The 47,555-nt window shown below is 43.5% G+C and carries 25 protein-coding genes and 7 pseudogenes; 5 read left to right on the forward strand and 27 right to left on the reverse strand.

Going from position 1 to position 47,555, the window contains the following annotated elements:
- Positions 1-29: 29 nt before the first annotated feature.
- Positions 30-275: pseudogene (locus tag L1D55_RS18955) on the reverse strand (transposase); the annotation flags it as partial.
- Between the two features lie 570 nt (positions 276-845).
- Complete coding sequence (locus L1D55_RS18960) at positions 846-1,640, reverse strand: helix-turn-helix transcriptional regulator (protein ID WP_345772790.1); 795 nt, start codon at positions 1,638-1,640, stop codon at positions 846-848.
- A gap of 119 nt (positions 1,641-1,759) precedes the next feature.
- Between L1D55_RS18960 and L1D55_RS18965 the strand changes: the two genes are divergently transcribed.
- Positions 1,760-2,566: a sulfite exporter TauE/SafE family protein gene (locus L1D55_RS18965; RefSeq protein ID WP_239918459.1), complete on the forward strand. Its 807-nt coding sequence runs from the start codon at positions 1,760-1,762 to the stop codon at positions 2,564-2,566.
- Between the two features lie 205 nt (positions 2,567-2,771).
- Here L1D55_RS18965 and L1D55_RS18970 read toward each other — a convergent pair whose 3' ends face one another.
- A complete protein-coding gene (locus L1D55_RS18970; RefSeq protein WP_239918460.1) occupies positions 2,772-3,785 on the reverse strand; it encodes a hypothetical protein in 1,014 nt (337 codons plus the stop codon).
- Between the two features lie 738 nt (positions 3,786-4,523).
- Between L1D55_RS18970 and ltrA the strand changes: the two genes are divergently transcribed.
- On the forward strand, positions 4,524-5,996 hold the full coding sequence (gene ltrA, locus L1D55_RS18975) for a group II intron reverse transcriptase/maturase (protein WP_239918461.1): 1,473 nt from the start codon (positions 4,524-4,526) through the stop codon (positions 5,994-5,996).
- Between the two features lie 286 nt (positions 5,997-6,282).
- Here ltrA and L1D55_RS18980 read toward each other — a convergent pair whose 3' ends face one another.
- A complete protein-coding gene (locus L1D55_RS18980; protein ID WP_345772791.1) occupies positions 6,283-9,090 on the reverse strand; it encodes a hypothetical protein in 2,808 nt (935 codons plus the stop codon).
- A 1,267-nt stretch (positions 9,091-10,357) separates the two neighbouring features.
- On the opposite strand from L1D55_RS18980, the gene L1D55_RS18985 reads away from it, so the two are divergent.
- Both L1D55_RS18985 and L1D55_RS18990 read left to right on the forward strand, forming a co-directional pair.
- On the forward strand, positions 10,358-16,375 hold the full coding sequence (locus L1D55_RS18985) for a toxin TcdB middle/N-terminal domain-containing protein (RefSeq protein WP_239918463.1): 6,018 nt from the start codon (positions 10,358-10,360) through the stop codon (positions 16,373-16,375).
- 75 nt (positions 16,376-16,450) lie between these two features.
- Complete coding sequence (locus L1D55_RS18990; protein WP_239918464.1) at positions 16,451-16,855, forward strand: hypothetical protein; 405 nt, start codon at positions 16,451-16,453, stop codon at positions 16,853-16,855.
- Between the two features lie 181 nt (positions 16,856-17,036).
- Here L1D55_RS18990 and L1D55_RS18995 read toward each other — a convergent pair.
- The 21 genes and pseudogenes from L1D55_RS18995 to L1D55_RS19095 form a co-directional block, all read right to left on the reverse strand.
- A pseudogene (locus L1D55_RS18995) lies at positions 17,037-17,540 on the reverse strand (tyrosine-type recombinase/integrase); the annotation flags it as partial.
- A gap of 53 nt (positions 17,541-17,593) precedes the next feature.
- Positions 17,594-18,320: pseudogene (locus L1D55_RS19000) on the reverse strand (IS5 family transposase).
- A 35-nt stretch (positions 18,321-18,355) separates the two neighbouring features.
- Positions 18,356-18,523, reverse strand: a pseudogene (locus L1D55_RS19005) (transposase); the annotation flags it as partial.
- 218 nt (positions 18,524-18,741) lie between these two features.
- Positions 18,742-22,641: a calcium-binding protein gene (locus L1D55_RS19010; protein ID WP_239918465.1), complete on the reverse strand. Its 3,900-nt coding sequence runs from the start codon at positions 22,639-22,641 to the stop codon at positions 18,742-18,744.
- A gap of 184 nt (positions 22,642-22,825) precedes the next feature.
- The gene (locus L1D55_RS19015) at positions 22,826-25,171 is read right to left on the reverse strand and encodes a type I secretion system permease/ATPase (RefSeq protein ID WP_239918466.1); all 2,346 of its coding nucleotides are present in this window, start codon (positions 25,169-25,171) and stop codon (positions 22,826-22,828) included.
- On the reverse strand, positions 25,171-26,577 hold the full coding sequence (locus L1D55_RS19020) for an HlyD family type I secretion periplasmic adaptor subunit (RefSeq protein ID WP_239918467.1): 1,407 nt from the start codon (positions 26,575-26,577) through the stop codon (positions 25,171-25,173). The genes L1D55_RS19015 and L1D55_RS19020 overlap by 1 nt, the downstream gene beginning before the upstream one ends.
- A 7-nt stretch (positions 26,578-26,584) precedes the next feature.
- Positions 26,585-28,648, reverse strand: coding sequence for a type I secretion system permease/ATPase (locus tag L1D55_RS19025; RefSeq protein WP_239918477.1), 2,064 nt, complete (start codon positions 28,646-28,648; stop codon positions 26,585-26,587).
- Positions 28,649-29,167: 519 nt separating this feature from the next.
- Positions 29,168-30,717 (reverse strand): IS3 family transposase gene (locus L1D55_RS19030; RefSeq protein WP_239918468.1). Its coding sequence is split into 2 segments (ribosomal slippage): positions 29,168-30,237 and positions 30,237-30,717, totalling 1,551 coding nucleotides; the frame shifts between segments, so codons are not numbered across the junction.
- 83 nt (positions 30,718-30,800) lie between these two features.
- On the reverse strand, positions 30,801-31,169 hold the full coding sequence (gene tnpB, locus L1D55_RS19035) for an IS66 family insertion sequence element accessory protein TnpB (protein ID WP_239918469.1): 369 nt from the start codon (positions 31,167-31,169) through the stop codon (positions 30,801-30,803).
- Complete coding sequence (locus L1D55_RS19040) at positions 31,169-31,477, reverse strand: IS66 family insertion sequence element accessory protein TnpB (protein ID WP_188048024.1); 309 nt, start codon at positions 31,475-31,477, stop codon at positions 31,169-31,171. The genes tnpB and L1D55_RS19040 overlap by 1 nt, the downstream gene beginning before the upstream one ends.
- A gap of 125 nt (positions 31,478-31,602) precedes the next feature.
- Entirely contained in the window at positions 31,603-32,664 is a 1,062-nt protein-coding gene (locus tag L1D55_RS19045; RefSeq protein ID WP_239918470.1) for a hypothetical protein, read from the reverse strand.
- A 59-nt stretch (positions 32,665-32,723) separates the two neighbouring features.
- Entirely contained in the window at positions 32,724-34,619 is a 1,896-nt protein-coding gene (locus L1D55_RS19050; protein ID WP_239918471.1) for a hypothetical protein, read from the reverse strand.
- Positions 34,620-34,631: 12 nt separating this feature from the next.
- Positions 34,632-35,933, reverse strand: a complete 1,302-nt coding sequence (locus tag L1D55_RS19055; protein ID WP_188048019.1) for a hypothetical protein — start codon at positions 35,931-35,933, stop codon at positions 34,632-34,634.
- A 1-nt stretch (position 35,934) separates the two neighbouring features.
- Positions 35,935-36,933, reverse strand: coding sequence for a hypothetical protein (locus L1D55_RS19060; protein ID WP_188048017.1), 999 nt, complete (start codon positions 36,931-36,933; stop codon positions 35,935-35,937).
- Between the two features lie 10 nt (positions 36,934-36,943).
- Positions 36,944-38,419, reverse strand: coding sequence for a nucleotide pyrophosphatase/phosphodiesterase family protein (locus L1D55_RS19065; protein ID WP_239918472.1), 1,476 nt, complete (start codon positions 38,417-38,419; stop codon positions 36,944-36,946).
- Positions 38,416-39,663: a metabolite traffic protein EboE gene (gene eboE / locus L1D55_RS19070; RefSeq protein WP_239918473.1), complete on the reverse strand. Its 1,248-nt coding sequence runs from the start codon at positions 39,661-39,663 to the stop codon at positions 38,416-38,418. The genes L1D55_RS19065 and eboE overlap by 4 nt, the downstream gene beginning before the upstream one ends.
- Position 39,664: 1 nt before the next feature.
- The gene (locus L1D55_RS19075) at positions 39,665-40,555 is read right to left on the reverse strand and encodes a TatD family hydrolase (RefSeq protein WP_239918474.1); all 891 of its coding nucleotides are present in this window, start codon (positions 40,553-40,555) and stop codon (positions 39,665-39,667) included.
- A 42-nt stretch (positions 40,556-40,597) separates the two neighbouring features.
- On the reverse strand, positions 40,598-41,326 hold the full coding sequence (locus L1D55_RS19080; RefSeq protein WP_188048011.1) for an EboA domain-containing protein: 729 nt from the start codon (positions 41,324-41,326) through the stop codon (positions 40,598-40,600).
- A gap of 27 nt (positions 41,327-41,353) precedes the next feature.
- Positions 41,354-42,262 (reverse strand): UbiA family prenyltransferase, encoded by a 909-nt coding sequence (locus tag L1D55_RS19085; protein WP_239918475.1) that lies wholly within the window; start codon positions 42,260-42,262, stop codon positions 41,354-41,356.
- 8 nt (positions 42,263-42,270) lie between these two features.
- Entirely contained in the window at positions 42,271-44,175 is a 1,905-nt protein-coding gene (locus L1D55_RS19090) for a 3-dehydroquinate synthase (RefSeq protein ID WP_188048009.1), read from the reverse strand.
- Positions 44,176-44,439: 264 nt separating this feature from the next.
- Positions 44,440-44,571, reverse strand: a pseudogene (locus L1D55_RS19095) (flavodoxin family protein); the annotation flags it as partial.
- Positions 44,572-45,234: 663 nt separating this feature from the next.
- On the opposite strand from L1D55_RS19095, the pseudogene L1D55_RS19100 reads away from it, so the two are divergent.
- Positions 45,235-45,802: pseudogene (locus tag L1D55_RS19100) on the forward strand (DUF2913 family protein).
- 274 nt (positions 45,803-46,076) lie between these two features.
- Here L1D55_RS19100 and L1D55_RS19105 read toward each other — a convergent pair.
- Both L1D55_RS19105 and L1D55_RS19110 read right to left on the reverse strand, forming a co-directional pair.
- Positions 46,077-46,679, reverse strand: coding sequence for a DUF922 domain-containing protein (locus tag L1D55_RS19105; protein ID WP_239918476.1), 603 nt, complete (start codon positions 46,677-46,679; stop codon positions 46,077-46,079).
- Between the two features lie 713 nt (positions 46,680-47,392).
- Positions 47,393-47,555: pseudogene (locus tag L1D55_RS19110) on the reverse strand (IS5/IS1182 family transposase); the annotation flags it as partial.

Here is a 47,555-nt window from a genome sequence, read left to right on the forward strand (position 1 = left end):
CAATTTCTAGCTCTTCTGCTTGATCAGCCAACAATTTCTAGCTCTTCTGCTTGATCAGCCAACTGCCTTTTGAGCTTGGCAACCTCTGCGGCTAGTTCTTGCTCTCGCTGACTAGTACTGGTGTCTTTCTTCGAGTTCTTTCGCCACCCGTAGATTTGAGATTCATGTAAAGAAAGCTGTCTTGCTGTCGCAGCTACTCCCACTTTATCTGCTAACTTCAGGGCTTCTGCTTTAAATTCAGGGGAATGTTTAATTCTAGTTTTCTTAGTTGTCATTGTTCGCCTCGTTAGTGATTGTACTCACTTAACTCAGTGTCCAAAACTGCTGGGGCGGATCAGTATACAGGCTTACCCTGTTCCGTATGTTACGTAAAATGTCAACTTAGATGCCCACTCTAGTGCGGAGAGTACTTTGATCACGAAAGGCCAATACCCAACTCCTTTCCGACTCTCGTTGCCGTTTTGGCTACAGCGTATTAACCACTTCCGCTGCTTCATCATATGACGCACCTTTAATGGATTCACATACGTTCATCATATTGACTCCCTAGCACTTACCCGAATTGTGGTTTTCAGGAGGAACATCCTCTCACGATTTTGTTCCCACTCAGCCTAACGGCCAAGTTTCGTTACATTGTCAGATCCGCTACTTTATTCAGGATCCTAGGGTCATCTGGTGATACAGATGGTTCACTCTTGTCGTGGTGAACAACGCTTCATACGACTTCAGGTCGCACGGGCAAAAATAAGCTAGAGCCTATAGGCTAGATTGCTCGTTTTGGGTTAGTAAATGTATGTAAACCTCATTACATAAAAACGAACCTAATTCAGGTAAGCTCTTTGCAACTATATGCCACGATTCGAAAAGTAACGCGTGGGTGAATCGCCATAGACCCGACGAAACATTGCGATAAAGTTACTGGGCGTCGAATAACCCAAAACATATGCGACGTCTCCCACTGATTCTCCGCGCGCCATCATTTCTAACGAATGTATTAGTAGTATTTGTTGCCGCCATTCACTAAAACTCATGTTTAACTCACTTCGAATCAATCGTCTTAACGTCCGAGATGACATTGCCCCGATATTTGCCCAATGCTCAACAGAGTGTTTGCTGTTTGGATCAATTAAAATTGCTTGAGTGACTTTTTGTAATCTAGGGTCTTTGGGCAATGGGATGTAGAGTGACTCATGAGGGCTACCGACGATTTCATCAGATATTACGGAAAGAATACGTAAACATTGTGTAGGTAGCTCGTCTGTTTTGTTCCATCTCGATGCCCTAATCGAAAGGACTTTCAAGACATCGCTCATTTGGATTACACAAGGCCTTATTGGAAACTGCTCACAGCTCTCTGGAGTGAACAGTAATGAACGACCTTTCAGAGGACCACAAAAATAAACACTGTGCATCGCACCTGGGGGGATCCAACCAGCTCGGTGAGGTGGTAGTATCCACGCTCCTTCATCGGTTTTTACCTGTATTAGCCCTTCATCTATACAAAGTAGCTGGCCTCGATGATGATTGTGCCAATTATGCGGCCGTTGAGCCAAATGATTGACGTTACTCCTTTCATGCTGCCACTCCTTTGCGATCAGCGCGGCTCCATTTTTCCATTCACTGTAATCAGAGTTTGTCATTTGATTTAATTCCATTTTGGCCACTACTCATTATTTTCTGTCTTATTAACGTTACCATAACAAGTTAGCGTTCGAGTAACATTTTAACAACGACCATTTTTATCGAAGGCAGAACCATCATGAACGAACCTATCTTTATTATCTATTACATTACAGCAGGCTTGGGCATTGGCTTTCTCGCTGGACTCGTTGGTGTGGGTGGGGGTGGAATGGCCGTCCCTATTTTTGCATTTCTGTTTTCACTACAGGGAATAGCTGATACAGAAGTGGTACATCTTGCGTTAGGGACATCGATGGCTTCGATGATTATTACAACATTGGGCAGCATGCGTGCTCACTACAAAAAAGAGAATGTAGAGCCAACAATGGTAGTAAAAATGTTGAGCGGAGTTCTAGTCGGAACATTTTGCGCCACATTCGCAGCATCGTATCTACAGGGAGTTTATCTGGCAGGTTTTTTCAGCGTATTCATGTTGTATGTAGCTTATAAGATGTTTCTTAACACTGAAAATGAGTACAATCCAAATCCACATGGGATTATCGGTAATATCACTGTAGGCTCTGTGATTGGCTCTGTATCAGCACTTGTCTCTATAAGCGGTGCGGGCTTGATCATCCCTTATCTTGTCCAGCAAAATTTTGAGGTCAAACGTGCTATTGGCACATCCGCTGCGATAGGTTTCCCTATCGCACTATCTGGAAGCCTCGGATACATGTTAAACGGATGGGAAAATACAGATTGGAGCAACTTAGTATTAGGATACATATACCTTCCTGCAATGATCAGCTTCTCCATTAGCAGCTACTTAACTACTAGCCTCGGAGTGCGTTGCGCAGGGTATTTCCCAAACAAAGTTCTTAAGAGGATCGTTGGTATTTTGTGTGTTCTTCTAAGTTTCAAAATGTTAGTACAGGTACTTAATTAGGGTAAATAACATTGTCATCAGTAAGTCTTGTAATATGATATGGAGACAACCTTGCTGTTGCCCACCTATTATATATTTGATGATTATCCGTGTTCTGCTTAAAAGTGTAACTAATTTTGGTGTAGCGACAAGCCAGCAAAACATACTCCTCGCTTTGCTGGCCCAAGCAGACAATGTGTAAGAAAGCTCCGCATGGTTGTTATTCTTATGGCTTTGTTAACCTAGCCAGAATTACATCCAAAATTTGCTGGTGATTGTCCCTTCTAGAAATCTCGTCACGCTCCTGGCAAAGTACTTCTTCCCCTTCTGATGCAAGAATTTTAATGCCACGCTCAGTACATTCTGCAAACGCACTAAACTGAGTCGCACTGGGAATCTCTTGATATTTCACATTGGGAAGAGCAACGAGTGATTCGGCTGGTGTCAGTGCAGGATGTGGCCGTTCAGAAAGCGTCACCACAGTGATGGCATTGTTCATCAAAGCCAGTGTTTCAGGAGCAAAGGTTTTCGTTAGCTCAGGGTTGATAACGACGACCGATTTCAGTTTGTTTTCAGACTGAAATCGGGGGAATTTTTGATCCGGGATGTTAGTAATATCAACGTTATTTTCACTTAACCAATGACAGTCCATATTGGTGGCGTTGTGACACGATGTTCGGTATTTTTCCGGGCTTATTTGGGCTCCGGAGAGTATCAGCATAGATGTGCCGCCCAGAAAAAAGCCGACACCCTGCACTTCTTCAGTATCTACGCCTCCGGACAGTATTCCGACCGAACTTAATTCGTTCAGCCCTAATATCAAATCACTGGTTCTGAATGTGATTTCATCAACAGCCTTTTCTGCATTGATTTCGTTCGGTACAGGAGGCTTAGGTATAATAACGATATAACCTTGTTGCGCTAGGCTTGAGGCTATCCAACCACTGTGGGAAAACGCTGACCGCGTTCCGCCCTGCGACAAAAGCACAACGGGAAATTTTCCACTTGCTAAAGGGGCATCTAACTGTGTTTCGATTGATTTGAAAATGTTCCCCCTACCAAACGTGAAGTTGGTTTTTTCGTTCGTCGTAGGATACCAGTAATAGATTTCTACAGGCTTGTCTCTGTCTTCACTAAATATTGCTTTGAATGTTAGCGCAGAATGGTATCTTGGTTCCTTCGCGCTAGCACTGACACATAAGGTACCGAGTAGACACAACATTATTATCTTGGTTTTCATTTTCCTTCCCTCTACCAGTCAAGATATTACTCTCTACGACATATGGAAAAATAATGTGCAGGAGATTATTTATTATTTTTTCCAAACATAACAATAAAGTTACTCGCGTCGAGTAACCAAAAGCAAGTGCTTGCTATGAACTGCGCTAACACACTCTTGGACGTGCGACGTGAAGTCGTATGAAGCGCTGTTCACCGCTTTAAGAGTGAACCATCTGTATCACCAGATGAACCTACGAGCCTGAATAAAGTAGCGGCTCTAACAATGTAACGAAGAGCAATCCAACAATTGCTCGGGATCAAAATCGTGAGAGGCTGATCCTCCTGATAACCACAAATTGGGTAAGTGCTAGGTAATCAGTATGATGAACGAATGTGAATCCGTTTAAGGTGCGTTATGTGATGAAACAGCGGAAGTGGTTAATACGCTGTAGCCAAAAGGCAACGAGAGCTGGAAAGAGGTTGTCCTATACTCTTTCGTGATCAATGACGCTCTCCGCACTATAGCGGGCATCTAACCTGATATTGCGTGACATACGGAACACGGTAAGCCTGTATCACTCCCTATGGGAAAGTCTCTGCGACCGATAGTGATGCAGGTATAGGAGGTCGGAAAAAGCGAAAGCTGTATTGTAATGATGCAGATACAGGCTAATGCCTGATCACGAAAGTGAGCCCACTTCCGACTGGTCTCCCATTGCGAGAGAATCTGGAGAACTTTATTTAAGGAGAAAAGCAAATGATGATCTCAAAAGAGATTAGTGCATCTTCTGATGGTGCTCAGTGGCAGTCTATCGACTGGAAATCCGCTGAAGCGCACGTATTAAAGCTTCAAATGCGTATCGCAAAAGCAACAAGAGAAAAGAAATACGGCAAGGTAAAATCCTTACAGTGGATCTTAACTCATTCTCGCTCAGCAAAACTGCTTGCTGTTAGGCGAGTCTCTCAAAACAAAGGCAGTAAAACGCCTGGAATAGATGGTGTTATCTGGAACACAGATACTCGCCGTATGAAAGCGGTTAACCAACTTAGTCGCAAGACTTACAAAGCAAAACCACTCAAACGTATCTACATCCCCAAAAAGAATGGCAAACTCAGACCCCTAGGTATTCCGTGCATGATAGACAGAGCGCAACAAGCGCTCCATCTGTTTGCTCTAGAGCCTGTCTCTGAAACACTTGCCGACCTCAACAGCTATGGATTCAGACCAAACCGCAGCACCGCTGACGCCATCAGCCAGTGCTTTATATGTTTGGCACAGAAGAAATCAGCAAAATGGGTTCTTGAGGGCGATATCAAAGCCTGCTTCGATAAAATCGGGCATCAATGGCTTATGGACAATATCACTGTAGATAAACGTATGTTAGAGCAATGGCTAAAGTCTGGTTTTGTGGATAAAGGCCTGTTCTACGACACCGATGAGGGTACGCCACAAGGAGGGATCATATCCCCAACCTTGATGCTAATGACCCTCGCAGGACTAGAGCAACGCATAAAATCCACAGCACTCAGAAAAGGAGCTAGAGCCAACTTCATTGGTTACGCTGACGATTTCGTGGTCACTTGCTCATCAAAGGAAGTGCTAGTGAGCGATATCAAACCGTTGGTTGCCGACTTTTTGGCTGAAAGAGGGTTAACCCTATCCGAAGAGAAAACGAAGATTACTCACATTGATGATGGCTTTGACTTTCTGGGCTTTAACCATAGGAAGTACAAAGGGAAATTGCTCATTAAACCGAGTAAACCCAACACGCTGTTATTCTTGAGAAATCTACGTGAACTTGTCAAAAAGCACGCAACTATCCCCGTTAATGATCTTATCAAACTGATAAATCCAAAACTTAGAGGATGGGCGAATTACTATCGCCACTGCGTGGCCAAACAAGTATTTGGGTATGTAGGCCACAAACTATTCCAAGCGCTATGGCACTGGGCAGTTAGACGTCACCCAACCAAGTCCAAAGACTGGGTTGTTCACAAATATTTTCTCAACCGAAAAGGCCAATGGCAATTTCATGGTTGGCAGAAAATTATGAACATGGATTGTCATTTCAACTTGTTCCAAATAGCAAAAGTGCCAATAGAACGACATGTGAAAATCCAAAGTGCTGCGACTCCTTATGACCCCGACTATCAAGAATACTTGGTTAAGCGGAAGTCAAAAAGACAAGCACGTAACTCTTGGGTTGAACCTGTTCCAACTGCTTTATAGTTGCTGGGTATCAAACGATGCCTTAGTGGAGGCTTGAGCCGTATGCAGTGAAAGTTGCACGTACGGTTCTTAGAGGGGCGGCACTTGGCAACAAGTGTCGTCTACTCGACAAAAATGCGTTTCGGCAAATCGAACATTAGCAAATCATGAATAACTACAGGTATGGCAAGCAGAAAAAGCCCACTATCAGGAGTGAAAAAAGTGGGCAAAATATGGGTGACATGATGATATTCAAAAGTATGTAAAAGTAAAAGAGCCTCATGACATCATGAGGCTCTATTGTTGGTTACCTTAGCAAGATCAGTGGGCCTGAGTCTCCCCCACCACAAGTCTCAGAATTTCGTGAGTAGTATCGGTGCTTAATGATCAGCTTGATATCATCCAAACCTTCAAGATCCACTATCTCACCGTATCGGTCACCCAACTTCACGGACAATCTCCAACCTGAAGCCGCGACACTTCTCTCTTTAAAGGCATAGGTTGGGTTCAAAAACGCCGACTGACTCTCTTCGTCTGTCATGATGTTGGCCTTCATTTGCTGACGATAGCTGTCTTTAGCAAAGAAGTTACCATTCGACACATCCCAGAAGCGCGTAGAGTACGACACCAGCTCATCTTTTATGCCCGTTTCATCATCGGTTAACGAGCCCGGTGTGCGACTGCGCATGTAGTTGTTGCCACCGTACGTCAAGTAAGCTGGGGTCACCTCCTCACCAGAGATATCCATACTCACCTGCAAGTTAATGCCGATACCATCCAGCTTATCTAAGTAAGTGCCTGCATCCACTAGACAGGTTAGGTCATCATTGTCTGCAACCACTGGTCCTTGGAAGAAGTTCGAGCGTGGTAGCTCTTTCACCGTACTGAACTCTATCGTTAGCCATTGGTCTTGCCCTATACGTTGAGTCAATTGCGCTAACTTAGCTTTAAACGCTTCATCCGCCGTCAGCATCTCACCGCTGCCATCCAAGGCTGGGTACCACATCGTTTTACCGCGAAGCTTGTCCACATAACCGAAAATATGCTTTTTCACCGACAGAGTATCCGTCGCCTCTTGGCTCGTTCTCAGATTACGAATGTCATCAAAACGCTGTAACGCTTTAAAGTATTCAACCAACTGCGGGATTGTTTGAATTTTAAAAACTGACGCTCGATTGAACCCTTTATCTGGCGCAACAAAGGCTTCTTGCCACTTGTACTCAAGCGCTTGAACGGCATAGAACATCCATTCTTGTAGCTCTGCAAACGCTAACTCAGCGTTCAAGGCTTCTTTTGTCAGTACGCTGTAATGCACTGGGTTAGCATAATAACGGTCTGCCTGTTGTTGCTGATTTTCACCCAACTGCGCAATCAGTCGCTCAGCTTCAGCACTGAACCCTGCCAACCTTTCCACTTCATAAGCCAGATAGCTCATCGACTTCGCGATGTCCACTTCCGCCGCTTTGAGCTCTAACATGAGCGCTTTAATGCGCGCCTTAGAATTCACGTCAAGTAAACCGCGCTCAAGACCTCGGATGGTCGCACGCTCTAACACTGCCAAAGTTTGTGTGTACTCAATAGCGTCATCACGTGGCACGTCTTTCAGGTCTTCCTTTAAGCTAGCCAACGCCGCTTGCACCGCGGATAAATCGACGTTGCCCGCTTCGCTAACAAAGTCATCCAGCGTGTCTAAATCGTCCTGTTTCAATAGCTTACTAATATCGACATAAGCTTTGCCTGACGAGGAACCATCGCGCTTCGCTTCAAGTAACTGACTCAACGACAACTCATTCTGACCAAACTGCACCATGATTTTATCAATCGCATCATGAACTTGCTTCTCTTGCTCAAGACGCTCCATCTCAATGGTAATATTGCCTTCGATAGTCTGACGTGCTTTCTGTGCTCGCTCGACGCCTAGCGTCGCTGCTTTGATGCTTTGTTGCTGTTGAGCGATTAAGCTGCCTTTTCTCTGCGCTTCTGTCTGGCTCGCGCACAGGTTGTCACCTTGTCCTACCGTACAACCCAGCAGTTTAAACAGCTGGTTATTCAGCGCTTGCTGCTCATTAGCAAAGGTCTGTCTGAACTGGTCGCGTTGATAGCGGTAGTTCGTCGTCGCGTTTTTCGCCTCTTGCAGCGCTTTCTCTGCCGACGGTACTACGTCATACGCGCTGCCTTTGAGTAACGTTTTAATCGCATCAAACGAGTCATAAACGGTGTTGCCTTTGTCTTTGAACCCTTGCAGGAACAGAACAAAATCATCCGGAAGCCCTAGGTAGTTACCCTCGCCTTTTAACCACTGAATCACTGAGCCCAGTTTCATCGTAAGGCTGTTGAGTTTTGCCTGCTCCGTAGCCAGCATGGCGTTCACTGGCGCATCGCTGCCCAATAGCTGCTCAAGCTGCGCGGCTTTCGACGTTACGCTGTTAAGCAGAGTTTGCGCTTCTGCCGCTAACGCTTGCATGGTATCGATATTCGCGTACACCGCTTTGAGCTTGCTCAAGTGCACTTGTTGTTCAAGCAGAGTGTTCATCATTTGATACACCAGCAGGGCGTCTTTGTACCCGACTACCAAGGCTTCGTCTTCAAAGATAGGAGAATGTTGACCTTGGCTATTAAGGTATCGCGCACTCTGTAAATCACGCTGCGGTAACTGTGTCGCATACGCTTGTGGGTGGTTTTCAATAAGCGACCAGTACTCATTCAAGCTACGCTGTAAAATATCAACGGCGTTTTGACGACTTAGCTCAAGGCTAGCCACCGAGGCGTCTGCATCATTTACCCAATCGATTCTGGCTTGGTCAATCGAACGGTTAGCTAAAATAAATTCGGCAGCCGCGCGGTCGTAGTAAGTATCCAACAGTATCTCTTTAAGGTAAGTTAAATCCGGCTGCAATGCTGCAAAGCCTTCCACTACCTCAAGTGCATTATCGGCTGTCGATTTATCTTCACTTGCCCATAGTGTCGCAAAGTCTTTGTTTTGCTCATCTAAACCAATCGTCGAGACAATTTCCCCTAATTCAGGGTCTAAAGTAAACATGTTATCAAGGTAGCGGAATGCGGCGGAGTTTTGTTGCGCAGCGTCATTAGAATAACGCGGGTATAAGGTTGCCATTGTCTCTTCGATAGGTGAGCGTCTTAATGCTGGTTGGTGAACATCCTCTTTACAGGTGTTATTAGACAAATGTCCACTAATACAATAAGGAGTTACTCTTTTAACAATCGTTTTTTTACACAAAGAATTACTTAACTGAAAACCTGACTGGCAGGATAAAGTAGCAGGGTGCAATACATTCTTTCTTCGATGCACCTCACCAGCCATATACCCTCCTCCAGGATAGGTTTGATGAATACGCTTTCGACCAGTTTTGTACTCCCACCCATCAGAATGTTTTGTCCAACTGTCCAGTGTAGTACTACCAAACACCTTGACTGATTTCCAATAAATTCCATTTTGCGAGGAGTTGCTAGATACGAGCCAATTAGTCACTCTTAACGAATAACCACTTTCAGAGATCAGCTTTGAACATCCATTTTCAGTTAGATTCATTCCTGATGGACAAGACTTTATCGCCGCTTTAATATCAACCTTAGTACACTTGCCTGCACCTAGTCTAAAGCCGCTATCACATTTGAATTTGACGGGCCTAGTGATTTTTTTTGTACAACTTAGTCCTTGTTTGTCAAACCCGGAAGGACAAGTGTGATAAACAAACTCATCTCCAAATGGATAAGGTGTATTATTATCGGCGGCTCTAGCCAAACCCGACTGCATTATTAAGAGCGTAAAAAGCCCTACCAAACTGCGTTTAATATAATTCATGATTATTCTTTTATTTATTGATTATTGAAACAATAGAGACAAAACCACTGGTTCTGACATATCTTAAAATTGCCTTAATTTATACCCTACCCCGTCTCTTCCCCTAAAAACTTCCCTTACGAAAATATCACTAAAAAACCGATTAAATAACAAAACACTCAATAAAAACTCCACCATAAATAACAAATATATCAATATTAACTCCTTAAACATCAAGATCAGTTTCATATTATTTATGGATATTACATCACAACAAATATACAATCATTATATTTTATAAATTCACTAAAAATAAAACCATTCTAAGGATCAACATCAAAAACAGCTGACTTGATCGCGTATTTTTCTAGCTTGGCTTAGCAACAAGTGAATCAATTTCAATGCACGCTAAAGAACGGAACCACTCAAGCATAGTAACTTACTGACGGTTCCCAAAATTCTGAAAAAATACCAGAAAACAATACTTATTCAGTATACAACTCACACTTTATATGCAATTGCTTGAATGTTTAATTGATGGAATTTATATTTCCTGACTTTTATAAACCCAGAGATATAAATGAAAATTTTAGCCTATTCAATCGGAATAGTGTTGGCTGGTTTAACGACTTGCGTTCTCGCCAATGAACCAAGTGCGGTATCGCCTACTGTTATTTCTTTGCCAACCGGCCCCGGAACGATACAAGGGCTTGGGGAAGGATTTAAAACCCAATTAAACACGGGTACGAGCCAAGACCAACTGAATTTTAGCTTACCAACGGGCCGTAACCAGATGACGCCTGAATTGTCGATTACTTACGACAGTGGTTATGGCAATGGTTTGGTCGGCATTGGGCGACGCTTGAGCATGCCTTATATACAACGTCAAACCGTTAATGGCCTGCCCAATTACGACGACAGCCACCCCGATGTTTATGTGAATCACCAAGGGCAAGAGCTGGTTCACATAGGTAACAATGAATATCGAGCCAAAATTGAAGGGCAATTTGTAAAATACCAAAAGCTGACTAACGGCTGGCGAATGACTTTAGCCAATGGCAGTGTCTGGTTATTAGGACAAAACAGTAACGCACAACACCATGACAAAAGTGGAAACAAGGTTTTTCAGTGGTTTATCGAGAGCATGACCGATACTCATGGTAACCAAATCAACTACCACTATGACTCACTTGATAGCAGCCAAGCGGTATACTTAACGCAAATTGACTACAATGACGGCGCGAGTGTGGTTGAGTTATCTTATGAATCAAGGCCGGATCCCATTGTTTCTTACTTACCAACCTTTGAATTGAACAAAGCCCTTCGCTTAAAAAAGATAGACACTTTCAATCAACAAAACCCGGTCATGTCTTACCAATTTGACTATGAAACAACTTCAGATTGGCAGACTTTGTCTCGCCTATCACAAGTTTCAAAAGTCGCGGCTAACGGACAAGATAGCGCTCCCCCGACCCGCTTTCAGTATACCAACTTTGACCCAACGCTCGCGGCGTCGCATTACGTCCCTTCCGCTAAGTTGTTTCCTTTAAAGAGTCCAGATGTTGATTTTATTGATATCAATGCTGATGGTTTACCCGATGTGATTAACACGGGCTTTTCACCTCATCGCTATGCACTTAATCAAGGAAAAAACCCACAGGGGGAAGTTCAATTCTCTAAAATGGTGAAAATGAGCAGCCACTCTAGAAATAAACTCTCCAGCCAATATGTTAAATGGGGGGACTTAAACGGTGACGGCAAAATCAATATGCTGAATGCGATCCGACGCAACAGTTATGTTTATGGATTAGATGAAAACTACAATTGGCAACAACAGGGCAATTTAGGCAACCAAACGCTCTCGATTAATAGCCCTAACGCTCGATTAATTGACATTAACCATGACAGATTAGCCGATGTCTTTGTGACCAACAGTCATTCAAGAAATGGCGTTTTTGAACATACAGTTGCGATAAATAACGGGAACGGTTGGGATACGCCTATCAGTATGCCAATGCCCGAGCTCAGTGTGGGGGTTCCACTAGCAAAATCTACCTCTCATATGGCCGATATGAATGGAGATGGACTCAACGACTTAGTTCATATGGATCAAAAGTCGATGTACTTTTTCGCTGGCAAGGGAACGGGCGGCTATTCAGAGGCCATTCAGGTTGATAACATTCGCGAAATTGCGAAAAGTATCCACAATACGGATAAAGTTCAGTTTGCCGATTTAAACCATGATGGCCTTGCTGATCTTGTTTACTTTAATGGTTTCAAAGTCACTATTTGGCCAAGCAAAGGACTATCAGGGCCTCAAGAAACATTAGCTTTCGGTCGCCCTATCGAGTTTACGCACCCCGATAAAATCGCACCTTCTAAAACCAAACTGGCTGATATTGATGGCAATGGTGTTGTCGACATCGTGTGGTTTCGTCCTGGAAAATATGAAAAATCCTTTACCTATTTATCAGTAATTCCAGGAAATTTACCGAACCAATTGCTTTCTGTCGATAATGGCATAGGGCAAACGTCAAGCATACAATACACAACCGTCGCTTCTGAGATGTTGCGTGATGAAAAACAAAACACCCCATGGCAACATACCCTGCCTATGGCTATGCAAGTCGTGAAATCAGTCACCACGGAAGACGCCAGTCGCCCCGGCCAAGCATCGATAAAAAGTTATCAATACCGTGACGGTTTTTACTTTGCAAAAGAGCGTAAGTTTGTTGGATTTAGCGAAGCAACACAACGCGATTTCGCCTCCCAATCAGCACCGGAAAGTCAAACTCACTACACTTTTTTATTGGGTCTTAATGACGAATCATTGCGCGGAAAGATATCGAAAATAGAAAAGAAAGATGCGGAAGGACGTCTTTTTTGGCAAGATACATATCAGTGGTCATCAAAGCGTTTATTCGACAGTGTTGATGACGATAGATTCGTGTCATTTGCAAGCAAAACGCATCAAGAGAAAAAGCTCATAGAACAAGGCCGTGGAAACCCTATTACGCTGGCATGGGATTACGATTACGATGATTTTGGTAACTTAATTCTTAAACGCGAACATGGCCGCCTTGACGATCGCTTTCAAGATCAGCGTGAAACCCATTGGCGCTACAGTGCGGAGAATGCAACGTCATTGGCTAACTGGCAATTACATTCTCCCATTGAAAAAACCATCACCAATGCACAGGGTAAACTGGTTGCGAAAACTCAATGGTTTTATGACGATGAAAGCTTTAGTGGTAGCAACCTAGGCGCCGTGTCAACGGGTAACCTAACCGCGACGAAAAAATGGATTTCACCAAGTAAGAACAACCAAACTATTTTTAGTCAACGTTCACATTACGACTCTTACGGCAACGCGACAGAATTCTTTGGCCCTCTTTATGGCGAGCAGCCTGGGCATAGGATTAGCGTAACTTACCAAGAGGGAATATATCCAACCAAAGAGAAACTTCACTTAGGTGGCCAGAGCCTGGTTGCCAGTGCGAGTTACGATTCTTCATTGGGCGTAATGACTCTATTTGAGGATTTTAACCAACAACAAACTCACATACAGTATGACGGCCTTGGCCGAGTCACTGATATCATTGCGCCGGGCGACAGCACTAGTGCGCCCACACAATCGTTTGAATACCATTACCAACAGAATTTTGATGGCGTCATGGTTAACTGGATCCGCAGTTTACAGCGTCTTGAAAAAGATGGTCGCCATATTGAACGCCGCCAATATTATGATGGTGGCGGGCGCAATCTAATGAACGTAAGCCAAACGGAGCAAGGCCCACGAGTCAGTTTGAAGAATAATTTCGATAGCCGTGGACTATTGGCCAGTGAAAGCATGCCCTATTTTTCGGCGACTATGGCTTTTCATTCAGGGATGGGGTCACAAGTCATTCGAAACAAATACGACGCGACCAACCGTACAATCAGTAAATACCTACCGGCCACTGACTCGCAAGGTGAAACATTTACCTATAACGAGTACTTGCCTCTTAAGTCATGGGTGCAAGATACCGCACAAACGGTTATCGGAGGCCAACACAGCGGAGCCGGTAAATGGTTAATATTTGATGGCCTTGGTCAATTACGAGAGGTAAAAGAATACGTTGGTGTGGATGTCAATGGTGAGCAAAGCACTCTGCAAGACTGGACCACCCGATATGAATATGACGCGCTCGATAATTTCACTCACTTAACCGATGCATTTGGCAATACCCGAACTATGCTTTATGACGGTTTAAGTCGCCAAACGTATCGAGACGACCCAAACCGTGGACAAGCTTGGTTTAACTATGATGCTGCGAGTAATCTAGTTGGCACCATAGATTCACGAGGCATGGCACACACTTACCTTTATGATGGCCTTAGCCGACAACTTGAAGAACGCTTCTATCAAGACCAAACGGCTATCCCATCAACAGGTTTCCATTCGCTGATTCTCGATCCAACCAAGGGCCGTACCTCTAAGCGGTACCACTATGATAGTAATCAAGATAAACAGCTCCATCATTTGAAAGGCCGACTTGCACAAGTTATCGATGAAGCAGGAAGCAGCTGGTTTGGTTACGATCAAAACGGTCGTCGTACTGTTGAAAAACGTCAAATTAAAGCCTTTGGTCAACAATCGGATATTTATACGACTAAGCGTACTTATAATAGCGCCGGTAAACTCACGCAACTGACTTACCCAGACAGTACTCACCTTGACTACCAATACGGTCAAGGCGGTGAGTTATTGGCGATGGGTAACATTGTCAACAACATTTCCTATAGTGCCTCTGCGCAATTGAGCCATGTTCAGTATGGAAATGGCATGCAAAGTGACTATGAATACGATGCGCTGAACCGACTCAAGAGCCGAGAAACCACTCGTCATTCGGACAGAACACGTCTTCAGTCACTTAATTATCAATATGATGAGGTATCGAACTTACTCGGCATTACCGACCAACGAACAGAGCAAGATAAAAAGACCATTGCCAAAGAGCTAGGGATCGAGAATCACTATTCTGAGCTCGACCAAACGCGCTTTTATGACTATGACGATTGGTATCGAATTGCACTCGAACAAAATAAGTTAAAGCTCACTCAATACCGTTTTGATCCAATTGGTAACCTTATTGCTAAAAACACCAACGATCCAATCCTAGGTGACAACAACTTAACTTTACGCTACGGCGGAAACACAGGCACTGGAGAAGATAAACGCTACAACCGACAAGGGTTACGCACAACCGATATAGCAGGACCACAAGCGCTCACCCATGCTGATGTAGGTATCAGTTATGATGCGGTAGGTAATCAGCTACGCTCAGGGAATCAACAATTTCAGTGGGATCATGCGAACCGCTTGAAACAAGTCGATAACCCGAAAAGCCAAGCAAAGTACGCCTATGACCACAACAATAAACGACGCCTCAAAGTCGTTAAGGACAGTAAAGGAAAGGTCACAACAACTTGGTATATCAGTGATGATGCTGAAATTCGTGAAGGTCAGCTGATCAAGTTTGCTCGTTTAGGTAGCCACCGTGTGGCCAAGACAAGCAAAAGTGATGACACCTTCACTCCAGAAGTTTATTATATTAAACAGCACCTTGGCTCAACAGAATTGACTGTGGACACTTCTGCTCAAGTCATTAATGCGTTCAATTACGAACCATTTGGTGATGTGGAAGCTCAGTTTGGTCAATCCGATCAAACGGTTTATCGTTTTACCGATAAAGAGCAAGACAAAGAATCTGGACTTGGTTATTTCTCGCAACGCTATATGAACCATAGCTACGGGCAATTCATCACCCCCGATCCTGTGTTTGCAAGAGAGGCCCGATTCACGGATCCTCAACGCTGGTCACCTTACGCCTATGGGCGAGGCAACCCGCTGAGGTATAGCGACCCTACGGGGGAATTCATCAGTGACATTGCGAATGGGCGGTACGATTTAGGTACTGTGGGTTATCATGAAACGATGTCAAAAATGGAAAGTATTGAGGCTAAAGCCCATGCAGAAACAATAAGTAACGCTAAAGCTAGTACAAAACAAGCGGCAGAGGTTGCTTACCATGAAGCGTCTAAGCAAGTGAGTAATGCTGCCAGTGCTTTGCAAAGTGGGTGTGGTAACATTGCTAATGTTGCTGGGCATATATCTGCAGGTTCGGCCATTTTTGGTGCTGCAACATTTACTGCAGGGGGATTTCTAAACCCAGTGTCAGATTTAGCGTTAGCAAATGCGGCCCTGACTGGTGGAATTTCGTTTGGTGCCACCGTATGCGAAGTAGGTGCTAGTTATGTATCCAACTCCCTGAATCAATCCAAAGCAACCCTGAGTGCGGCTTCTATTATTGGACATGAGTTTGCGCAGTCTACAAATCCCAAGAAAGCAGCCATTGGTAATGCTGTTGGTCTTGCATCTTGGGCTGCTTCTAACCTATCTGGTCCCTCTAATACTGAACATGAAAATGATGGCGATCGTTCAAGTAATGGCAAGGGAGTAGATACGGCTAGTAAAACAAACACAGAAAGTACTACAGGTACTTCTAATGACCCTACAAATGAAGGAACTTCTAGTACTGCTTCAGAGAACACATAGCACCAATGTCCATAAAATTAAAAGCCCTCATTGCGAGGGCTTTATTGAAGAATTAATTTACAAAAGAGATATTAGATGAAGATATCAAAATATAAGTACTCAATAATATGCTTAGCAACCATTACTGTATGCAGTTACCCGTTCATATACTTCCCTTCAGGAGAGTATGACTCAGATAGAATTTACTTTTTTTCTGTAATAAGCTCATTTATTGCATTTTTTTTATTAACATACACTATCGTACAGCTAGTACTAATAATAAAAAATAGAGATGACAAATACCAATTTGAAAATCATCGTATCGGCACTTATTTTATTATCGCCATATCACTATCTGCTCTTTATTATTTAAAAGTTGAAGATTACAAGGAAAATAGTGCTGACTACGTATATTGTGGCTCAATAATGAAAATGAAACTGAGAGGTTCTGTGGGGCTTTTAGAGAAGTTTGCAACATCTCAAGATAAATGTGATGAATAATTTTTCTCGCCGGTGCTGTAATAAAAGTGTGTGCGTATTTGTGAATCAGTGACGTTGCTAAGTTGGGATATATAGATTAGATTTTTTAGGGGAAAAGCACGCCCTTAAAATATGTAGAGTATTTGAACTAAAGTATTATGGGGCACAGGCTTTTCAGAAGAAAAGCCTGTTTCATCACCTGTCAGCAGTCTGTTTTCTCAGACAACCTCAGAGCGTCTTCTAGTTCAACGCCAAGGTATCGAATTGTATTATCTAGCTTCGAATGTCCAAGTAAAATCTGTACGGCCCTGATGTTTTTCGTTCTGGCATATATTAACGTGGCTTTGGTGCGGCGCATGGAATGAGTGCCGTAATAGTCAGCATTCAGTCCCAGTTTTACAGCCCAGTTCCTGATAATTGAACGATAGAATGAGTAGCTGATAGGTTGCCCAAAGCGTCGGCCACTCGGGAATAGAAAGCTGCTTGCCTCTAGGGATGCTGCAAAAATCCATCGGCTAATACTTTGCTGTGTTCTCGGAGTAATCTCATAGTGGACATCGGTGCCAGTTTTTTGCTGGATGCACTGAACCCTTTCATAGATAACCCCTTGCGAAGAAACATCGTAAACGTGTAGCTTTAGTAAGTCACTCGCTCTTAATTTGCTATCTATAGCTAGGTTCAGTAATGCGAGCTGCATCAGATCATGGCTTTGTTGCGTAATTAAATTTAGATATAGAGCCAACCCGTTTCGCGTATTTCTTAGTCAATACGACAAGTTTTAGGCATACCTAACCTAGTAAGCTTGTTCAACGCTTTTATCATCGCGTAAGTTTCACCCACCTGGGCATTGTAATTTCTTAAGCTCAGTTTCCCTCCTAGCAACTGTTTAACTCGATACATCGCTGTTTCTGAGAGTGAACGCTTGTGGTATCCATACCGCTCTTTCCAATACCAGAACGCTCTCGTGTCGTAAGCGCCATCACCAGACACCTCAAGGATACTTCGGCGTGTTTGTTTCAGTAAGTTCGGGAGTACCTCTCCATCTGTAACCGTCGATAAACTTAGCTCGGCAGCAACGATCTCATGAGTGTTGATATCGACGGCAATATGAAGCTTTCGCCAGACTCTACGCTTGCCATCCGTACCGTGTTTTTTGACTTTCCATTCACCTTCGCCATAAACCTTAAGGCCAGTAGCATCAATGACTAGGTGCTGTATCGCTCCTCTCGTTTTAGTCTTAATTGGCTCTACGACTGATGCAGGTGTAATGCGGGCAACTTAACGGTACATGGGCTAGCCTAAATATCGAGTCGATAAATCCTTGAAGCGCTCTCAATGGCATAGAAAAAACTCGTTTGACCATGAGTGCTGTCGTGATAGCTAAATCACTGAACCGACGCGGCCTCCCRCGCTTATTCTGTTTGCTTTGCGCCCACCCGCTTATTGCTTCTTCATCAATCCAAAAGGTCAGAGAACCACGGTTAATGAGTGATTGGTTGTATTGCTTCCAGTTGGTTGTTCCGTGATAGCTAAATCACTGAACCGACGCGGCCTCCCGCGCTTATTCTGTTTGCTTTGCGCCCACCCGCTTATTGCTTCTTCATCAATCCAAAAGGTCAGAGAACCACGGTTAATGAGTGATTGGTTGTATTGCTTCCAGTTGGTTGTTTTGTAACGAGGCTTAGGCATAGGACTACGAGAGAGAGTGGAGGTAGCTGATCAGATCGTAGGTTCTGGATTTAGTTCCATTGAATTACGCAACAAAGCCTTCTAAAGTTAAAGTTCTTCATGTTGTTGTTCATAATGTACCTTATTTATGCTGACTGATTGGTTCAGTTCAGTCTTGTATGTGGCGGAATTTTATGGGGGCCGCGTAGACCCCCTACTATATCGACTCCAGCTTATGCTTAACCAACTGCGGTTAGTATAAACGGATTAAAGTCGTTCGGTTGATTAGGTGCATGTGAAGTACCCATAGAACCACTGCTAAATCCGGCCATTGCTGACGCTAATTTATAAGTATCAGGAGCTTTAGTTGATCCTGCTTGCCCAAAACTAACATCATTTCCTGCGGAAAGCTCATCTAAAAACTCAGAGATAACATTACCCCCTGTAACAGTTCTTACATTTTTTCCTGATATAAACTGAAGCTTAGTAGGCAGACCTTTAAGCTTAGTACTCTTACCGGTTGAAAAATTAAGTTGGTAAACACCTTCAGACAATTTCGCTATAGTAGAGATTGAACTAACCTCTCCTTTAATAGCTAAAGTATCTATATTACCACTCTTTTGCTTACCGAAGTCTATCTCAATATTGTTATTACCATCAATCATCACCATATCGTTACCTTGCCCCGGCAACAGTTTCAACTTTAAGTCACCACCATTGATACGCTGAGTCGTATCAATAATATCATTACCGTCATTAGTTGAAACCATAGTTCTCTTAACAAAGCTCATATCAGGATAGGCTTTTCTCTCTTTAAGTGCATCAGGACTTAAATTTTTAATCACAACAGTATCGTTTACTGAGCCTGTTACTGCGTTAGAAAGTGAGTCTGCTTCAACATATGAAGACCAACGATTAATAGCTAGCTCATCTTCATAAGTAGTTAAACCATTATAAATATAATCTGAAAGCTGATCTTCCATCCACAAGTTAAGCTCATGTGCACCAATAGTCTTGTCTGATAATTTAATCATTGGAAAACGCATAGTAAAATTCTCTATCAGCGCTTGCATATCATTTTCACCAAAGTGGATCTCGTTGATGCTGGCCATATCACTAAAGATAACTTCACCAGAGCTTTTATTTTTAAATGTTAAAGCATCATTTTCCATCACTAATTCTAACTCATCTAGACTATTGACAGAAGTCAAGAATATCTGATTGAATTCACTTTCATCAAATATCTTAGTGTCACTTGATTCTGGGGTTATAATATAGGTATCAATACCTTTTCCTCCATTCAAATAATGGTATTTACCATTACTAGCCACTAAAACATCATTGCCATCGTTACCATATAAAACATCGCTACCTCCATAGGCAATGAGAGTTGAGCCTGACTTAGAAGCTTTAAGTTGATCCCCATTACTTGCACTGCCTCTCACCGTTTCAAATGAACGGATGGTTTTATCATTATTAGTATAAAGTCTCTTTATGATATTTTTTTCTAGATCAACCAAAACACGACCAGAATTTAGCTTTGAAAGATCTAAAGTATCTTGGCCATTTCCGCCATCAAGTGTATCTATATCATTCCATGTGACGTTTGATAATTGAACCATCTCGTCAAAATTAGAACCAGAAAATGTAAATTTACCACCCTTAGTATTTTTTAGATCTAAATGGTAACTTAATTTATTATCCTTATTTTCAACGTCCTTATAATCTTTAGCACTAAAATGTATATTTTTATTTTTATGATCAGAAGAGATTGAAAAATGAATATTTTCAATATTTCTAGCATAGGTTTTAAGCTCTTTTAAGTAGCTAGGATCAATTCGTAAGTTTAAGACCGTGTCAGCGGTAACATAAGGTTCTAAGGTTGTTACACTACCATCGGAAATAATCGCAAGTGTATCTGAACCCGCACCACCATCGACACTTAGACCATAGTTCTGGCCGCTTACCTTTTGTTCAGAAACAATAACATCATCACCACCACGAGTTTTAACCACAGAATCTATTTTTCCTTCTATTGGATAGCTAAAACTCATTCTCCCAGAAGATACATTGCTGCCTATAACAACACGGTCTGAATTCTCACTTCCTTTAAAATGGACGCCATGAGTGACTGATGGCAAAAAATTAAACCGTTCAATCCCAGAAAAATGAGCTCGGTTTGAAATCTTATTCCCAGAATTAAACTCTTCAGCATATTGAGTTTTTGCATCTACAAAGAGCGTTATTGGTTCACTAAGATTAGAGTCACTATTTTGGCGAATGAATTTTAACGTGTCTTTACCTGGACCTCCGCTAATAATGCTATCTTTTGGATCATAAACAAGAGTGTCATTACCTTTTTGTCCAAGTAAAATATCAGAGCCACCATAACCGTCTAAATAATCGTCGCCATCCCCCCCTTTAAGTATTTGTTTTAAATCTGCGCCTAATAAAATATCGTTGCCATTGCCACCATCTAACGTTTTAAGGCCTTTTATCGTATTAGCGGCTATTTGGATCAGGTCATTACCATCGCCGCCAGTTAATGTTCCTTTTCCTTGTGATATGTCTACAATAGCATTATTCAGCTTTTTTAACGCATCTTGAGACTGGCCTTTTAGCTTATCTAGGCGTCGCTCAATTGTCCTTTTTTGCTCTAGAAGGTAAGTGTCAGTGAATTCATTATCTTCATCTACACCGGAAACTAACGCATCTGTTATAACCTCTAGAGAGTCGTAGCCTTTCTCTTTGAAAGAGCTCCACATGTCATCTACATACTTTTTAAATTCATCAGAATCAATGTATTTATCAAAAGCTTGCTCTAGTTTTTGATCAGGAGTTCGTGTATCCACCATTTCAGTAAAAAAGCCAATCAAATCACTGACCAATCCCACGACAGTGCTGATTAAATCAACAATAAAGGAAGCAGCAGTACCAATACCAGGGATAAAATCCAAAACTGTACTTACTGCGTCTAAAACGACGGTTACAGAATCAAGGGCACTCATAACACCAAACATGGCTGCACGCCCATGGTTGCCTTCTTTTCTGGCGGCATCAGCTGCTGTCGCATTTTTGATCACATTCGTGACCCCAAGTCCCATACTAATAATACCACCGGCTACAGGAGCAAATCGTGCAGCTTTTTTAGCAACGGCTTTACCCGCCGATTTACCAGCTGTCTTAGCGAGTTTTTTCGAAATTTTTTCGGTTACAACCTCCGCAACGCTCGCAATTCCAGAACCCAGAGCAAATGTCCCCTGAGCTATGCGAAAATCTTTATCAAAGCCAGCTCCTTTATTGGAGCCTGCAATAATATCTGTAATACCTTGACCGATACCAAAACCTGCACCAGCTACTTTGACTCCAGTGCCTGCTTTTGAAAAAATGGAACTTGCTGTTAATTTCTTATTTCTCGCCCTCACTAATAGCTCTGATTTAAACTGACTAGAACGATGTTGAGCGTGTTCTGCAGGAGAAAACGCGTTCTTATCTAATGGATCATTAATATTAAATGTTTCATCAAACCGTAGCATACGGCGTCGGCGTTCCTCGACTTTTAATTTAGTTATACTCACCTTGCCTGGATTAGCCTCTGCTGCTGCCCAGTTCTTTAAATACAACTCTTGTGTCGATAGCTTCTTTTTGATTTTATCTATAGGGGATGGGCGAAATGCTACACCAGCCTCAGCCACCAACTCCGGTAATGCTACCCCTTGTCCTGAAACAAACCCCCCAACAGTGGTCCCTGAGCCTGAAATATAATCACTATAAGCGATCAGGTTTTCTGTTGCTGTTTTACTGGGACGAATCCCCGCATCTGCAACACTTGCGTCAGAGCCTGCAACCTTTGATAAATCGAGCTCTCCATTCAAGCCTTTTTCAAAGTTAGACACTATTGTAGCGATTTCCGGATCCGTTTTTAATTCCTCAAGAGCCTGAATTATATCGTGATCTTGAGATCTATCCATCGATTGTATTAGTACATCAATCATACCCAATGGGTCTTTAGGTGCTTTTCCTCTCGCTTGGTCAATAATATTGTTACCAATATTCCTCATAATTGAATCATAGTCGACCTTTGATGCACTTGACTCTGGTTGACCTGTTGATTGTTGAGTTGGATTTGCTACCGCCATTTGATTTTCCTTTAGTCATTATTGGCTCGGTTGCTAAAATAATTAAATATCAACAACCGAGCTAGCGCCCATTTCAATTAATTAAATAGGTCGGGGCAAACCCATTTAATAAAGACCCGCACCATCTCATGCGTGTCCTTTCCCTTAATAGTCACTAGGGAAAATTTCAATATATTCGTCAGCATTATCCCTGCTGCTGTTGCCAAAGCTCCGCATAAATCCCTTGCTTAGCCACCAATTCATCATGAGTGCCTGATTCCATTATCAACCCCTTATCCATCACCAATATCCTATCCGCATGACGTAACGTATTAAGCCTATGCGCGATACTTATTACCGTTCGGCCTGCACTAATTGCATCCTTGTTCGCCATAATGGCTGCTTCCGATTCGTAATCTAAGGCACTCGTCGCTTCATCAAGTAGTAAAATCTTAGGCTGCGTAATAAGCGCTCGTGCCAAGGCAATACGCTGACGCTGCCCACCCGAAAGCCGGCTACCCTTCTCTCCCACTTGCGTCTCGTAACCCTCCGGTTGCTCGGTAATAAACTGATGCGCACCCGATAACATAGCCGCTTCCATCACGGCCTCATCACTGGCCTGTGGATGACAAAGGCGAATATTCTCCGCAATCGAGCCTGAGAACAGCACGCTTTCTTGCAGTACCACACTCATACTCCGGCGTAATGTCACCGGGTCTGCTATTGCCAAATCCAATCCATCTACCAACACCTGACCATGCTGCGGTATATACAAACGCTGCAGCAAGCGCGTTAATGTCGATTTGCCTGATCCTGATGGCCCCGTTATCCCCACAAACTCGCCCGCCTTAATATCTATATTTAGATTTTGCAGTACCTCTGGCATGTCTTCTTGATAACGAAAACGCACATTCTTAAAACTGATACTGCCTTTTAATTCGGGAATAGACGCCAGTCCACCACTACCTTGCTCTGTCGGTTCATCCAATATATCCCCCACTCGGCGTAGTGATATCAGGGTTTGCTGAAAATCCTGCCACAATTGAGCAAGACGAAGAATCGGTTGAGTTACGTGTCCAGAGAGCATATTAAAAGCCACCAGTCCACCTGCGGTTAAAGTGCCTTCCATCACCAAGGTTACCCCCCACCAGAGCACTATTGCTGAGGTGATTTTTTGAATCAAACCGATACCTTGTCCTGCACAAATACCCACTACATTGGCCTTAAATGACGCGCGGATAAACGCAGCAAGTCGCTGCTCCCATTGATGTATAAAACGAGATTCTGTGGCGGTAGTTTTAACCGTCTCAACACCGGTGATAGTGGCTGAAAGATAAGCGGTATTCTCTGCGCTTAGCTCATATTCACGCAGCACTCTTGCCCTTAAAATTGGTCCTATAGTCAGCCAAAACACAAAGTAGATAACCAAAGAGCCTAATACAATAAATGTAAGCTTCGGTGCATAAGCAAACATCACCGCTACAAACAGCCCAATAAATACCATGTCCAATAACATGGTCAGCGCGGAGCCCGTTAAGAATTGGCGTATCTGCGCCATTTCCCGCACCCGTGCAATGACTTCGCCTGTTTGGCGCTGTTGAAAATACTGCATTGGCAAAGCGACTAGGTGTTGATACAGTTTGGCTGAAAGCTCTGAATTCACCTTGCTGGCAACATTGGCAAATAACCAGCTACGAATAAACCCATAAATCGGCTCAAAGATAGCTAGCGTCATCAAAGCAAACCCCAAGACTTGCAAACTGGATAAGCTGCGGCTCACTAACACCCGATCTATCACATTAGAAAAAATTAGCGGTGTCACCAGAGCAATCAACTGCATCATTAATGACACCAACAACACCCAGCCAAACTGCCGTAGGTGTTTTTGTATTGAGGGGATAAACCAGCTGAAACCAAAGACACGTTTCTTAGTCGGCTCTGCCTCTTCTGCGAGTAAGATAACTTCCCCTTGCCAGCAGCTTGAAATCGCTGTGATAGATAAGTTTTCTACCTGATTACTCTGCGCATTAAACAGCGCTAACGTTGTTGCTTTCTCACCCTCTCTTGTGACACGCTCTAATAGTAACCACCCTTTGTCTGTATTTAACAAAGCGGGTAAAGGCAGCATAGAGAGCCGACTTACTGTGGTCATTAATGGTCTTGCCCTCAATCCAGACCAGCTCGCGCAGCGACATAAATCTACCTCATCAACTGCTAAGTCGCTGCGACCTAATTGATGAAGAAGCTGCTTTACTTCCACTATTTTCTTAAAATGATGTGCAGCCCTAACCAGCGCTGTGATAGCCTGTTCATTTTTTGGCATCAATACAGCATCACGCTTCAATGTTTCGTGGAGTTGCGACCTATTTTGTTCTTGCTGAGCGGTTTTATTTTGCTCAGAGCTCACTGTGTTATCAGTACTGCAGTGGCTATTCGTACTATCAGCATTAGTGTTCAATTGGCCCTTAATCGCTGTAACTTCCATATCGGTGTTCATGGTTTGCATGAAGCTAGCTCGATAACGCGGGCTGCTATTTATTACCTCCGTCATTAGCGCTCCCTCAAGGCTTCTGATTGATACTGCTGCAAGGGACTGAGCAAGTAATCAATCACTCGGCGGTCACCGGTACGTATCTCAGCATTGATCGACATGCCCGCTTGCAGTGGTACATACTGGTCTTCAACCAAAATGTTGTTTTCAGTTAAGTTCACCCTCGTAGGAAACACCAAACCCAGCTGTTCATTTTCAACCGCATCTTTAGATACATTCACAACCTTACCAGCGAGGGTGCCATAACGGGTATATGGAAAAGCATCCACTTTCACTTCCACGTGTTGGCCGTTATATACAAATCCGACATCTTTATTTAGCACCATGACTTCCGCTTCCAACAGCGCACCTTCTGGCACTATCACCATCAAAGCTTGCGCAGGTTGTACGACGCCACCCACGGTGTGCACAGCTAATTGTTGCACCACGCCACTGACTGGTGCTAACAGTTTATGCTGACGGCGCTTATCTTGTGCTTGGACAAGTTTTTGCGTGATGACCGCTAATTCAGCTTGTACGTTGCTTAACGTGTCATAAGCTGCTTTTCGGGTTTGACTTAAATAGCTCGAACGTTGCTGCATTAAACTATTTGCCTGAGCCTTTAATACCGTGGCCTCATTTTGTTTTTCTGCTAATTGAAACTGGGTGCTTAATAGCTCTTTTTGCTGGGCAAGGTATTCAATACGAGGAAACTGCTCCTTTTCAACCAACAACCTGCTGGCCTCCAAGCGTGTTTTGATATTTGCAATCAATTTTCGTAACGAGTTCACCTCTATCTCACGGGCTTGTTGCGTGGCTTCATTGACTACGATATCACTATCCAACCGCTCAAGATTGGTCATGATCTCCTGCCAATCACTGCGTAAATTATCCTTTGCGACTAATACCTGACTGGCACTAGCTTGTGCTGGCGCAACAAATAATACCAGTGGGTCTGACTGCTCTTCATTAATCGCTTGAGTTTCAAGAAGCGCAAGCAGGCGCGCTTGCTCAAGCTGCTTATAAATAAGCTGCTGCTCAAACTCCTCAATCTCAGAATCCACCCCAACTACATTTAGCGTAATGAGCACATCGCCCTGTTCAACGCGTTGCCCATCTTGCACATTAATCGCCGCAATCTCCCCTGGCGATATCGGCTGTATCACCTTGGAGCGACTCGTGACGATTAAGCGCCCTGTTGCATTTGCGTTAATATCTAACCGGCCAAACACTGACCACAATATCGTAACGATAATCAAGGCCATCAATGCTAATGCAGTGCGACGGGCAAATGGCGCAGGCGGGCGGTCAATGATCTCAAGATAGCCCGGTTGAAATTCATATTCATCTCGGCTTTTAATAACGACCTTTTCAGTTTGGTTTTCTTTACGCCAAGCCTGTACTATGGTTTTAAAATACCTAAACATCGGCCTGTTATTCCTCTCTTAATTCTTGTTGTAGCTGCCATAATCCCGCGTAAGTGCCCTGTAATGCTAATAGGGCATTATGATTACCTGACTCCGTGATATGCCCTTTTTCTAAAGTAATAATACGGTCACAATGCCGCACCGTTGTCAGACGATGAGCAATGATAATAACCGTGCGTCCTGCGCAGATGGATTTCATGTTGTTTTGTATTAATGCTTGGGATTTATCATCAAGCGCACTGGTCGCTTCATCAAAAATCAAGATACGCGGGTTTGCCATTAACGCCCGTGCAATGGCAATGCGCTGGCGCTGTCCTCCCGATAAAGAGCCACCACCTTCGGCTAAAACAGTGTCATAACCTTTAGGCAGTTGTAGGATAAATTCATGAGCACTCGCCAATTTAGCCGCGGCAACGACATCATCAAGTGAAGCGCTTGGGTCTTTGAGAGCGATATTTTCCCGCACGCTTTGGTGAAATAAGTAGTTCTCTTGCAGTACAACACCTATTTGGCTGCGTAAATATTCAGGATCAAACTGATCAAGTGGTACGCCATCCAGTAACAATTGGCCTTCTGAGGGTAAATAGAGCTTCATTAATACCCGTGCAAGGGTAGACTTTCCTGAACCTGATGGACCCACAATGCCCAAGGTCTCTCCCGTCTTTATTGACAGGTCAATATTATTTAATACGTTTGGTTCATTAGGTTGATACCGAAACGATAAGTTACGTAAATCTAACCTGCCATGCAGTGGGATATCTGGATAGTAACTAGCTTGCTCTTGCTCCGCAGGTAAATTAAGCATGTCCCCTAGCTTATCTACAGCAACACGGGTTTGCACAAACTGTTGCCATAATTCAACCAACTTGGCTATCGGCTGACTAACATGTGAAGCCATCATGTTAAAAGCAATCAATTGCCCGATAGTGATCTCCAGTGACATGACTAAATTTGCACCCACCCAAATAATCGCGACACTCGTTACTTTTTGTAACAGCATGACACCATGGCTGATAAATCCATTAAGTGTTTGCGTTTGAAAACCTGCCTTGACCATCTCTTGGGTTTGCCCTTCCCACTTACGCTGCATTTGCGGCTCAACGGCAAGGCTTTTTACTGTTTCAGCCCCACTTACCGACTCATTTAAAAAAGAAGTATTCACCGCTGCGGTTTGAAACTGCATTTCAATCCGCGCTTGTAACGGGTTGGTTGTCCACCGAGCCAAAAAAAAATAAAAAGGCAATGACACCAAGACAATGCCAGTGAGCATGGGCGATAACCAATACATGACGGCAAAGAAAACAAACGTGAACAAAACGTCCACACACAGGGTTAACATCGAGCCAGTTAAAAAATTACGAATACTGTCAAGCTCTTGGACTCGGGTAATAATCGCGCCCACTTGTCGGTGTTTAAAATACAGCAGTGGTAACCCTAATAAATGACGAAATAATTTGATCCCCAAACGAATATCGATACGACTAGAGGTGTGCACAAATAAATATTCACGAATACCTTTAAGTACTACCTCAAAAATCCCCACTATCACCAACACAATAACCAACACATCTAAGGTTGCTAGCGCGTGATGCACCAGCACCTTATCCATCACCACCTGAAAAAATAGCGGCGTGACCAAAGCCAATAACTGCAACATCAATGAGAAAACAAGTACTTCACCCAGCAACTTACGATGACGAATAAACTCAGGAATAAACCAAGATACATCAAAGCGCAGCGCTGGCCCCAACACTTGAATAACATCCCCACTCCACTGCTCGGTGAGCTCTTCTCGAGTAATAATACGCGGATTATCCTCGCCAATAACCTGCAATAATGCTTGCTCATCTGACAAACGCGCAAGTACCACATAACAACCGTTTTTTTGCCTAAAGGCTAACGGGACATGCTGGTTTTCAAGGGATTTTAGTGTAAGTCTACGTGATTTGATTTGTACTTGGTTGGCTTTACTTAAAGTAAGTAGTTGTTTCTTTAACGGTAACGTTTCGAGCACAGCAATATCTTCAGTGGTTTCAGTCGACCCTGCTGGCGTAATGCCTGCTAACTGCATTAACAACGTCGCGCAAGCTACTCCAGAAGCAGAAACACTATCTTGGCTTGTATCAATTTGAAGCACAAAGACCTCTTAATAATCCGGATTAAACATCAAAAAAGCCTCAAGCCTAGTACGCCACCACATGAAATGCGGCACTAATGACCTTATATGTCATATAGCAGAGAAATACTCGAGCCCCATCAATGATCATAAACAAATTCTTTAGGGTTCATAGTTATAATTTCATCGCCACCTAATAGTAAATATATGAAGCTCATCACCAGTAAAGCTATTGACAACCTTGCATTGCCATAATCTGGCAGTAAAAGCCTCATATTAATTAATTAATTTTTTGAATGATTATAAAAAATAGATAAAAAAAATAGATTCTTTACTCTAATTCGATTACATAAATACTCATTACTTATTTGATCTACATCAAGACAGCTGCGTATTTTCATCCAAGCAGATCACCCAATACCGCTGTTTTTCAAGCAAGTTGTCGCCTTTTTTACAATTAAGCAACGTTAATGATTACGCTGCACACTTTTCAGGGTTCAAGTACACCTCATCGATATAACTCCAGTCCCTCGCCTGCCGACTCCATCTGCCTGGATGAGTCAATTGAGCGCGTTGGTAGACTTGTATACGTTGTCGGAGAATTTTACTATCCTCGCCGCAATGCCTCTGCTGAGGTGTCACATACTTTATGCCACTGTGTTTATGCTCATTGTTATACCAATCAACAAAATTACCAACCCAACACCGAGCGTCTTCAATAGAAGAAAACCCATCCATTGGCCATGAAGGACAATACTTTATTGTTTTGAACAACGATTCCGAGTATGGGTTGTCATTGCTTACTCTTGGCCTAGAGTAAGAACTTACGACCCCAAGATCATGCATCTTGGCAAGCATGGTGTAACTTCTCATAGGAGCACCGTTGTCTGAGTGCAAAGTAATGTTGGCTTGCACGCACTTTTCCCGCCATGCAGTTCTTTGGAGTAACTCCGCTGCATATTCGCCTAGCTCCTGATCATACACTTCTGCACCTACTACTTTTCTACTGAAGATATCCATTATTAAATAGAGGTAATAGTGCTTCCCTCGTATTTTCGATGGCAAATAACTGATATCCCAGCTCCATACCTGATTTGGTTTACAGGCTTTTTGAACCTTTGGGCGAGAAGGGCTTTTGCCAGCTTTGCTACGAGTTCGCTTACCTAGCTGGTTATTTGCTTTTAATACACGATAAAATGTTGACTCTGAGGCAATGTAAATGCCTTCATCAGCCAACATTGGAACGATGATATTCGGCGGTAAATTGGCATATTTTGATGTATTGCAGATATCTAATATCTGCTGCCTTTCGGCTTGTGATAGCTTATTATGAGGCTCGCGCAACCGAGGATGCTGACGCATGTCACTTGTGATTTCGGCAGAGTTACGTGTCCAACGCTGAAACGTTCGTATTGATAACCCAACAGTGGAGCAAGCCTTTGTCTTTGTTGCCCCTTTACGTACAGCTTCATCAACAAGTGTGACTATTCTAAGCCGCTCTGAGATAGGAATTAATCTTCCTCGTTGGTTTCCCAGAGGGCATTGAACTTTTCCCGCAAAACCAGTAGCGCAGCCGTTTCAGCAAGTGCTTTCTCTTTACGAGCCAACTCCTTCTCCAACGCTTTTACCTTTCTGCGTTCCTCACGTAATTGCTTGTTTTCTTTGTGTGATATTGAAGTTGATGCTGCGCTCTGCGCCTTGATAGATAGTGCTCGCCAGGCTTTAATGTCATCGACAAATAACCCTTTAGACCTACAGTATTCAGCTAACTCGCGCTCAGACATTGTCGCAGTTTCAATCACTATGAAAAATCTCTGCTCTGCTGAATAATCAGTAGCAGCATTTTCTATAGGCGGCTCTGTAGACAACTGGCCGCTTTCAACAAGTTCATTTCTCCACTTAGATACCACAGAAGGACTCACATCTAATTCTTTAGCAATTCTTCGATGAGACCAATTATATGGTGGTAATAACCAAGTTTGACCTTTCGTTTTCACATCAATTGGAACTGGATTAGCTGACATAGTTATCTCCTTAAAAATCTAGACGACAACTATGCTGACACAGGGGGTTATTACCCGATCTCCTTCATGTTAATACGCAGTCGCTAAAACAATGACTCGTATTCCAACTTTTTATGCCTTTGCATCAAGGAGATATCGTAGCCATCAAGCAGCCAATTTATCTGCTGGCCAGTGAGGGTGACCAACTCATCAGTGCGCTTTGGCCATTTAAATTTCTCTTCGGCAAGCGATTTGTAGTAAAGCACAAAGCCGTTGTCCTCCCAGAAGAGGCACTTGATTTTATTGCGCTGTTTATTGGTGAAAACGTACAGCTCACCGCTAAACGGATTGTGGCCGAGCTCTAGCTCAACGAGTGCGCTTAACCCTCGGTGCGACTTGCGAAAATCAATCGGGTCACGGTAGAGGTAGATTTTCGGTAGCGTGAGTGCGGGTCTTAACGTGGGCTGGTGCATTAGCTCATACACTCGATGAGTTTCACAGCGACATGAGCATTGCACTCATCAATGCCCTCAACTTGAGCACCGCTTGGTAGCGTGACAGTGAGCGATGAACTGATATGCTCGGTGACGGTTTCAACTTGTGCGAGAGCGAACTTGGAGGTGACTGACTTGGTTACTGAATTTGTGCGGTTGAATTTGCGTTTCCAATAACTGAATTGAGATTGGTCTAGGTCGTGGGTTCGGCAGTATTGCGCTTGCGAGAGGTTAGTGGTTTGCCAAGCCTCGACATGATGCTGCCAAGTTTGCTGTAGAGATGACATAAAAGCCTCCATAGGTAATGACTGTTGTCATTATCGGGGGCTTGGGTTTAAATGGGAATGACGTCGATAATTAAGCGCTTACTTAGCTAACTGCACAAACTATACTAATTTCATGAGTTTTAAGGTCAGAAATTTCCTTGGAAGATTTGAATAAATCCGTCGAGAGCTCTCTCTCCGTCAGGGTGAGGAATTCTTCTACCATGTGCTCCCATTCCTTGCGACACATAAATGTTTGACCCTAGAATAGCGATGTTAGATGGGGTGTCTAACTGCGATGCCAGTTCTTTGACTTTCTTATTAGCAAAATCAACACTTAAAAGCCTTCCACTGAATCTTTGATACCCTCCGTGTATTGCCCTATCAGGGATATGATCTCTGGGTAGTGGTTCCAGAGTCGTTTTACATAGCTCTGTAATGAGCAAGTTCCCGGTTTGGTCGATGGCAATGCCAGTAGGAAGCGTTAGCCCCTCTACTACGGTAGTAAGTGCACCGCTCCCCACGTCTAGGGCGACGATTTTCCCCTGCTGTTTCAGAAAGTTGACGCCCTGCTTGTTACTGTCCGTTTGGAATTCACCTGAAAACAGGCTAATCAATAAGCGATCATTGTCATGGCAGTAAATGACGTTGACGGGTACAGCTTCTTGGCCTTGATCAAGGGTTGGCAGAGCGCAAACGACTTTTTCTTTTTGGTTTAGTCGAAACTCAATCACTTGGTTCGTGTCGGGCTTTATGCCATACCAAGCTTCTTGCTGAGGGTGAAAGCATAAGCTGTTGATATTGCCCTGTGTTTCAAACAAGGGTTCTGTGCCTGCCTCGGTTAAATGAAACACTTTCGAGCCGTGAATATAGTCTGTGAAACTGACAATCCACTGCTCCTGTTCGGTATTGGTAACATTAATGATGTCTGAAAGTCCCATAATCTCATCACGACACATTTTGGGCTGCATATTCATCGCAGTTAAACCGCTGAGCAGATTATGTTTAAGCTCGCCTGTGTCTTTGTCGCGCACGGTAACTTTGCCATTATGGGATATCGTTTCTTGGCCGCTGCCTGCTTCGACGACAATTAGGTCTCCATTTTCGTTAAATGTCATCCCTCTCGGGTTAAGTAGGTTTCGGCAAAGGATTTGCGATGCCAAAGGCTGTTGAGTGATTTCAGTCTTATCTATATGAATAACGGTCTTCATTTTAGTTCCTGTCTGATGCGGGCACTCACTGTTGTGCAGAGAGTGCCGATTTTGGGGAGTTAGATAGCTTTATTGGGATCCCAAGGTTCACTAAAAGCAAAGGCGTTAATGAGTCGAACTTGACTTGGTGACATGGAGCGTACGATTGGCATATACAAGGTAGTTGGCCAGTATCGGCTAGACATCCGTGTTTTGATGCCTTCACGATGCTTAAGGATGGTTTCGGCGTCATTCAGCGGAAACACCGTCGACATGCCTAAGAAGTTTAAGTAGTGATACCGTAAGGCATGTTGATACACGAGTTCCCATGTAACGGGGTCTCCCTCAACGAGGTCAAAATTGGTGTATTGGAATTTTCGGGTGTTGATGGTTTGTTGCGCTTCGCCAAGATTAAAGTTGATGTCATAGAAGCCTGCCATCTCATCGAGGTCGTTTTTGCCTGGCGAGTTATCAGCAACTTGTATGGTGTATTTGAACGATGTTGCCCCGGCTTTAACGGGTATCGCCCCAGTTGGTTTCCCTTCGTCTAAGTCGAGGTCGAGATAGTCGGCAAAGCCAGGAGTATTTTCATTTGTTGACAATAAGATGGTTTGGTCGGTATCTAGCGCTCCTCCTAAATAGCGAACTTGTATGGTGATCTCTTTGCTATCACCTGCTTTATCGCCCACGTATACGTCGATATCACTTGAGTAAAGCCGGTAACTGGTTTCTTTTAGGAGTAGGTAGTTGTTGTGAACCACCTTTTCACCATTGATTACCAGTGGGTTAGAAGCGAATGATTGAGAAGTTTGTTTATCGAGAGGGATATCAATGATGCCGCCATATTGATAGTAGTTAATGTAATCGGGACCATAAGTGGTGCTCTCTTTCCCGCCTACAATCGTTAACTTACCAAAATCAATGGCGGGTTTTGGCGGAACTGTTTTAAAGCCCGCTCGGTCTTCTCTGAACGTACTTTGAAGGAACGCAAGGGACATATTGACGGAAAGGAACTCCTGTTCTTGCACTTTGCTGATACATGCAAAAGCTGGTGCGGTTTGATTCTCGCGTTCGGTATTGTCGATATGACTAATGAGTAGCCTTCCATCTGGGTTGTTCGCTGTCTCACCTTCGCATGCGACAGAGAGTGTGCCTATTATACGGCCGACGCTTGGATTGCGAGGTGTTTGACGCTGGGCAAGTTTTGTATTGTATTCTTCAGTTGTCATTTGCGGGCACATTTCAAAGAAACTGAAATTGACAACAATCCCAGTCGCGCCTTTGGTATTGAGAAGACCTCGAATGATCTGGTCTGCTTCATCATTTCCACTCAGCGCGGATGCTTTTTTTACATCTTCCGTTATTGGAAAAGTCACTTGCCAAGTGCCGGCAAAATTACTTGAACCTGGGGCATCATTTGCGCCAATCAGAGTCTTAAATGACAAGCCACCCGATGAATTGCCAATGTTTCCGCAGATTTGATCACTTTGGATATAAAGCAAAGGTTTGTCGGGGTCACCAAGGAGCAGGCCGCCTACAGCGATTTGTGAGTAGGTTTGCCCTAAAGGATTCAAGTCAACCATTACAGGGCTTGAGGTATACGCTTGATTTGTGTCTGGGTTGACAGACCCCAGTAAAGAGAAGTCAAAGTTTGCTAAAGGGGTGTCGGTTGTAACCGCGCCAGGGTGGCCTGATGTATAAACCTTAACTTTTTGAGTGGTGACACTATGTTGCCCATATATATTCCATCCTCCATTGGTGAAATAACCTTCTTCTGTCGGCGTCTGGAACATATCGATGATTTCTTCATCTGAGATGCCATGTTTATAGATAAAATCTGTCAGTGTAGATGTCGCTGGATTGAAAATGTCATGCTTTTGACCATCAACAGGGTAGGTTGCCTTGTTATTGGGCACACTCACATCGACCTCGATGCCCCCAAAAAAGTTGATTCGATAGTTATTTAGAATACTCATTGCAATAGTCCTTTATTTGTCAGAGCTGTGTGCTTCAAAAAACAGGAATGAATAATCAGCCTTAATGCCGTTATCAGGTAAGGTGGCTGTGCTGTGGCAGTTGATACAGTTACTGCTGCTCTGGATGTAACTTTCCATTGTGGTGTTGGCGAGTGGTGTGGGTGTGGGAGTGCCTAATGGGTTACTTGGGTTATTGGGGTCGGTTGGCCACTGTGTGGAGATCAGTTGATAGTTTTCTAACACAGTGCCTTTAAGTTTGAGTTCAAACTCAGAGTTTAATTTGGCTGCACTGGCGTATATCGGCGTGTAACGCGCGAGTGGATTAGGGGTGGTAAATGGTAGACAATTTGTGGTGTTGCTCAATCCACAAGGTGGTTGGTTGGTCTCCTTGGCGCTGGCTTCTGCATTAAAATAGGTGTACTTCATCCCTTCCTCTGGCTGGCTTACTACCTTTTTTGCATCCTTGTCGTACAGAGCGGGAGGAACATTGTCGATATGTTCAAATGTACCCCATATCCACTGTTTGAAGCCCGGCACTTTGACTATTTGATGAAAACCCACTAGGCCAAGCAGAGCCGGTTTGGTTTTGTACTGACCAGTGTCGCCCTCCGGTATTGGATTCCCCTCTTTGTCAAAGACCACCACTTGAGCCCGCTGGGTAATATAGCGTTTTGCTAGATCTGCATTGTCTTCTGGCAATTTTCGCCATGCAGACTTTATTTCCATGGACCAGTTTGGAAATGAAATGCTGCTTACATCGTCAAAGTTCGCTTTATCGTAGAGCTTGTTGCCGTGGACGTAGTCGTACCATGTTTCGTTGACCCACATTTGAAAATAAGTTGGTTCATCCATTTGGTCGATGAGCCAGCCACCTACTGCTTCTTCATGTGCTTTTATCGCAGCGTTAGCGCTTGCTTTCGCGATTTGAGAGGTGGCAAATGGGGATTTTCCTTTTTGGTCGCCGTAACCGCTGTAGCCATCGTTCCACGAACCGGGATCTTGCCCATCGGCTAGAAAGACTTGTTGTGAATCTTTATATGTAAGCCAAACAGGTCGCTCACTTACACTCGGCAACTTACAAGGCTTAGCTGGTTCACCGCGCGTTGAAGTACTTGCACTTTGGTTAAGGGCGATAAAGGTTTTCCAACTGAAAACATCGAATTCTGCCTGTGTGGGGGAGTCAGAAAATGAATGCTTTGGAACCTCACAAGGTAGCGCTTCATGATGTTTTACTTCTTTGGCCAATGTATCCACAGAAACAATCACAAGCAGTGTAGCAATTGCGCCCAATGCGGTTTTTTTATCAATGTTCATGCTATTCACTCCTTTGGTCCGAGAACAGGCGGCACTTTTCAGTGGTATCGATTGGGCACCATTTTTTGACACTGTCCCAAAGTTCAGTATTTGGCTTTCTTCTTTGAAAATTTACGTAGTTTTGGCTGACCATTGGGTCTAAGGGTTCACCTTCGATCTCCAAGCTTCCAGTGAAGAAAAACGATTGTGGATTTTGCTCTAGTTTGCTAAAGGTCGAGGCGAGTTGAGCCGGTACTGGTTTATAAAAGGCGTAAGCGAACAAAATAGGAGGCTTTACTTCTTCCCACATTTGCTTCCAGTAATAGGCTTGCACGCTACTGTTGAGGTTTTGGCTAGCCTGTGGCCAGTAATCTAGATGTTTAATAAAGTCTGTTCGAGGGGGATGGTTGCTCGGTGAGAACATACAGCAATCCGGTTTGAGTTGGTTTAGCATCTGCTTGCTTGAGTTTGTCTTCATGTTGTCGCCATCTGGAAAGGTCAAGTAGTAGGCTTGTTTACCCAGAGAGACGAAGGCGCAGCTGTGCTGATTGTCTTCAATCGTTCGGCCAAAAATAGGTAGGCAGAACTTATCGTAATATTCCAGCATTGCGCCCACATCTTCTTTGTCTGTCGGCTTTTTTGGCCGCCACTTGCTGTCGTAATAGCTCGCACCATATGAGACGATGTAGTCGGAAGGTGTTAGTGTCGATGGTGGGCTTGAATAGGGTGGTGGGTTCGCCTTGGATGCTGCTTCGTTGGTGATGGTGTACATAGTCCATTCACTCATCCAGTAATCTGGGAAGCTGGGGTCAATGGGGTCATTGTCATTTCGTTCGGCAACACAGTAGTTGTTCTGTTCCGTGCAGAGACAGTCACTGTGAACGCCGTTGGTCGGATAAATCCAGTCGTCTCCACAAGGGGGAGTGTTTTCTTGGTCATTGGTATTGAGTCCGGCCGCATACAGCGAACTTGCGCCAGTCAATAACGCAATGCTGGTGACCATTGCTGTTATTAGTTTCATTGCTTGATTCCTAGCCGTTATAGTGATGGTTGAGTTGGGTGCGCTCCTCCCTAGCGCAGATGTTATTAGGTGATAGACTCTCGCTTGATGGGTTAACACCAAAATGAGACAAGATAAGTTGAAAAATGCATTCCATCGGCAGGCCCGCCTGAGTGGTATTGCGAGCGATGTCGTCGGGTATTGGGTAAGAACTGATCATGAGTGGCCCACTCTCGGGAGTACTTGCGAGTCTGCCATGACTGCCTTTTACCATGTCAGCGTGATCGGGAACGACGTCCATTAACATTCGGAACCCGAGCTTTTTTTGGAGTAAGCGGCTTAGGATTCTCAGTTTGGGAAAGCGCAGCTTAGGATTAATAAAAAGTTCGGCAGGGTCATAGCCTGGCTTGCGATGAATATCGACACTGTTTGCGAAATCTGGACGCTTGGTATCTTCTAGCCAATAGTAATAGCTAAACCATGCATTTGGCTTTGCTATTGCGATCAAATCACCACTGCGAGAATGATCAATCCCCCAACGAGGCTTTGATTGACTATCGAGAACCTGCTCAACCCCACTGATCTGTTCTACAACAGCTTTTATCTCCTCTACCTTAGAGCGATCGTTCACATAGATGTGTGCAATTTGATGATCTGCTACAGCAAAGGCATCGCTAGCACCGGCATCCAGAAGCTCATAGCCCAATGACTCTCGCACCGATAACCAGTTCTTTTTACGTAACTCACGGTTGAGCGCGATAGGGGTGTCGACATCATGGATCCCATACTCGGAGACTATAAGTATTTCAGCGCCTTCGGCATTACAAAACTCGATCAGTCGGCCTATCTCATGATCAAGTTGAATGACATCCTCGGAAATTTCGGGATCGCTCGGTCCAAGTCTTTGTAAGTTGTAATCAAGGTGAGGCAGGTAAACGAACTGCAAGTCAGTGGGGTTATGGGTAAAGTGATCGATAGCACAGTCGACAATCCATCGAGAGGAACGGATATCTGAATTTGGCCCCCAAAAGTTAAAGAACGGAAAGCATCCAATGTTGCTCTCAATACTTTTGTGATACTCGCTTGGGTGAGAATAAAGATCGGGAATCTTACGCCCGTCGGCCGGATAATGCGGGCGAGGTGTAATAGAAAAATCGACGTCAGCGTACATGTTGTACCACCAAAATAACTGCGAAACCGTGATTTCTGGGTGATTTTGTTTGAGTAACTGCCAAACTTTTGAGCCTTGAATCAACTGATTGGGTTGCAACCAAAACTTGATTTCGCTCAGATCTTTGAAGTACCAGCCATTCCCTACAATGCCATGTTCGCTAGGGGCTTTTCCTGTCAACATTGTTGCTTGAGCACTGGTGGTTAATGCTGGAAACACGCCTTTGAGTGGGTACATGGCCCCGCGTTGGATCAGTAGATTGAGGTTGGGTGTGTTTTCGCCTAGCAGACTAGGGGTAAGGCCAACGGCGTTGATGACAAAAAGCGGTTTCATCATGCGAACTCCGCGTTCGGTGTAAGTTGTGACTCAAGCCATACCAGTTCTTCAGCAATGGCTTGGCACAGTTCATCTGTTGTTAAGTTATAGAGGAGTGTCCAAGTATAGGTTTCCACTTCCACAACCGGATCGACGTTCTCTGATTGCCACATCGTTTTAAGTTTCTCTATGGCGCACAATAGCTGCGGCTGTGTTGTTTCTAGGTTAAGGTCGTTCGCAAGTGGAATTTGTGCATAGTTTATTGGAATGTGACAGTGCACCAGTGCCTCGGCGCTTTGAGCTTGGTTTAGTTTGGACTGAAGACTAGTGGAATGATGATCAAATAAGGTTTTGAAGTCGTCAAAGCGCAGTCGCTCCTGACTATTTATAAGAAGTCGAGTTTGATGCAGCCAAGGTGAGTGAATGAGTTTCTTTAAGAAAGGGACTTGTGCCAACTGAGCGAGTGGCATTTGCTTTAGGTCTATTTTTAATGCGTTTGATAGTTGGAATTTGCTGATAGTAATGTTGGCTTGTTGTAACTTCTCTATTGTCTTCGATATGGATTCTAAATTGACAGCCTGATGACAGATATCTAAACACGCGGTTAAGTAATGATTAGAGGCGAGCATGGGCTGTATGTTGTCAAAGAAATCGATCAGTTGATCGGCCGACTCCAATGAACAGTCTGGTTCCATCTCAATAGCGATCAATACTCTCTTTCCCGTTTGCTGCTCAATCAAGGCACAGTGATTCAGTGTTTTCTGTAGCTGGTTCAATAGTTTGGGGTTGAGGTACTGTTCACTAGAGTCGGATTTGTAGCTTAGTGGTAATGTGGATATGACGCCTGTCGTCACCTCGTTAGGGAGCAGAGCTGCCAATATATCAATGAGGTCTATCGTGTATTCAAGTCGTTCTTGTGTATACCAGTTTGGGTGGTAAACGGCAGTTTTAACCAGCGATTGATTAGATTGATTAGATTGATTAGATTGATTGAAGCTACCGTAAGGAAAGCCATTGAGCGAGCGAACGTTTAATCCTAATTCTTTGAGCAATTGTTGCAGCTGCTTCAGATTTCGATTTCGTTTTAGCTCCACAACGGCTTGGTGACTAAGCCAAAGCCCAATCTCCATCTCGTTGAGTCCTCGCATCTCTTTTACTTTTGCACTAAACCGTATTAGGTTGGTTTTGATCTCTTCAAGCGATTCACCTGGGTGCACGTTAGTGCAATAGCCAATGTGACTTTGATTGAAATGCTCATTTAACATGCTATTTCCCTGCTGTCACAATAGGTTGTTGGCCGCGCAGTGTGGAACTTTCCTGATAGAGTTGAGTTTGGTCAATATCGATAGGTGTGAGTACTTGTTGGCGGCTAATCCGACCGCTTTGTGCAAAGAAATCAATCGGGTTATTAAACAAAACCGTCTCTATTTGCTCTTTGTTGAAGCCTGCTTGCTCCATCGCCAATCCGGTTTTAGGTACTTTTAGAGGGTCACTTTTTCCCCAATCAGCAGCGCTGTTGACGATCATCTTTTCGGTACCGTATTGTTTTAACAATGCCACCATTCTTTGTTCGGACATTTTGGTGTCTGGATAAATAGAATGCCCACGCCAACAGTCCGTCTCTAAGACGATTGGAAGAGTAAGTTCGTTGAGATGATCGATGACCACCATAGACTCATCCAGACCAACTTCGCGAATCGCTTCTATCGTTCTTATGGTGCCACCTATTTTGTCTCGGTGCGGGGTATGGATGAGCACGGGCAGTTTGAATTCTTTGGCCATTTCGAGCTGACGACATAGGACATAGTGCTCTTGCTCTGTAATGTCGTCATAACCAATCTCACCGACGGCAACAACACCAGGCTTGAGTAAATATCGTGGCAGCAAGTTCAGAACCTCTTCTGCTAGGGGCTTGTTATTGCCTTCTTTTGGGTTGAGACCTATGGTCGCGAAATGATGGATACCGAACTGACTGGCTCGAAAACGCTCCCAACCAAGCAGAGTATCGAAGTAGTCTATAAAGCTGCCTATATGCTTACGAGGCTCACCCTGCCAAAAAGCGGGCTCTATGACACCGGCAATGCCAGCATGGTTCATGTTTTCGTAGTCGTCGGTGGTTCTTGATACCATATGGATATGAGGATCAAAATAATTCATCTTTTATGCACTCCTTGCTTGGTGAATCATATTTGTTTTTGTCTAATCGGTTTGCAACGACTGATACTGTGTTAAAGAAATTCGTTGTTGCTCAGTAAGGTGATCGGGCTCGATCAAATGAAACAGATAATTTGGGAAAGGTCTTTGAGCTGCGAGGCGCTCAAGAATAAAGTCGCAGATAAGTCGATTGAGTGTCGCGTTGTGGTGGCGATCGAAGTCTGCGATGAGTCTGATATCGAGTTGATAGAAAAGCGACTTTAGAACCATGCGATGAAACGATTCTGTGGGTAAATGCTGCGCTGGCCAAGGGTTATTTAGCGCTATGGAGGCAAGCAATTGGGTGTTGTTGGTTCGGCATTGTTCTAACACAAGCTCCACGCAATCTCCCTGTTCATCAAAAAGACACATTCCTTCCATTAGTATCTGTTTTTCGGCATCAGAGCCGAAACTTAAACAGAGTCTAAGTAGCTCAAAGCGCACGTCTTCTTCTAAAAGGAGTAAAGCATAGCAGAGGGCCGACTGAAGAAAATGCTTGTACCAATAAGCCTCAAAGGGTGTGCTGCTGTTTTGTTGGTGATAGTTATGTTGCATTGAGTCCGCACTTAGTCGCACCCATGCAAGCGCCATATGTTCAAGGTGCGAGTCTTTACTTTGTGCATTGAGCGTACGGCTACAAAATCGACCTAAATCTTCGTGTAGCATCAAGTTTTTATCAGTTGCCTTGTCTACTTCCGATTGTATTTTTTTAAGTAAAATCTCATTGAGTTTCATATGTGACACTCCCTTTTAGCCTGACAATTAGCTCGGCGCTATCCAGCGATGAAGTTTGGGGGCAATTGAGAAATAACCAATGCACAACAACACCCCCCACCACTGGGAGCAGGCAAGGAGTATGGCGGCGTCATAGAGTGGTATTCTGCTAAGTAATGCACCAATTGACGGAGTCGAGGGCTGTTGATTTGTTTTGATGAAGCGCAGAATTAAGTGCTTCAGAGTTGGATAGGTACACATTGCCAACATTATTATTAGAGGCAGTGAAACTGGAAGTGCAAGCGTAAGCAGCCAAGGCGACAATAGAAGCGTTAAACTATACCAGTGACTTTTTTGGGTAGTATGCTCATACTGAGCGAGCAACGTAACGCCAGAAATATAGCCAGCTAAAGGTAGAGCAATAGCTAATGCATCGCTAAAAGAGTCGGCCATCATCTGTGCGCAAATAAGGTAAATCAAGGCACGACATGCGCCCATGAGGAATCGAGACAAAGAATAGCGTTTGTGAAGATAGTTGTAGCTGACGATGCAAAACAGCAGTAGTAGAGCCAAGCTAGTTAATAGGCCAACGTACTGAACGCTTGTTTGAAAAGCAATCGCTAACAATAGAATGAATCCTGAAGTTAGCAGGACCAATGAGTAACAAAGAACGAGTCTTTGCGATATTTGTCCTTGTATGATGGGGCGCTCAGGGTTGTGAATGCGGTCCCAATCGACGTCAGAGGCATCATTGAGGTACATACCACCTAAATAGAGTAAAGAGAAAGCAACACATAGCCAAAGCAGCACCAATCCTTCTATAGGTTTTTGCGTGACCCACGCAGTCCAAAAACATGCTGCAAGGACATTGCTCCAGACGGTAGGCAGGTTGGATATTCTACCTAAGCACAATAAGGTATGAAGTGATGGTGACTTTTTGTCGATAAGACTGATCATAGCTTCACTTATGTCGCCAAGTTTTGATGTTTTTTCTTCAACAATACGATCGCCTGTTCAAAGCGCTGAAAATCGACCGAATTGTGGCTTTGATGGCTGCCAATCTCATGAACAATAGGAATGGACAGCTCCCCACCAAGATGTTGACGAAACTCTTCTATGCCATTCAAAACGGCGAGATTGCCTTTTTCGTCCAATAAGCTTAGACATGGATGCCATAACTTGAAGCCTACATCGCAAAGCACGTTGATACAGCGTTGATAGACTGTGTTGTCAATAAGATTGTTTAACAAGGCGTAAGTAAGATCTATCGCAATGCCAATAGCAACCGCCTCACCATGCTTGAGCTGATGATTTGATAGCTTTTCCAGTTTATGGGCGCTCCAATGACCAAAGTCGAGTGGGCGAGTATTGCCCCTTTCAAAAGGGTCATCAGACTTCACGATGTGATCGAGATGACAATCTGCACAAGTTTTTATCATTTTCGACATAGCGTTGGTTTCGAAGCGAGCTAAAGCCATTCGGTTATCTTCTAGCCAAAGAAAGAACTCTTTGTCTTTTATCAGTGAGACTTTTATTGCCTCTGCCGTGCCTGCGCGTTTGTCCCTTTCACTTAGTGTTTTTAACCACTCAATATCATTGATAACAGCGGCAGGAGGAGCAAAGCAGCCAAGTAGGTTTTTATGTTCAAACCCATTGATACCATTCTTTACACCTATGCCAGCATCGTTTTGTGCCAACGTGGTTGTCGGAACGCGAATATAACGAACTCCCCGATGGAAAATAGAGCAGGCGAAACCAACAGTATCGAGTAGAGCGCCTCCTCCAACAGCAATAACGCAGCTTTGGCGGTCTAGGTCATTTTGCAGCATTGCATTGATGCATTTGTCAATGTTAGTTTGAGTTTTATTAAGCTCGCCATTGCTCAAAATAAAAGGGACGGCAGCTTTTTGGTAGGAAGCGAAGTATGTGACAATACCGTCTTTAAGCTGAGGTATGGCATCGATAACCCCTGAATCAATAATAACTAGAGCAGGGCTTTGGGTATTACACTTAAAAAGTCCATCTATAGTGTCGCTTAAACAAGAGTTTATAGGTGAAAATATATGGTCGTTATAAATTACGTCATAAGAATAGTTAATCGCAAAACTAGCATGATAAGTTTTATGACTATTTGAATTTGGTTTAGTATCGGATTCCTCTATTAAGTTTTCGCAAAGTGTGTGTGGGGACTCATATTGACCTTCGCTTATAGCTGTCGGGCTCGAACGGAAGTATTCGATTAAAATGCGAAATGAACAAGCCAAAATAGGAACTAAAATAGACGCTAAAATAATATATCCAATAGAGTCTAGATACTGGATACTGCTACCGACAGATGCATAAATTAACGCGATCCCAAGGTTGGCAGCTCCTGTAATAAATAGAAATCGCCAGAATGGATATCGTCTCATGCCTGAGGCGACGACAGAGGTTTCAGCCAAGATAGGTACGCCACGCATTGTAACTAGTGCCAGGTCGTTAATACACAGCGATAGTTTCGAAGCGCTTGCAATATCTTTTTCCTTTAACCATCGACTTGGTGCAATTGACAGTAAGCCACTTCCTAAGAAGTAACCTATGATGGCGCCCAAACACATGCCGGAGAATACTATCAGGGTAGCGTAAGCAAAGCCATAATATGTGGCAGCGAAAATTGAAATTAAGCTAGATGGCACAGGGAGGAATATATCTAAGGCTAAAAGTAGTACCAATAATAGAGCGATGGCAACAAGTTGGTTTTGGTTGTTTGAAGCGGTGCGAGTAAAGTCAGTGTATACCTGAGTTATCGTGTTATCCAGCATCAAAAAACTGATCAGTATCGTTGTAGATATAAAAACACACGATAGAACTAAATAGTGATTTCTTAACATGCTCTAATCCAATGAATAATAATGTTTAGGTACAAAGTTATTACGGCTGATTAAATGCAATCAAAATCAGACTTATTCATCAGTGAAAAGCATAATTGCAATACAAAACCAAGCTTAGCTTACGCTTGTTGAATCTCAATCTGATGCATATCAATTTGGTGGTGCATTGGTGTTTGTGTGATAAAAGTCACACAAACATTACTTCTTGAGGTGAAGTTTAAGACAAAGCAGGAGGAAGAAAGAGTCTCCCCCCTGATAATGCAGCTAGAAGTGCTGATTCAAGTGCGCTTCAAATCGAGCAAAGTCATTGTTGATGTCGCCATTTTTCATCACGTCATAAGAAGCCGCAAAGGTTGGCATGGTTGTCATACCAAAGAAGCGGAAGTTGCCGTGCATGATATTTTCCTTTTAAAGAATGAACCCATTTATTTGGGTAAGGGTAAATGATATTAAATAGACGTCTATTAAAACGTGTACAAGATTATAATCAAATCATTTTAAATTTAACTATTCTGGGTTTTAGAGAGGTGCGTGAACGACAGCGTAACCGAAAATAAAGCTAAATTTCTGAATTTGATAGCTTTATTTAAATAAAGGCCAACAAACACAAACTCATGAACTAAATTTTACTTCATGAATTAGTGAAGAAAAGTATAAAAATCGTACAAAATGAGCCTTTGAAGTTCATGAAGTTTAGAATGAAAATTTGAGACAAAAATCATAAAAAACTAGCTTGCATCGCTAAAAACCTTACACTCTTGACCTAGACTCTTGAGCGTTTGCATATATAGTGTCCAACCTTCTCTATCGAAACAACTGCGCCCGCTGTAACTAAATCCTAACGTTATTAACTTAAACCGTGACAAGCATTAATTGGTTGGTATGTATTGTCTGAAGTTTCAGGAGAGAAGTGGCCCCCAATTTTCGGACATGACTTTAAGTGATTGATCTGTTTTGATAGTACCCAGAAACACTGGAACAGATTATGACTAGAAAACGTAGAAACCACTCTCCTGAATTTAAAGCTAAGGTGGCATTAGCAGCTCACCTAAAACAGCGATGCAAATCAAACGAGATTTTGAGTATTACCACAATCTGCATAACCTAACTTCATTTACTTAGCAAAGTATCAGAAACGGCTCGTCATGTTCCCGTTTCGACTCGTAACGAAATTCTGATCCGATACCTCAAACCCAAAATGACTAACAAAGGTTTATCTAATATCAAAAAAGACATTAAGCTCATGCTTAACGTAGCTCGAAAGCAGGGAGGGAATCTAGAAATGAGATTGTATGACTTAAACTCACAAGCCTATCGTACAAAACTTGCCGGAGCGGAAAAGCTCTATAGCTTGCTGGTACACCTTTATGATGTAGAAGGGATCGAATCAAGATTGTTTGAGGAAGGCAGTGAAGCCGAAGCGGGCATACTTTATATGATTGAAGATCAGATAGAACATGGCTTTGACCATGAGCAAAAACAAGTTGCCCCGCTTTCAATGCTCATCCAGTTGGAGAGAGCACCGGAACTTATCAACTCAATCAATCAGCACGGACTTTTCCTTGCTGAAATGAAAGAGTGGAATGCAGAAACGCATCAAGCTCATATAGTTGTGCATCCGAACTAAATACATCTCAATATTTGGACAAATATGCGTTTCGGAAAATCGAACATTAGTAAACCATGAATAAATACAGGTGTAGCAAATAGCAAAACTGACGTGCAGGTCGCACCGAATGATGTGTCGAAATCTCTGCCTTTCGAAGGCCGCGCTTGCAATGAGAAAAGCACCAAGTTCGCAGCCCCTCTAGAGCAGATCGCACTATTTACTTATATAGAGGCTCGGGCTTGTTCAACACTTGGGATTTAACGTTGGCTACGCAACGCTTAATCCTTATTTGTTATATGCGTGGTGACATTGGCGCGAAAGGTATTTCGCATACTTTTAAGTAAGGCCTCTCACCAAAAGGAGACTCTGCTAATTCAATTTCTCCATGCGACGTATAAACGTCAAACAGAGCATTATTTTCCACCAAATCACCTTCAAGCTCAATGACTCTATCATTTGCGCTACTACACTCTCCACGCTGCCCTCGTTTGAAGGCTAAATACATTTCGTGCAGCGACTTAACTGCAAGCGCACAATGAATCTGTTCATGACGATAGAGCTTCTCAAGATATGGGCGAAACTCCTCAGCTGACTCATCTGAAGTCTTAGACATTTCGAACTTCGGAAGTGTATAGGTAACTTCAAGCTCAAATTCATGAATTTCGCAAGAATCATCATCCGTATGGAAGTCGTATTTCCACGCGGTGTACCCGTCAAAACCTTCATTTACGAGAAACTCAGGTCTAGCGTTAAATGAGCGCTCAATTTCTTCAACACTATTCCCGCTAATCTCATACACTTCAAACTTTTTCTGGAAGGGAAAGTCTAGCTTGACGTCAGCATTAGCCTGACTAGACGCCATTAAGCAATATATTGAAAGTACTACTTTTTTCATCATCATCCTTGAAGCATATAACGCGCAGTTAAGGTGTGAGAGACGCAGATCCACCCTAACCTAAAATAAACTCTGATAAATCCGTGCCTATTTGGGCACTAAAAACCCAATGCGTTTCGAATCGCCTTGAACGTCTTGTTATTCCGCAACTAAAGTCGGCTATGTTTACGCCTAATCTTTTGATATGACGAGAAATTTTCGGTATGCAGGCAAAAATCGAAGCCGAAGTATTTGGCAGCTCACTACCTTAAATCGCTTTAGCGTCACTCTTTAATTGCTGCGCCATATTAAGGTGCGCTTAAAGCGCTTTAAGGCTAGCATGGAAATGACCAATATTCGCCCTTTTCGCCGCTTTTCCACCCTATTGCCCCGCCACTTTCACTCTTAGGCTACAACCACGTACATTCAGCCTGAGAGATCCGTTGCGGAAATAACGCTTATTAGACGGATTTTTTTCCGCAATTATATGCAACCAATGGTAACGCTAATTATACTCACGTTCAATCTCAGCCCGTATTGCCTAGCGTCTTGCATGTGGATCTCAGAAATTGCCGAAAGTTTCCGAATAACTCCGGCGGATTCCGAGCAATACGATTTTCACCCTGATTGCACTCCATATGAGCATGGTCTTATCTTCTTTCGTCTGATTAGATTTGGTAGGCGTTGTTGATCAAATCAGCTAAAGGACGTATCTATCCTACGGAACTTACCTGTTAGTTTCTAATAGGCATACCTAGTCCTAGAACTTTGTTCATTGCTTTGACGTTTGCTAACGCCTCACCAACTTGAGCGTTATAACATCTCAAGCTCAATGTGCCGCTAGTCAGTCCTTTATATCGGGACATTGCCGTCTCAGAGATTGAACGGTCGTGGTAG

The organism is Vibrio sp. Isolate22 (assembly GCF_022398115.1).
Classification (GTDB): domain Bacteria; phylum Pseudomonadota; class Gammaproteobacteria; order Enterobacterales; family Vibrionaceae; genus Vibrio.

Bases quoted from the DNA above. Each gene is read 5' to 3' on its own strand.
- L1D55_RS18970 (WP_239918460.1), bottom strand. From the start codon at position 3,785: ATGAAAACCAAGATAATAATGTTGTGTCTACTCGGTACCTTATGTGTC.
- eboE (WP_239918473.1), bottom strand. From the start codon at position 39,663: ATGTTAAATGAGCATTTCAATCAAAGTCACATTGGCTATTGCACTAAC.
- L1D55_RS19050 (WP_239918471.1), bottom strand. From the start codon at position 34,619: ATGAGTATTCTAAATAACTATCGAATCAACTTTTTTGGGGGCATCGAG.
- L1D55_RS19025 (WP_239918477.1), bottom strand. From the start codon at position 28,648: ATGCAGTTAGCAGGCATTACGCCAGCAGGGTCGACTGAAACCACTGAA.
- L1D55_RS18980 (WP_345772791.1), bottom strand. From the start codon at position 9,090: ATGGCAACCTTATACCCGCGTTATTCTAATGACGCTGCGCAACAAAAC.
- ltrA (WP_239918461.1), top strand. From the start codon at position 4,524: ATGATGATCTCAAAAGAGATTAGTGCATCTTCTGATGGTGCTCAGTGG.
- L1D55_RS19040 (WP_188048024.1), bottom strand. From the start codon at position 31,477: ATGTCATCTCTACAGCAAACTTGGCAGCATCATGTCGAGGCTTGGCAA.
- L1D55_RS19075 (WP_239918474.1), bottom strand. From the start codon at position 40,555: ATGAATTATTTTGATCCTCATATCCATATGGTATCAAGAACCACCGAC.
- L1D55_RS19065 (WP_239918472.1), bottom strand. From the start codon at position 38,419: ATGATGAAACCGCTTTTTGTCATCAACGCCGTTGGCCTTACCCCTAGT.
- L1D55_RS18965 (WP_239918459.1), top strand. From the start codon at position 1,760: ATGAACGAACCTATCTTTATTATCTATTACATTACAGCAGGCTTGGGC.
- L1D55_RS19060 (WP_188048017.1), bottom strand. From the start codon at position 36,933: ATGAAACTAATAACAGCAATGGTCACCAGCATTGCGTTATTGACTGGC.
- L1D55_RS18985 (WP_239918463.1), top strand. From the start codon at position 10,358: ATGAAAATTTTAGCCTATTCAATCGGAATAGTGTTGGCTGGTTTAACG.
- tnpB (WP_239918469.1), bottom strand. From the start codon at position 31,169: ATGCACCAGCCCACGTTAAGACCCGCACTCACGCTACCGAAAATCTAC.
- L1D55_RS19020 (WP_239918467.1), bottom strand. From the start codon at position 26,577: ATGTTTAGGTATTTTAAAACCATAGTACAGGCTTGGCGTAAAGAAAAC.
- L1D55_RS19085 (WP_239918475.1), bottom strand. From the start codon at position 42,262: ATGATCAGTCTTATCGACAAAAAGTCACCATCACTTCATACCTTATTG.
- L1D55_RS19105 (WP_239918476.1), bottom strand. From the start codon at position 46,679: ATGAAAAAAGTAGTACTTTCAATATATTGCTTAATGGCGTCTAGTCAG.
- L1D55_RS19045 (WP_239918470.1), bottom strand. From the start codon at position 32,664: ATGAAGACCGTTATTCATATAGATAAGACTGAAATCACTCAACAGCCT.
- L1D55_RS19010 (WP_239918465.1), bottom strand. From the start codon at position 22,641: ATGGCGGTAGCAAATCCAACTCAACAATCAACAGGTCAACCAGAGTCA.
- L1D55_RS19080 (WP_188048011.1), bottom strand. From the start codon at position 41,326: ATGAAACTCAATGAGATTTTACTTAAAAAAATACAATCGGAAGTAGAC.
- L1D55_RS19090 (WP_188048009.1), bottom strand. From the start codon at position 44,175: ATGTTAAGAAATCACTATTTAGTTCTATCGTGTGTTTTTATATCTACA.
- L1D55_RS18960 (WP_345772790.1), bottom strand. From the start codon at position 1,640: ATGACAAACTCTGATTACAGTGAATGGAAAAATGGAGCCGCGCTGATC.
- L1D55_RS18990 (WP_239918464.1), top strand. From the start codon at position 16,451: ATGAAGATATCAAAATATAAGTACTCAATAATATGCTTAGCAACCATT.
- L1D55_RS19015 (WP_239918466.1), bottom strand. From the start codon at position 25,171: ATGACGGAGGTAATAAATAGCAGCCCGCGTTATCGAGCTAGCTTCATG.
- L1D55_RS19055 (WP_188048019.1), bottom strand. From the start codon at position 35,933: ATGAACATTGATAAAAAAACCGCATTGGGCGCAATTGCTACACTGCTT.